Origin of the sequence: Pararhodobacter sp. SW119, assembly GCF_017811755.1 — a bacterium.
GTDB lineage: Bacteria > Pseudomonadota > Alphaproteobacteria > Rhodobacterales > Rhodobacteraceae > Pararhodobacter.
This window is the reverse complement of record NZ_JADDJF010000005.1, coordinates 115344-169314: the sequence shown is the minus strand read 5'-3', so window position 1 is coordinate 169314 and position 53971 is coordinate 115344. Positions and strand designations below refer to the sequence as shown.

47 protein-coding genes (1 of these 47 running past the window's edge) are annotated in these 53971 nt (G+C 67.6%); 24 read left to right on the top strand and 23 right to left on the bottom strand.

What is annotated here, in order from left to right; all coding sequences use genetic code 11:
* Positions 1-70: 70 nt before the first annotated feature.
* On the bottom strand, positions 71-874 hold the full coding sequence (locus IM708_RS05490) for a crotonase/enoyl-CoA hydratase family protein (RefSeq protein WP_209425317.1): 804 nt from the start codon (positions 872-874) through the stop codon (positions 71-73).
* A 114-nt stretch (positions 875-988) separates the two neighbouring features.
* Between IM708_RS05490 and IM708_RS05485 the strand changes: the two genes are divergently transcribed.
* Both IM708_RS05485 and IM708_RS05480 read left to right on the top strand, forming a co-directional pair.
* Positions 989-1327, top strand: a complete 339-nt coding sequence (locus IM708_RS05485) for a cupin domain-containing protein (RefSeq protein WP_209425316.1) — start codon at positions 989-991, stop codon at positions 1325-1327.
* Between the two features lie 179 nt (positions 1328-1506).
* Positions 1507-3165, top strand: a complete 1659-nt coding sequence (locus tag IM708_RS05480) for an NAD+ synthase (RefSeq protein WP_209425315.1) — start codon at positions 1507-1509, stop codon at positions 3163-3165.
* Positions 3166-3310: 145 nt separating this feature from the next.
* Here the strand turns inward: IM708_RS05480 and IM708_RS05475 are convergent, their stop codons facing one another.
* From IM708_RS05475 to IM708_RS05455, 5 genes are all read right to left on the bottom strand, one after another.
* The gene (locus IM708_RS05475; RefSeq protein ID WP_209425314.1) at positions 3311-4546 is read right to left on the bottom strand and encodes a DEAD/DEAH box helicase; all 1236 of its coding nucleotides are present in this window, start codon (positions 4544-4546) and stop codon (positions 3311-3313) included.
* Positions 4547-5016: 470 nt separating this feature from the next.
* Positions 5017-7449, bottom strand: a complete 2433-nt coding sequence (locus IM708_RS05470; protein WP_209425313.1) for a tetratricopeptide repeat protein — start codon at positions 7447-7449, stop codon at positions 5017-5019.
* 142 nt (positions 7450-7591) lie between these two features.
* Complete coding sequence (xrtD, locus tag IM708_RS05465; RefSeq protein WP_209425312.1) at positions 7592-9199, bottom strand: VPLPA-CTERM-specific exosortase XrtD; 1608 nt, start codon at positions 9197-9199, stop codon at positions 7592-7594.
* A 134-nt stretch (positions 9200-9333) separates the two neighbouring features.
* A complete protein-coding gene (locus IM708_RS05460; protein ID WP_209425311.1) occupies positions 9334-10236 on the bottom strand; it encodes a CHAD domain-containing protein in 903 nt (300 codons plus the stop codon).
* Between the two features lie 357 nt (positions 10237-10593).
* Positions 10594-10977: a hypothetical protein gene (locus IM708_RS05455; RefSeq protein WP_245243011.1), complete on the bottom strand. Its 384-nt coding sequence runs from the start codon at positions 10975-10977 to the stop codon at positions 10594-10596.
* Between the two features lie 193 nt (positions 10978-11170).
* Here IM708_RS05455 and IM708_RS05450 point away from each other — a divergent pair, with 193 nt between their 5' ends.
* On the top strand, positions 11171-11647 hold the full coding sequence (locus IM708_RS05450) for a DUF2383 domain-containing protein (RefSeq protein ID WP_209425310.1): 477 nt from the start codon (positions 11171-11173) through the stop codon (positions 11645-11647).
* Positions 11648-11807: 160 nt separating this feature from the next.
* The gene (locus tag IM708_RS05445; protein WP_209425309.1) at positions 11808-12893 is read left to right on the top strand and encodes a hypothetical protein; all 1086 of its coding nucleotides are present in this window, start codon (positions 11808-11810) and stop codon (positions 12891-12893) included.
* 48 nt (positions 12894-12941) lie between these two features.
* On the opposite strand, the gene IM708_RS05440 is transcribed toward IM708_RS05445, so the two are convergent.
* Positions 12942-13835: a ParB N-terminal domain-containing protein gene (locus IM708_RS05440; RefSeq protein WP_209425308.1), complete on the bottom strand. Its 894-nt coding sequence runs from the start codon at positions 13833-13835 to the stop codon at positions 12942-12944.
* A gap of 303 nt (positions 13836-14138) precedes the next feature.
* Complete coding sequence (gene hmgA / locus IM708_RS05435; protein WP_209425307.1) at positions 14139-15497, bottom strand: homogentisate 1,2-dioxygenase; 1359 nt, start codon at positions 15495-15497, stop codon at positions 14139-14141.
* Between the two features lie 130 nt (positions 15498-15627).
* Here hmgA and IM708_RS05430 point away from each other — a divergent pair, with 130 nt between their 5' ends.
* From IM708_RS05430 to IM708_RS05420, 3 genes are all read left to right on the top strand, one after another.
* Complete coding sequence (locus IM708_RS05430; RefSeq protein ID WP_209425306.1) at positions 15628-16080, top strand: MarR family transcriptional regulator; 453 nt, start codon at positions 15628-15630, stop codon at positions 16078-16080.
* A 113-nt stretch (positions 16081-16193) separates the two neighbouring features.
* Positions 16194-16835, top strand: a complete 642-nt coding sequence (locus tag IM708_RS05425) for a DUF433 domain-containing protein (RefSeq protein ID WP_209425305.1) — start codon at positions 16194-16196, stop codon at positions 16833-16835.
* Complete coding sequence (locus IM708_RS05420; RefSeq protein WP_209425304.1) at positions 16835-17212, top strand: DUF5615 family PIN-like protein; 378 nt, start codon at positions 16835-16837, stop codon at positions 17210-17212. The genes IM708_RS05425 and IM708_RS05420 overlap by 1 nt, the downstream gene beginning before the upstream one ends.
* Before the next feature lie 507 nt (positions 17213-17719).
* Here IM708_RS05420 and IM708_RS05415 read toward each other — a convergent pair.
* Complete coding sequence (locus IM708_RS05415; protein WP_209425303.1) at positions 17720-18223, bottom strand: hypothetical protein; 504 nt, start codon at positions 18221-18223, stop codon at positions 17720-17722.
* A gap of 222 nt (positions 18224-18445) precedes the next feature.
* Here IM708_RS05415 and IM708_RS05410 point away from each other — a divergent pair, with 222 nt between their 5' ends.
* The 9 genes from IM708_RS05410 to IM708_RS05370 all read left to right on the top strand — a co-directional run bounded on the left by IM708_RS05410 (position 18446) and on the right by IM708_RS05370 (position 26226).
* Positions 18446-18817: a CidA/LrgA family protein gene (locus tag IM708_RS05410; RefSeq protein ID WP_209425302.1), complete on the top strand. Its 372-nt coding sequence runs from the start codon at positions 18446-18448 to the stop codon at positions 18815-18817.
* Positions 18810-19526 carry an LrgB family protein gene (locus tag IM708_RS05405; RefSeq protein ID WP_209425301.1) on the top strand — a complete coding sequence of 239 codons (717 nt, stop codon included), beginning with the start codon at positions 18810-18812 and terminating at the stop codon, positions 19524-19526. The genes IM708_RS05410 and IM708_RS05405 overlap by 8 nt, the downstream gene beginning before the upstream one ends.
* A gap of 55 nt (positions 19527-19581) precedes the next feature.
* Positions 19582-20037 (top strand): GAF domain-containing protein, encoded by a 456-nt coding sequence (locus IM708_RS05400; RefSeq protein WP_209425300.1) that lies wholly within the window; start codon positions 19582-19584, stop codon positions 20035-20037.
* Positions 20034-21077 carry a saccharopine dehydrogenase gene (locus tag IM708_RS05395; protein WP_209425299.1) on the top strand — a complete coding sequence of 348 codons (1044 nt, stop codon included), beginning with the start codon at positions 20034-20036 and terminating at the stop codon, positions 21075-21077. Before IM708_RS05400 ends, IM708_RS05395 begins: the two co-directional genes overlap by 4 nt.
* A gap of 52 nt (positions 21078-21129) precedes the next feature.
* Complete coding sequence (locus IM708_RS05390; protein ID WP_209425298.1) at positions 21130-22056, top strand: hypothetical protein; 927 nt, start codon at positions 21130-21132, stop codon at positions 22054-22056.
* Positions 22057-22132: 76 nt separating this feature from the next.
* Positions 22133-23491: an MATE family efflux transporter gene (locus IM708_RS05385; protein ID WP_209425297.1), complete on the top strand. Its 1359-nt coding sequence runs from the start codon at positions 22133-22135 to the stop codon at positions 23489-23491.
* Between the two features lie 80 nt (positions 23492-23571).
* Positions 23572-23991 carry a 30S ribosome-binding factor RbfA gene (gene rbfA / locus IM708_RS05380; RefSeq protein WP_209425328.1) on the top strand — a complete coding sequence of 140 codons (420 nt, stop codon included), beginning with the start codon at positions 23572-23574 and terminating at the stop codon, positions 23989-23991.
* Positions 23975-24724 (top strand): phosphodiester glycosidase family protein, encoded by a 750-nt coding sequence (locus IM708_RS05375; RefSeq protein ID WP_209425296.1) that lies wholly within the window; start codon positions 23975-23977, stop codon positions 24722-24724. Before rbfA ends, IM708_RS05375 begins: the two co-directional genes overlap by 17 nt.
* A 35-nt stretch (positions 24725-24759) precedes the next feature.
* Positions 24760-26226 carry a protein adenylyltransferase SelO gene (locus IM708_RS05370; RefSeq protein WP_209425327.1) on the top strand — a complete coding sequence of 489 codons (1467 nt, stop codon included), beginning with the start codon at positions 24760-24762 and terminating at the stop codon, positions 26224-26226.
* A gap of 143 nt (positions 26227-26369) precedes the next feature.
* On the opposite strand, the gene IM708_RS05365 is transcribed toward IM708_RS05370, so the two are convergent.
* The 4 genes from IM708_RS05365 to IM708_RS05350 all read right to left on the bottom strand — a co-directional run bounded on the left by IM708_RS05365 (position 26370) and on the right by IM708_RS05350 (position 30978).
* Positions 26370-27221: an ABC transporter permease gene (locus IM708_RS05365; RefSeq protein WP_209425295.1), complete on the bottom strand. Its 852-nt coding sequence runs from the start codon at positions 27219-27221 to the stop codon at positions 26370-26372.
* Between the two features lie 11 nt (positions 27222-27232).
* Positions 27233-28534, bottom strand: a complete 1302-nt coding sequence (locus tag IM708_RS05360) for an ABC transporter permease (RefSeq protein WP_209425294.1) — start codon at positions 28532-28534, stop codon at positions 27233-27235.
* A gap of 138 nt (positions 28535-28672) precedes the next feature.
* Entirely contained in the window at positions 28673-29779 is a 1107-nt protein-coding gene (locus IM708_RS05355; protein ID WP_209425293.1) for an ABC transporter substrate-binding protein, read from the bottom strand.
* An 86-nt stretch (positions 29780-29865) separates the two neighbouring features.
* Positions 29866-30978, bottom strand: a complete 1113-nt coding sequence (locus IM708_RS05350; protein ID WP_348524942.1) for an ABC transporter ATP-binding protein — start codon at positions 30976-30978, stop codon at positions 29866-29868.
* 246 nt (positions 30979-31224) lie between these two features.
* Here IM708_RS05350 and IM708_RS05345 point away from each other — a divergent pair, with 246 nt between their 5' ends.
* Entirely contained in the window at positions 31225-31617 is a 393-nt protein-coding gene (locus IM708_RS05345; RefSeq protein ID WP_209425292.1) for a DUF393 domain-containing protein, read from the top strand.
* Between the two features lie 46 nt (positions 31618-31663).
* Positions 31664-32740 (top strand): molybdopterin-synthase adenylyltransferase MoeB, encoded by a 1077-nt coding sequence (moeB, locus tag IM708_RS05340; protein ID WP_209425291.1) that lies wholly within the window; start codon positions 31664-31666, stop codon positions 32738-32740.
* 257 nt (positions 32741-32997) lie between these two features.
* Here the strand turns inward: moeB and IM708_RS05335 are convergent, their stop codons facing one another.
* The gene (locus IM708_RS05335; RefSeq protein WP_209425290.1) at positions 32998-34077 is read right to left on the bottom strand and encodes an ornithine cyclodeaminase; all 1080 of its coding nucleotides are present in this window, start codon (positions 34075-34077) and stop codon (positions 32998-33000) included.
* A gap of 2 nt (positions 34078-34079) precedes the next feature.
* Positions 34080-35021, bottom strand: a complete 942-nt coding sequence (rocF, locus tag IM708_RS05330) for an arginase (protein ID WP_209425289.1) — start codon at positions 35019-35021, stop codon at positions 34080-34082.
* Positions 35022-35337: 316 nt separating this feature from the next.
* Between rocF and IM708_RS05325 the strand changes: the two genes are divergently transcribed.
* Both IM708_RS05325 and IM708_RS05320 read left to right on the top strand, forming a co-directional pair.
* A complete protein-coding gene (locus IM708_RS05325) occupies positions 35338-37497 on the top strand; it encodes a hypothetical protein (protein ID WP_209425288.1) in 2160 nt (719 codons plus the stop codon).
* A 29-nt stretch (positions 37498-37526) separates the two neighbouring features.
* Positions 37527-38591, top strand: coding sequence for a TAXI family TRAP transporter solute-binding subunit (locus IM708_RS05320; RefSeq protein WP_209425287.1), 1065 nt, complete (start codon positions 37527-37529; stop codon positions 38589-38591).
* Between the two features lie 53 nt (positions 38592-38644).
* On the opposite strand, the gene IM708_RS05315 is transcribed toward IM708_RS05320, so the two are convergent.
* Both IM708_RS05315 and ychF read right to left on the bottom strand, forming a co-directional pair.
* A complete protein-coding gene (locus tag IM708_RS05315) occupies positions 38645-40444 on the bottom strand; it encodes an AAA family ATPase (RefSeq protein ID WP_209425286.1) in 1800 nt (599 codons plus the stop codon).
* Positions 40445-40815: 371 nt separating this feature from the next.
* Positions 40816-41913 (bottom strand): redox-regulated ATPase YchF, encoded by a 1098-nt coding sequence (gene ychF / locus IM708_RS05310; RefSeq protein ID WP_209425285.1) that lies wholly within the window; start codon positions 41911-41913, stop codon positions 40816-40818.
* A 134-nt stretch (positions 41914-42047) separates the two neighbouring features.
* On the opposite strand from ychF, the gene trpA reads away from it, so the two are divergent.
* Positions 42048-42839 (top strand): tryptophan synthase subunit alpha, encoded by a 792-nt coding sequence (gene trpA / locus IM708_RS05305; protein WP_209425284.1) that lies wholly within the window; start codon positions 42048-42050, stop codon positions 42837-42839.
* 272 nt (positions 42840-43111) lie between these two features.
* Here the strand turns inward: trpA and IM708_RS05300 are convergent, their stop codons facing one another.
* From IM708_RS05300 to IM708_RS05280, 5 genes are read right to left on the bottom strand one after another with little or no spacing between them, the layout of a single operon-like run.
* The gene (locus tag IM708_RS05300; protein ID WP_209425283.1) at positions 43112-43870 is read right to left on the bottom strand and encodes an ABC transporter ATP-binding protein; all 759 of its coding nucleotides are present in this window, start codon (positions 43868-43870) and stop codon (positions 43112-43114) included.
* A gap of 2 nt (positions 43871-43872) precedes the next feature.
* Entirely contained in the window at positions 43873-44703 is an 831-nt protein-coding gene (locus IM708_RS05295; RefSeq protein ID WP_209425282.1) for an ABC transporter ATP-binding protein, read from the bottom strand.
* Positions 44700-45614, bottom strand: a complete 915-nt coding sequence (locus tag IM708_RS05290; RefSeq protein ID WP_245243010.1) for an ABC transporter permease — start codon at positions 45612-45614, stop codon at positions 44700-44702. The genes IM708_RS05295 and IM708_RS05290 overlap by 4 nt, the downstream gene beginning before the upstream one ends.
* Before the next feature lie 10 nt (positions 45615-45624).
* Positions 45625-46689 (bottom strand): ABC transporter permease, encoded by a 1065-nt coding sequence (locus IM708_RS05285; RefSeq protein ID WP_209425281.1) that lies wholly within the window; start codon positions 46687-46689, stop codon positions 45625-45627.
* 49 nt (positions 46690-46738) lie between these two features.
* Positions 46739-48343 (bottom strand): ABC transporter substrate-binding protein, encoded by a 1605-nt coding sequence (locus IM708_RS05280; protein WP_209425280.1) that lies wholly within the window; start codon positions 48341-48343, stop codon positions 46739-46741.
* A 151-nt stretch (positions 48344-48494) separates the two neighbouring features.
* On the opposite strand from IM708_RS05280, the gene IM708_RS05275 reads away from it, so the two are divergent.
* From IM708_RS05275 to IM708_RS05265, 3 genes are all read left to right on the top strand, one after another.
* Entirely contained in the window at positions 48495-49529 is a 1035-nt protein-coding gene (locus IM708_RS05275; protein WP_209425279.1) for a dipeptidase, read from the top strand.
* Positions 49530-49944: 415 nt separating this feature from the next.
* Positions 49945-50328, top strand: coding sequence for a hypothetical protein (locus IM708_RS05270; protein WP_209425278.1), 384 nt, complete (start codon positions 49945-49947; stop codon positions 50326-50328).
* Between the two features lie 38 nt (positions 50329-50366).
* Entirely contained in the window at positions 50367-53492 is a 3126-nt protein-coding gene (locus IM708_RS05265; protein WP_209425277.1) for a hypothetical protein, read from the top strand.
* 160 nt (positions 53493-53652) lie between these two features.
* Here the strand turns inward: IM708_RS05265 and IM708_RS05260 are convergent, their stop codons facing one another.
* Positions 53653-53971 carry the 3' end of a 3-carboxy-cis,cis-muconate cycloisomerase gene (locus IM708_RS05260; RefSeq protein WP_209425276.1) on the bottom strand. Its footprint extends 737 nt past the window's final position, so the window shows 319 of its 1056 coding nt (coding positions 738-1056); its start codon lies beyond the right edge, outside the window — the gene reads right to left on this strand; it ends in the stop codon at positions 53653-53655.

Here is a 53971-nt window from a genome sequence, read left to right as displayed (position 1 = left end):
GCTCCCCCCTCGTTGGGGTGAGCCGCCGCGCGCTGTTTTCCGGAGCACCGCGTGGGGGCGGGCGGTCGCCTCAGCCCGCGGCGGGACGGACGCGGGCGGCGGACTTGTCGGCAAAAGCGCGCAGCCGGTCGCGGCTGGCCGGCTGGGTGTTCACGATGCCTGCCACCACCGATTCGGCATAGGCCGCGTCCAGCGCCGACATGTTCTGCATGTGGCTGACGGCCGAGCAGATGGCGAAGTTCGACAGCGGCGGGTTCGCGGCCGCGGTGCGCGCGATGTCGTAGGCTTTCGCCTCGCTGTGATCGACGAGGTACTGCGCCAGCCCCACCGAGACGGCTTCCTCGCCCTGATAGACGCGGCCGGTCAGCATCATGTCGATCATCCGCGCCTTGCCGACCAGGTCGGTCACCCGGATCGTCGCGCCGCCGCCGGTGAAAAGGCCGCGCTGCCCCTCGGGCAGGGCGAAATAGGTCGTCGGATCGGCGACGCGGATATGGGCGGCGCTGGCCAGTTCCAGCCCGCCGCCGACTACCGCGCCCTTGAGCGCGGCGATGATCGGAACGCCGCCGTATTCCATCTTGTTGAACGCCTCGTGCCAGCGCAGGCAGATATGCATGAAGTCCTCGGGCCGGCGATCCTCGTGCAGGTGTTCGACCAGGTCGAGGCCGGCGCAGAAATGCGTGCCGTCGCCGCGCAGGACGGCGGCGCGGGCGCCCGCGCGCGGCAGGGTGGAAAAGACCGCGATCAGATCCTCGACCGTGGCGGCGTTCAGCGCGTTGCGCTTTTCCGCCCGGTCCAGCGTCACCGTCGCGATCCCGTCCGCGTCCATTTCCACCCGCAGATGCGACAGCGTCAGATCCTCGATGCGTGCCATGTTACCCCTCCGAATTGCGGCGCGACGTTAGGCGGGCGCGGGGCCGAATGTCCAGCGCGCACTGGCCTTGCGCAGCGGGCTGGGGCAGACTGGCCCCCCAATACCGGAGGGCACATGCATTTCATCCGCCTCGAACCCGCCGCCGCCGTGCCCGAAACCTCGGCCCCCGCGCCCGAGAGGCTCATCGCCGGCGAGCCCGTCTTCACCAGCTGGGACATCGAGGAGGCGGACGGGCTTTACGCCGGCATCTGGCAGTCGACGCCGGGCAAGTGGCGGGTGGAATACGAGGAGTGGGAATACTGCCGCATCCTGTCCGGTCATTCGATCCTGACCGCGGACTCCGGCGCGGCCCAGCACCTGCGGGCGGGCGACGCGATCATCATCCGTCCCGGCTTTCGCGGCAACTGGGAGGTCGTGGAGACGACGCGCAAGGACTACGTGATCCGGGTCTGACCGAGCCGGAAAGCGGGTGCAAGCTGGGGCGTCCGCCAGCGGACAATCGACCAAAATATTGTAAAGCAACCGGAAAAGACGTGATCACAAGGAATTCTTAACCCGGTGGCGCGGGTCTTTCCCCCGCCCGCCAAACTGCTATCTAGGCCGCAGAGGTCCCGCAGATCGGAAGGCAGATCATGGCCGCCACCTTTCGCCTGACGCTTGCGCAGTTGAACCCCACGGTCGGCGCCCTGCAGGCCAATGCCGACAAGGCCCACGCCGCCTGGGAGGCGGCGCGCGACGCCGGCGCCGACATGGTGGCGCTGCCCGAGATGTTCCTGACCGGATACCAGCCGCAGGATCTGGTGCTGAAGACAGCCTTCACGCGCGATGCGATGGCGCATGTGCGCCAGTTGGCCGAGCGGTGCGCCGACGGCCCGGCGCTGGGGATCGGCGCGCCGCATGCGGAAGGCGGGCGGATCTACAATGCGTGGTACGTGCTGCAGGGGGGGCGGATCGCGGCGGTTCTGCGCAAGCACCACCTGCCGAACGAACAGGTTTTCGACGAGCGCCGCATCTATACATCGGGGGACATCTCGGGCCCCTACCGGGTGGGGCCGCTGCGCATCGGCACGCCGATCTGCGAGGATGCCTGGCACGACGACGTGGCCGAGGCGCAGGCCGAGTCGGGGGCGCAGATCCTGCTGGTACCGAACGGTTCGCCGCACGCGCGCGGGCGCTTCGACGTGCGCATGGGGCACATGGTCGCGCGGGTGGTCGAGACGGGGTTGCCGCTGGTCTACCTGAACATGGTCGGCGGGCAGGACGACCAGGTATTCGACGGCGCGTCCTTCGTGCTGAACCCGGGCGGTCGGATGGTCGCGCTGCTGCCGGGGTTCGAGGAACATCTGCGCCACATCGATTTCAGCGAGACGCCCGAGGGCTGGCGCGCCGAGCCGTCGGAACTGGCGCCGCTGCCCGACCCGATCGAGCGGGACTACCACGCGATGGTCGTGGGCACGCGCGACTATCTGGGCAAGTCGGGGTTCAAGAAGGCGCTTTTGGGGCTATCCGGCGGGATCGATTCGGCCATCGTCGCGGCCATCGCCGCCGACGCGCTGGGGCCGGAAAACCTGCGCTGCGTCATGCTACCCTCGCGCTTCACCTCGACCGACTCGCTGGAGGATGCGGCGGGCGTGGCGAAGGCGTTGGGCTGCAAGCTGGACGAGGTGGCGATCACCGGGGCGCAGGGGTCGGTGACGCAGGCGCTGGGCCCGCTGTTCGAAGGGCTGCCCGAGGACGTGACCGAGGAGAACATCCAGTCCCGCCTGCGCGGCCTGCTGCTGATGGCGCTGTCGAACAAGACCGGGGCGATGCTGCTGACCACCGGCAACAAGTCCGAGGTGGCGGTGGGCTACGCCACGATCTACGGCGACATGAACGGCGGCTTCAACCCGATCAAGGACCTCTACAAGACCCGCGTGTTCGAGACCTGCCGCTGGCGCAACGCGACCCACCGGCCGTGGATGAAGGCCCCAGCCGGCGAAGTGATCCCGCCGCGGATCATCACCAAGCCCCCCACCGCCGAGTTGCGCGCGAACCAGCGCGACGAGGACAGCCTGCCGCCCTATGACGTGCTCGACGCGATCCTGGAGGGGCTGGTCGAGCGCGACGCCTCGGTCGGTGAACTGGTGGCGGAGGGTATGGACCGCGACACGGTGCGGCGGATCGAGCATCTGCTCTACATTTCCGAATGGAAACGCTACCAGGCCGCGCCCGGGGTCCGGCTGACGCCGCGCGCCTTCTGGCTGGACCGGCGCTATCCCATGGTCAATCGGTGGCGCGACCCGTCCTGAGGCGGGCGGGAAGCGGCCAGATCGCGCGTACCGTTCCCGACACCCCGAGCACTTCGCGCCGTACGGTCGAGCGCGATCTGGTGGTCTGCTGCGGCGGCGCCTGCTCAGCCCCGCCGGGATATCCTGTGGGTAGTTGCGGTGACGATCAGGCCGCGTGACGGTGCCGGGGACGGCGACGCTTTGCCTGGGCCGGGGGCGCGCCGTTGCCGTGCCGGCGGCTTTGCGTGCTGCGGGTGCCCAGACCCTCGGATGTCGGGGCCGTGCCGCTGGCGACCGGGACGTCGGTCTTCATCAGCTTCTGGATCTGCTGTAGCAAGCCGGCTTCGTCGGGGGCGCAGAAGGCGATCGCCTCCCCCTCGCGCCCGGCGCGGGCGGTGCGGCCGATGCGGTGGATGTAGTTGTCCGGCACCTCGGGCAGATCGTAGTTGATGACATAGGCGACGCCGGGGATGTCGATGCCGCGCGCGGCGACGTCAGTGGCCACCAGCGTGGTGATCGTGCCGTCGCGGAAGGCCTTGATCGCGCGGTCGCGCTGCCCCTGGCTCTTGTTGCCGTGGATCGAGGCGGCGTTGTAGCCGTCCGCGACCAGCCCCTTCATCAGCTTCTCGGCCCCGTGCTTGGTGCGCGCGAAGACCAGCGTCAGCGCCTTCAGGTCCTGCGACAGGATCTCGCGCAGCTTGGTCGGCTTGGCGCCCTTGTCGAGGAAGTGCACCGACTGCGTGACCTTGTCCGCCGCCTTGCCCGGCGGGGCGACCTGCACGCGGCGCGGATCCTTCAGATAGGCGCGGCTCAATTCCTCGATCTGCTTGGGCATGGTGGCCGAGAAAAGCATGGTCTGGCGCGGCGTTCCCAGCCGCGGCGCGATCTTGCGCAGCGCATGGATGAAGCCCATGTCGAGCATCTGGTCGGCCTCGTCCAGCACCAGGTGGCGGACGCTGCCCAGATCGACGGCGCGGCGATCCATCAGGTCGATCAGCCGCCCGGGCGTGGCGACCAGCACGTCGGTGCCGCGCGCCAGCTGCGCGATCTGCTTGCCGATCGACTGTCCGCCGACGACGGTGACCACGGAAATCCGGGTGCCGGTGGTGAGGGTGCGCAGCGCGTCGGCGATCTGGTTGGTCAACTCGCGCGTCGGCGCCAGGATCAGCGCCTTGGCCGTCTTCGGCGCGGGGCGCCCCGGCGCGGCCAGCAGGTGGTTGACCAGCGGCAGCCCGAAGGCCAGCGTCTTGCCGGTGCCGGTCTGCGCCAGGCCCATGATGTCGTGCCCGGCCAGGGCCAGCGGGATGGCCTGGTTCTGGATCGGGGTCGGTTCGGTGAAACCGGCCCGCTGGAGCGCGGTGTTGAGCGCCGGCGCGAGGCCGAGCATGTCGAAATCGAACATTTCAAATCCTTCTTGCCACGCAAGGCCGTCGCGCCGACGTGACCGGTGGTTGGCCGCACCGATGGCGACCGGGAGGGTTTGCACAACTCGCGGACGGACGGGCTTGACCCGTCGTCCTGAAAGTCGCGTCAGGAACCCTGCGTGATGGGGAACTGATATCTGGTTGCGCTGTTGGCCCGATCCGGGCACGGCATGCTCACGCGGCAGCGCAGCGACAGGGTACAAATGGGGGATGGGTCCGTTGAAGTCAAGCGGATAAGTGCCGGGCGCGCGCGGCCGCCTTACCGGTGCGTGAGGGTCATTTGCTTTCTTGCGCGCGAATGTCGCTTGGGGTCTATCGCGTTTTCGGGAAACCGTTCGAAATACCTGAGCCAGCGAGGAACTGCGAGCGGGCTACCAACCCCTTTCGCGTCGGCGGGTTCGGGCGGCACTGGAACCGCAGCTATTCTCCTGTCCCGCAGTCCTCCTCGCTACCCGGCGTCGAGTGATTGCAGGACTTCCCGCGCGCGCCGGAATTGGGGCAGCAGGTTGTCCTCGCCCGCGATTGTAAGCGCCCGTTCGAGCGTTTCTTGAGCCTCCTGGCTGCGTTCGAGCGCCAGATAGGTCATCCCCAGGTGGTACTGTACCAACGGATCGTCGGGCAGGCCGGCCGCGGCGGGTTCGAGGTATTCGAGCGCTTCGGCGTAGTTGCCCCTGCGATACTGGATCCATCCATAGGTATCCTGGAACGCCGGGATGTCGATGCCGCGCAGGCGTTGTGCGATGGCGGTTGCGCGGTTCAGGCTTTCTTCGTCGTCGCGATGTGCCGAGATCAGGCTGGCGAGATTGTTGGCGAGGATGAGGTTGTTGGTGTCGGCGGCGTAGAGTTCCTCGTAGATGGCGATCGCGCCGTCGATATCGCCCCTCCGCTCCAACTCGGACGCGCGCAGGACGCGGGGCATGGGGGCGCCGGGTGCGGCGTCCAGGGCGGCGTCGATCACCGCTTCGGCCTCGTCGTCGCGGCCCTGCATCTGCAGAAGCGAGTAGAGGACGCGCAGCGGCGGCTCGGCGCCGGGGTATTCGGCGACAAGGTCGCGGTAGATCTGCTCGGCCTCTTCGGTGTCATCTTCCAGAAGGTAGAGGCCGGCGCGCAGGAAGCGCAGCGCCGGATTGCCGGGCTCGGCGGCAAGTTGTTCCTCGATCAGGCGCCGGGCGCCTTCGGGTTCGCCCTGCATGACCTGGGTCCGCGCAAGCTGCGCCACCGCGCCGACACCCGCGCCGTCGCGCACCATCCCTTCGAGGAAGGTGATCGTGTCCTGCGTGCGTCCCTGGCGCAGCAGCAATTCCGCCTCGACCTCGTTCGCCGCGGTGTTTCCGGCGTCGGTGTCCAGCGCGCGCATCTGCCAGACCAGTCGCGTCACGCGGTCCCAGTCGTTGCGGCGCATCTGGACCTCGGCCATCGCGCGCATCAGGGGCAGGCTCTGGGGCGAGACGTTCAGCGCGCTGCTGAGCACGGATTCGGCGCTGTCGATGCGGTCGGCCTCGAAGAGGTACCGGGCATAGTTGAGCGCCTCGCGCGCCGCGTTGCCGGAGAACTCGGCCGCCAGCGCGTAGCGTTCGCCGGCAAGGTCGCGCTCGCCCCCGCGTTCGTGCGCCTGGCCCATCAGCATCATAAGCTGGGGATCGCGCGGCGCGGCGCCCTGCGCGGTCCGCAGCGCGGCCAGGGCTTCGCCGGGTCGGTCGGCTTCGATCAGCCAAGTCGCGCGCAGCTTCAGCGCCTCGACATGGCTCGCGTCGTCCTCGAGGATGCGGTCGACCTGGGTGCGTGCCTGATCCTCGGCGTCCGTCGCGAGCAGCATCTGGGCATAAACCAGCCGCAGGTTGTTCGTGCGTTCGTCGGCTTCGGTTTCTTCTAGCAGGGATTGCATCTCGCTCAGCGCCGTGTCGCGTTCTCCGCGCTCGAACCGGATGCTGGCGCGGAGCGCGCGGTAGGTTGCCAGGTCGGCCGTGGCGTCGGGTTCCGCCGCGATCAGCTGGTCGAGTTCTTCCAGCGCGGCGTCATCGCCCGAGGTGAGGCGGAGAAACTCGACGACGACCAGTTTTTCGCTGGCGCCCGCATCCGGAGCGCCCGTCAGTTCGCGCAGGAACGCCTCGGCGGCGGCGAGATCGCCCTGCTGCATGTACCAGGCCACCATGATGCCGCGCGGTTCTTCGCGTTCCGGGAACTGCGCGAGCATCGCTCGCAACGCGCCGGGTATGTCGGCCTCGCGTTCCAGTTCGGCCAGAATGCCAAGGCGCATCCGGTGGAAGTCGTAGATGTCCGGGCGGGCCTCGATCGCGGCGTTCAGCGTGCTCAGCAAGGCCCCACGGTCGCTGGTATTGGCGGTGTGGTCGATGACGATCCGCCAGGCGGTCAGGTTTTCTTCCGAAACCTCGTCGAGATGCGCGCGCACGGTGGCCACGGCCTCGCCCGCGGCATTCGCATCGGACGCAATGGAAGCGTCGCGGTAGTCGAGGGCCGCGCCGATCAGCTGCGCGACCCGATCGTCCGGCGCCAGTTCCAGCGCGGCGCGCCCGTGCCGTTCGGCGGCTTCCCAGTTCGCACTCTCGAAGGCCAGTTCGCCGAGGGCAAGCCGGCCTTCCAGGCTATCGGGGTGCTGATCGACCAGGCGCTGGTATTCGGCGAAGGCGGCGCCGGCCTCGCCCCTTTCGCGAAGCGTGCGCGCGATGAGCACGCGCGCCTCGGGGAAGTCGTCCTTCAGGCGTACGGCATTGCGCAGTTCCAGCAGCGCCTGGCTCACCTCCCCCGATTCCAGCAGGGCGACGCCGCTTTCGAAATGGCGCTCGGCTCTCCGCTCGGAGTTTTCGCACGCCGCGAGGCTGACAGTCGCGGCAAGGACCAACGGAAGGATCAATCTGATCATGAGGCACTCATTTCATTGCAAGAGCGGAAGCGTGTAAATTCGGGAAGCGGACATGGCCACGATAGTGCACCGGGACGGTTTCCGGCAACACCGTCTGGTTTCATGCGCCGTGTCGAGCCGGGAAATCATCGCTCTGTTCAGGTCAGTTGCGAAGCCCCGGAACGAATCGCGGCAGGGGCTCCAGAACTTCGCCAAGCGCATCGCGCAGCCGCTGCTCGGCGACCTGCTGCGGTTCTTCGACGCCGATCGGGGTGATCAGGCGCACGATGGCGCTGTCCTGACGGCCGTTGCGCAGCTTGCCGGACATCAACTGCATCTTCGCGGTGAATTCGGACGCGGTGCGCTGCCCCTGCTGCTCGTACCAGTAATACACCAGCGAACGCTCCATCCCGCGCTGGATGACGGCGCGGTTGAGCGTGAAGGTCGCGCCGTTGCCGAACTCCTCGCTGACGTCGATCCGCTCCAGCCGCGCGATCTCCCAGCCGCCGCCGGGCAGGCAGACCTCGGGCGAGTGGACGCCGCCGCGCATCTGGTCGCTGTACCACGCCATGAACAGCTCGACCGGCGCATCGGCGCGCGGGTTGCGCAGGATGGCGGAATGATAGTCGTCGGCGGCCAGGATCTGCGCCACTTGCGGGTCGAGTGGCGGCAGCGGCGTCGCCTGCCAGCCGCCCAACTGGTGCGGGAAGGCGCCGAACGGATCGCGTGTCACGACGACCGGTTCACGCTCGGGTATCGCTTGCCAGACGAGGCCCAGCACCAGCCCCAGCAGCGCCCCGAAGATCAGCGTCCGCGACGGCTCGATCAGCCGGAGGCGCATCGCCTGGGTTCCAAGACCGGTCGTATCCAGGTCGAGCGCCTGCAGCACGCCGACCCGCGGGCGGCGCAGCTGCAGGAGAATCCATGAGAGCAGCACCAGCAGCGCCACGGCCGACAGGAAGATGACCCAGCCTTCGAAGAAATGGGTGAACCCCTCGACCCAGTCGACGCCCCAGTGCTGGACGATCACGCCGGCGATGGCGATGCGGACGGAATTCAGGATCACCGTGATCGGCGCCGCGGCGACGAGCAGCAGGGCCTTGTGCCACATCGGTCCCTGATAGAGCACCGCAAAGACATAGGAGAAGCTGAGGATCGGGAAGAGGTAGCGCAGGCCCGAGCACGCCTCGGCGACATGCAGCTTGAAATCCCCCAGATCGATGATGTTGCCTTCCAGATAGACCGGCACGCGCAGCAGGTGCAGAAGCGCGACGCCCATCTCGGACGAGATGCCCTGCAGGAAGGTCGACATCCCGAAGTAGAGCGCGCCGGGAAGCGGCAGCATGTAGACCAGATGCACGATCGGCGGCCAGAAATGCTTGCCGGTCTGCCAGCCAAAGCTGATCAGCAGCACCGCCCCCCACCAGAGGATCAGGCCATAGGCGACGATGTCGCCGATGCCGATCATCTTGCCGGCGAAGGCGAGCGCGAGCGAGAAGACCAGCAGCGCAAGTCCCGGCCAGCGGTTCAGCGTCGTCCCGGTCTCGATCGGCACGGTCTTCAACTGGCGCAGGAACAGCAGCGCCGACAGAACCGGGATCAGCGGCCCGTGGCTGTATTCCGGCGTCCGCCAGGCGGCCAGAAGTTCGGCAATGCCTTCCCAGAAGAAGACGACCGACCCGGTCACCGCAACGACGAGCCAGAAGACCCCCCAGTTCAGAAAGCTTCGCAACCCGCTCGGGCGAAGGGAGATATCCGGAGACGCTGACATGACTTCTTCAAATCCACCAGTTTCAACACATCACCACGGCCAGCGCCGGGTGCACAATCGATTTATTGATACACTAACGTTTCGAAATGGTCACGTCCTCACACATGGATGTGTGTCGCCTTCGACGGGTGTTTTCAGGTCTGCGCGCGCCAGAGTTGCCACCACCTTTCCCAGCGATCCGCAAGCGCGTCCGCGGGCTCTGCAAAGAGCCGGGAGCCGAGCGCGACGGATCGCGCGGCAAGCTCCCGACGCCGGGCGATCACCACCTCGCGCAGCGCCGCGAGCGCCGGCTCTGCCGCAGGTGCGCGGGGCGATTCCAGCGTCGTCAGCAGCACGTCGAGGTCGTTGTGGTCGCCGAGGAGTTCGCCCAGTTCGCCAGCCTGTTCGACATGGGGCGCCATCAGTTCGGGCCAGATCGGCAGCAGAAGGCGGGCCTGATACCAGTGCTGCTTCACCGCTTTTCGCCAGTCGTGAAAGGCGTCCGCGGGTAGGCCGGGATCGCCGAGGGCGGTGCGCGCGCGTTTCGCGCCCTTCCGGCAGCGCCGCCAGGTCGCGGTCAGTCCCGGGCGCAGGGCGTCGAATTCCTGGCCCTTGATCTTCCACCGGCCGCAACGCTTCCGCATCGCCTTGATCTCGTCGGAAAATACCCGCCGCGCCGCGATCAGGGCGTCGGGGTCGGTCGCCTGCTGCCGTCGCGACTCCAGCAGGGCGCGCAGCGGTGGGATCGCGTCGGCGGGGAGCGTGGCCTCGAGCGTTTCGAACGTCCGCAGCATCACCTCGGCATCGCGGAGCCCGGCGATCTGCCGGGCGGCGTCGCGCAGCCTTGCGGTTTCGGCGCGCGCGGTCGGGCAGACCGGGCGAATCAGGCGCAGCAGCCCGCGCAGCTTCTTCGTCGCCTTGCGCAGGCCGTGTACCGAAGCGGGATCGCCGGCGAGATCCGCCTTCAGCCGGTCGCGCGCCTCGTCCAGCTGGCCGCGGGCGATCCGGCGCAGCCCGGTTTCGACGGAGCGGTCACTGGACTTCAGCTGGAACGGCATGGGACGCCTCCGAAGCGCGCGTTCAAGACGAATATACGTCAGCCCTGTGACGCTTCGATGACGCGGGCGCCGCCTGCAATCCGGGGCTTGCGAAACGCCCGCGCGCGCCCTACCTCAGTGGGTGGCGGGTTCTGCTCTTCGCGTGGAAGGCCCTTTTCCAGTGGCCTATACTCCTTTCCGAGGGGGCTGGCTCTGCCGGGGTCCTGGCCTCGGTATCTGGCGCCCACCTGAATGTTCAGGCTCTCGGGAAACTCACGCCGACCACGGTCGCTGCGGGCCCGCCACTCAATCGCCCGAAATGAAATGACCTTCGGTGCGTACCGGGGTGCGCGTCCTCCGGTTCTTGTGGCGTGAGAGTCAGCGGTCGGGCGTGTCGGCCTCGACCGGGATCGGGCGCGGGATGGGGCCGCCGCGTGGCATCAGCACGCGCAGGCGTTGACCACCGCCGGGGCTCTGCGGCTCGCCCATCCGCATGATGGTGATCGCGAACTGTACGCCGGCGAAGACGAGGCCGTTGAACACCACCAGAAGCCCGAGCGCGATCCAGCCGCCCTGCGTCGACAGGATCAGGCCGCGCAGGCCGGCGACGTCGAAGCCCAGCAGCAGGCCGACGAAGACCGCGGCCAGCGCGAAGCCGATCAGGCACTGGCGGATGTAGAGGCGCACGAGGCGCGGGGGGCGGCCGGGCAGGTCGTAGCCGTCCGCGTCCATCTCGATGCTGTCGGTCGATCTGCCGGGCATGCGCGCGCTCCTTCTTTCTGCCCCCATAAATAGGCCACCGACCCGCGTTTGTCATCCCGCGGGTGCCCGGCGGTTTGTCGCAGCGGGGGGCGGTGGGCGGCGCGCCGGGGCGCCGCTTACCCGTCCCGCGGGGGAACCGGATGGCGGGTTGTGAATTGAAACCCCATCCAGTGAGTCCAGAAAGGAGCCCGCCATGCCCACCCCGTCCGAGACCATCTCGAGCCTGCATACCAAGGTCGTCGATGCCGCCAAGGGATACGAGGAAGCCCGCGAGATCGGCCGGCGCGCCAATGTCGGCGACCTGTGCGACGAGCTGCGCAAGACCCACATGAGCCACGCGCATGAACTGGCGGGGCTGTTGCTGGAGCGCGGTGAGCGGCCGGATTCCGACGGGTCGTTCATGAGCGTGGTCCACAAGGTGGTGCTGAACGTCCGCTTCGCGCTGACGGCGGACGAGAAGAGCCTGCTGCCCGGCCTGCGCGACGGCGAGAAGCGGATCCTGGAAGCCTATGACGACGCGCTTCGGGAATGCGAGATCGCCGGCCGCGACGTGAAGAAGGCCGAGGTCGAGGTCCTGAAGAAACAGCGCGAGAGCGTGGTCGCCAACATCGGCAAGATCGACGCCATGCAGGAGGCATCGGGTCAGTCCTCGGGCCAGGCGCCGGCCTGACAGGCGGAAAGGGGAAGCTGGCTGCGAGTGTCCGCATGCGGACAGCGCATCAATGTGTTGAAAAGATGAGATTAAAGACGTGATCAGGGCCGAAAGTGAGGCACTGGTGTATAGTTGTATGGCTTTGCTTTCGTGAGGTTGAGAAGCGGATACGCAGCTATTGACGCGCCAGCGAGCGCATGGTGCTGTAATTTTGCAGAACAGCCTTGGAGAGCGGATGGCTGGTCGGAATCAACACCACTTCTGGCAGGCGATACAGCGCGGCTTCGGAAACGAACGTAAACCCGGTTACACTTCGGTAATCGTTTACCAGAAAGACAAGGCTCCTTTCCCGGTCGGGACCAGGAACTTCGGTGCGCAACGAGATTTCTTCGATTTCGAGCCCGGCATCGGGGCTGACTCGATGATTACGAGTTCCGAGAATGAACTACAGGGGCTAGTGAAGTACTTACAGGGCGGTGGATGTATTGCAACTGAGCACACCGAATCCATTGCGTCACTCATTGCGCATCTCGAAGCGCGGACCAAGTTCATTAGGGAGCAATTCGCGGATATTTTCCTTGATCTCGCTGGAGAGTTAAATCGTTGGTTTTCGAATCCGAGAGTTTTTTCGCAAATGATGCGCAAGTATGCTCGCGACAATCCCAATGAGATTGATCAGATGCTTGCTAAAGAGATTGCTGATCCAGTTCAACGAGAGGAAATCAGAAGAATCGCTGTTCGGAATTTTGATATACTTGGGAAGAAAGTTTCGAAGCTCGCAATGGTCGAAGCCCGCCAATCGCTTCAGGAATTGGTTAGGGACAGGTTGGAATGGGCAAAAAACTCTCACATTAAAGCGATTATGGGCGCGACCGACAATAGCAGTCGAAGAGATCGTTATAGGGGGCTTAGTTTCAGGTTGAAATCAGGTTTCGCTGGCAACCTCATTTGCCCGGATACAATGGTCGCGTTTGTTACTGCCCGCAAGCTAACCCCATTTCTGGATCGGGATGATTCCCTCCAAGCGGTTTGGGTGCCATTGGCTTCTGATCTCTTGCTAGTTGGAGAAGCCCGTCGGGTCGTTGATCGTGACGCTCAGTCAATATTGCGTGCACTTGCGACAACGTCCCATGAGGCGTTTATCGCCAACGCTGATGTTCCAGACACCCGCAGACTCGCATCGCGCATTGGAAAAAACGCGCAGATCCTCAGTGCCTCAGAAATCAATTCGATAAAGCGGGATACGCTCGCGGGCCTGCTTTGATCTGGTTCACTATCGACTCGAAAGCCCGCGGAAGCCCTGTACCACTTGCTAGCGACCGAACTGCTGTTCCACGTAGTCCATGATATCCTCCATCAGCGGGCCCGAGGCTTCGGGGCCTGTAAAGCGTAGGTTCCAGCCCTCGGGCGTCTTTTCGCGGCGGATTTGCAGGCCGACGCGGGGGTGGACGACGCGACGGGGGCGGCCGGGACGGTAGGCGAGTTGCGGGGTGCGAACTTCTGCTTCGGCTTCGTCGAGGATGGGGCGGAGGAGCTTCCACTGGCCCTCGGGCGAGCGGTCCAAGGAATGTTTGAGCGCGGCTTCGATGACGTGGCCGTAATCCCTGCGCAACGCGTCGGCGATGCGGGTGAGTTGGCGCATGCCGAGCGACTCGGGGTGGGTGAGCACCCCTTCGCCGATTTCGGCGATAACCTCTGCGATGGAGCGGAAGCGGGCACGACGTTGGCGGTCCAGCGTCGGATAGAGGCCGGCGACGGCTGCGTCGAGGGTGTCGAAGAGGCCCTCGTCGACGGATTGGACGACGATGCGGCCCTTCTCCCAGGGGGAGATGTCGGCGCGGATCTCGTTCTCGGCGATCATTTTCGCCATCGCGTCGGGGATGTCGCGGGGCTGGTGGATGAAGGCGGGGATGCGGGCGTCGGCGTCGTTCTGGTGGATGCGCCCGAAGGCGGTCAGGCGGCGCATGCCCGAGATCAGGCCGTAGCGGGGGCCGCCGGGTTCGGGGGCGGAGAAGGCCCAGACCTCGATCGGTTGGCGCAGGCCGGTGAGCAGGATCGAGGTTTCAAGCTCGGCCAGGGCGGCGGGGTCGAGGGCGGTGCGGTCGCGCGGCAGGGCGTTGGCGTCGATGTCGCCGGGGGCGAGGAGGTGGATCTGCGGGGCGGCGGTCTGGGCGGCGGTTTCGGGGGTGTCGGGCTGGGCGGTCATCGGAGGCTCCTCTCGGCCGGGTTGGGGCGCGAGGGTAGGCAGGGGAGGGGTGAAGATGCGGCCTGCGGGGCGTGCGGTGGGGTAGGGCGGGGGTAAGGGTTGGGGGACGGGGAAGTCTGTTTCTTCTTTTTCGGCCGTGCGCCAGCACGGCCAGCGCCCGACCCGCCCCCACGGGGCGGGCGCTTCTCGCCCACCCCTCGGGTCGGGCGCTGGCCGTGATCCGAAGCCGGGTGCGGGAGCGAGTGGCAGTGGAGACCCCTGCCTAGGCGTGGGAGCGCCGGGCACGCCTCTTGATGCCCGCTCCTACTTGATGCCCGGCGTGCCGTCGAACTTCTTCTCGAGGCTGGTCCAGCAGTCGAGGTAGTCGTCCTGCAGCGGCGCCTCGTTTGCTGCGTAGTCGGTCAGGTGCTGGGGAAAGCGCGTCTCGAACATGAAGGACATGGTGTTGTCGAGCTTGTGGGGTTTCAGCTCGCCGTTCGACGCGCCCTCGAACGCCTCGCGGTCGGGGCCGTGGGGGAGCATGCAGTTGTGCAAGCTGAGGCCGCCGGGCGCAAAACCCTGGGGCTTGGCGTCGTACTGGCCGTAGATGTTGCCCATCATCTCGGACATGATGTTCTTGTGGTACCAGGGCGGGCGGAAGGAATGCTCGGCCACCAGCCAGCGTTCGCGGAAGAGGACGAAGTCGATATTGGCGGTGCCGGGCAGGCCCGAGGGCGCGGTGAGCACGGTGAAGATCGACGGGTCGGGGTGGTCGAAGAGGATGGCGCCGACCGGGGAATAGGTGCGCAGATCGTACTTCCAGGGCGCGTGGTTGCCGTGCCAGGCGACGACGTCGAGCGGCGAATGCGGGATCTCGGTCACGTGGAACTGGCCGCACCATTTGACGGTGACGCGGGAGGGGGCATCGCGATCCTCGAACGCCGCGACCGGGGTCTTGAAGTCGCGGGGATTGGCGAGGCAGTTGGCGCCGATCGGGCCGCGGTCGGGCAGGTTGAGCTTCTGGCCGTAATTCTCGCAGACGAAGCCGCGGCAGGGGCCTTCGAGGACTTCGACCCGGTAGAGGAGGCCGCGGGGCAGGAGGGCGATCTCCTTCGGCTCGATGTCGATGACGCCGAGTTCGGTGCAGAAGCGCAGGCGCCCTTCCTGCGGGACGACGAGGAGTTCGCTGTCGGCGGAAAAGAAGTATTCGTCCTGCATCGAGTCGGTGACCAGGTAGATATGGGCGGCCATCCCGACCTGGGTGTTGACGTCGCCCGCCGTGGTCATCGTGCGCATGCCGGTCAGCCAGGTGTAGCGGTCGTCCTGCGGCATCGGGATCGGGTCCCAGCGGTACTGGCCGAGGCTGATCACATCCTCCTTCACATGCGGCGCGGTCTTCCAGTAGGGCAGGTCGAGCTTTTCGAACCGCGACGTGTGGCGGACCGAGGGGCGGATGCGGTAGCACCAGGTGCGTTCCGGCCGCGGCTGGGTGAAGGCGGAGCCCGAGAGTTGTTCGGCATAAAGGCCGTAGTTGCATTTCTGGGGCGAGTTCTGGCCCTGCGGCAGCGCGCCCGGCAGCGCCTCGGTCTCGAAGTCGTTGCCGAAGCCGGGCATATAGCCCTCATGCGTGCCGGTGGTGCCGGTGGCGCGGATCATGCCTTTCGGCAGGCCCTGGTCGGTCATGGCGTGTCTCCCTTCTGGCGTTTGCCCCAACATTCATTGCAGATGCAACAATGTCAAGGGGTCGTTGGAACTGCATTGATTCCCGCGCGGGATTGTGCTGGTCTTTCCGCCCCATAGCCGGAAGACCCCGATGCCCGAGGACAAGACCGACCCGATCGCCCGCTTCGACCTGGGCGCCTTCCTGCCCTACCGGCTGAACGCCGCCGCCGCCCGCGTCAGCCGCGCCTTCGCCGAGCATTACCGCGAGGAATTCGGCATCTCGATCGCCGAGTGGCGGGTGCTGGCGCATCTGCACCACGCCGGGCCGGTGTCCGTCCGCGATATCGAGGCGCGCACGGAGATGGAGAAATCCAAGGTCAGCCGCGCAGCCACGAGGCTGGAGGAGGCCGGCTACGTCGCCAAGGCCGCCAACGACGCCGACCGAAGGCTGGTGCAACTGACCCTGACCCCGGACGGGCGCGCGCTGGTGGCGCGGCTGCTGCCGGTGGCGATGCGCTTCCAGGCCGAGATGAAGGCCCGGCTGGGGCCGCATGCCGAGGGACTGGAGGCGGCGCTGTCGGTGCTGTTGGAGGCGCGGCGGTAGGAGATCAGAAGGCGGGGTGGCCGTAAGTCCGGGTTATTGAGGGTATCGGGCAAGAGCGATTGACCGCCGTTCCAAACTGATCGAATACTGCTAAGTGAGTACGGGAGGAGTGCATGAGCGGTGACGAGATCATTGGCGCTTTCGGAGAGGCCGACGCCGCCCGCCTCACTGGGCTCACCATGGGGCAACTTCGGGCATGGCATCGTAGTGGCTTGTTAAGGGCCAGCTACGCCGCTGAAAGCCGGAGTTTGCCCTACAGCCGTGTGTATTCTTTCCGGGACATCGTCTCGCTCCGCGTGCTGGCGTCCCTCCGGCTCGAACATGGCGTCTCCGTTCAGCATCTAAGGAAGGTATCTGAGCGACTCGCACACCTAGGCGAGAAGCGATGGACCGCAACCACGCTCTACGTTCTCGGAAAGCGCGTCGTCTTCGACGACCCGAAGACCTTGGCCAGGCAAGAGGTCGTAAGCGGCCAGCGCGTCTTCGACATCCCGCTGAAGGTTGCGATCCGGAGCACTCGGGACGCCATTCGCGACCTCAACGCGCGGCAACCGCAGACAATTGGCCATGTGGTAAGCGAACGCTTCGTGATGAACAATCGACCCGTTTTCGAGGGAACGAGAATTCCCGTCGCTGCGGTCGCTGCCTATCTTGACCGCGATATTCCCGTGGCCAGCATTCTACGCGAGTTCCCTGAATTGCGCGAAGGTGATGTGGAGGAAGTGCGCAACCGCATGAGGGCGACCGCCGCCTGATGGCGCCTTTGATAGTCATTCGCTTCCTACTCGACAACAACGTGCCTGACTCGGTGGCGCACTTCCTCCGCGAGCGCGGGCATGACGTCGAGCTTGTACGGGAGATCATGGCCTCGGATGCGAAAGATCCAGTCGTCGCCGTGGCGGCCATCGAGGCGCAGCGGGTGCTCATTTCTTGGGATAAGGACTTCAACCACCAGAGGTTCCAGCAGCCACGGTTCGCTGCGCTGAGCCGCATCGGGATGAGTTGCCCCGAACCGGACGGCGCCGCCCGCATAGCACAACTGATCGATGTCGTTGAGTTTACGTACGCCCGAGCGAACGGATCGCCCATCTTAATCCGAATCGCGCGGGACAAGTACCAAGTGCGAAACTGATCCTACTAGCGCTCCTAAGCGTTCATGCGCCCAATACTCCGTATCTGAAAGCATTTCAGCTCGCACATAGGTCAAGCCGAAACGCCCTGCACTTCGCTTGCTCGCGAGGCGAGGCGCAACTCTATGGCCCCGCCTGATTTGTCCCGCGACAAATCGGGCCGCGCCTGCCTGCCCGTCACGCCGCAGGCGTGCCTTCGGCACGACGGCAGGCGCGTTTCCGCGCCTACCCAGGCAGCCGCGGCCCGATTGCAGGCGTTCGGCGCGGCCGATCCCCCCTCGCCCTGCGCTTGCGCTTCGGGCGACGGCCCGGGCGAGGGTCCACTGGACCCTCGCCTGATCGGGCCGGGCGGCGGTTCGGGGGGCGGTGATCGTGTTCGGGGATGATGGACGTGCCGCCGGCGCGGCGCGGTTGCGGGCCTCCGGCCCGGCTGCGGGTCCGGGGATTCGCGTTTTGCGACGATCAGCGCACCGCCGGCGCGACCGCCCTCGCGTGCCGGCGCCATGCCATCAGGCGGCGCTTGCCGCTCCGGTCAGCTCCACCCACAGGAAGTTCCGGGCCGGGCCGACGATGTAGAAGCTGTCGGCCTGATCGGTGCGCACCGACCAGAGGAAGCTGGTCGGGCCGTTGCGCCCGGCGCGGGTCGTGCTCTCGTAGGTGAAGCCGTTGATCACGAACCAGACGTGGCGGATCCGTTCCGGCGTGCGGTCGCGAAAGCCGATGCGGACCACGTCGTCGTTCTTCCAGGCGTGATCGGCATAGGGGATTTCGACATAGTGGTTGTTGCGGAAGTACTGTTCCTGGTGCCAGCTGCCCGCCGGAATGCGGACATGCGGGTCGGTGGCGCGGTAGATCATGTACTGCACGAAGCCCGAGCAATCGAGGCCGGTCACGGTGGCGGGGGCGTTCGACAGCCGGCGGACCTTGCCGCGGCCCTCGCCGATTTCATAACGCACGTGGCCGCTGCGCAGGGCGTAGAAGGTGGACAGGAAGGCGGTGGCGTGGATGTCCATGGCAGCTCCTTTCACGAGGGGGATGGAGGCGTGAAAGCGGTCGGATCGGTGAAAATATCGACGGGGTGAATCGGAGCGTGAAAGCGAGGATCATAGCAGGATTCCGGGCATCCTCAAAGCGCCCAGAAGGGTCGAATTCGGGCGCGGCGGAGGCACGAGTACCCTTGCGTCGCGGCGCGTCGCGGCAGAGCATGGCGCGACTTCCCTCGGGCGAGGCGCACGATGATCCAGGCCCTGACGCTGATCCTGCTCTGCCAGCTGGCCGGCGAGGCGGTGGCGCGGGCGCTGGGCCTGCCGGTGCCGGGGCCGGTGCTGGGCATGGGGGCAATGCTGGTGTTGCTGGCCGGGTCCGACCGGGTCGCGGCCGCCGTGGTGCCGGTGGGGCAGGGGATCCTGCGGCATCTGTCGCTTCTGTTCGTGCCGGCGGGGGTGGGTGTCGTCGGGCATCTGGACCGGCTGGGGGCAGAGGCGTTGTGGCTGCTGGTCGCCATCGTCGTCTCGACCGTGCTGGCGATCGGGGCGGGGGCGCTGGCGTTCAAGCTGGTCGCGGGGCTGACCGGGGCGGGGCAGGAAGCAGGGCCGCGCGATGGCTGATTTCGCCGAGATCTGGAGCTACCTGGCGCGCGGGCCGCTGGTCTGGCTGACGCTGACGCTGGTCGCCTATGTCGTGGCCGACGCGCTGAGCCAGGTGGCGGGGCGGGCGCCGCTGGCCAATCCGGTGCTGATCGCGGTGATCCTGCTGGCGCTGACGCTGTGGGGGACCGGCACGCCCTACGCGGTCTATTTCGAGGGGGCGCAGTTCGTCCATTTCCTGCTGGGCCCGGCGACGGTGGCGCTGGCTGTGCCGCTGTACCAGGAGGGCGCGCGGCTGAAACGCGCCATCCTGCCGGTGCTGGCGGGGCTGGCGGTGGGGTCGGTGGTCGCCGTCGTCTCGGCCCTGTGGATCGCGCGGGCGCTGGGTGTCGCGCCTGAGACGCTGGCGGCGCTGGCGCCCAAAAGCACCACGGCGCCGGTCGCCATCGGCATCGCGCAGTCGCTGGGCGGCTCGCCGACGCTGGCGGCGGTGCTGGTGTTGCTGACCGGGATCATCGGCGCGATTGTCGCCACGCCCTTGCTGAACGCGCTGGGCGTGCGCGACTGGCGGGCGCGGGGGTTGGCGACGGGGGTCGCGGCGCACGGGATCGGTACGGCGCGGGCGCTGCAGGTGCATCCGCAGGCGGGGGCCTTTGCCGGCATCGGCATGGGGCTGAACGCGATCCTGACAGCCCTTCTGGCGCCGGCGGTGCTGCGGGTCTTCCTGTGATCTTTCCCTGCCCCGCAATTCGTGGCAATCAGGGGCGTCAGCCACAGGTTTCCAGATGCCCGATTACCCCGCGCTTGCCGCCCGTGTCCGGGCCCTGACCGAAGGTGAGGACGATGTCGTCGCGCTGATGGCGACCGTCGCCTGCGAGGTGCATCATGCCGACGAGCGCTTCGACTGGACCGGGTTCTACCGCGTCGTGGCGCCGGACCTGCTGAAGATCGGCCCTTATCAGGGCGGGCACGGCTGCCTGGTGATCCCGTTTTCGCGCGGGGTCTGCGGGGCGGCTGCGCGCACCGGCGTCGCGCAGATCGTCAATGATGTCGAGGCTTTTCCCGGCCATATCGCCTGCGCCGCCAGCACACGCTCGGAACTGGTGCTGCCGGTGATCGACGCCGCGGGCGGGCTGATCGGCGTCTTCGACATCGACAGCGACCGCCGCGATGCCTTCACCCCGGAGGACGCGCGCGAACTGGCCGCGATCCTGGCCGAGACCTTCGGGAGGGCGGCATGACCCACCTCTGGGTTCGTGCCGAGGAGCGCGCCGACGAGGCGCGCGTCGCCCTGACGCCCGAGGGCGCGGCGGAACTGATCGCGCGCGGCTTCCGCGTCACGGTCGAGGACAGCCCGACCCGCGCGCTGCCCTTCGGCGATTACATGGCCGCCGGCTGCGAAGCCGCCGCGCCGGGAAGCTGGCGCGAGGCGCCCGCCGACGCGATCATCCTTGGCCTGAAGGAGCTGCCAGAGGAGGATACGCCGCTGCGCCACCGCCACATCCTGTTTGGCCATGCGTTCAAGGGCCAGCCCGCCGGGGCGCGGCTGCTGCGCCGGTTCCGGACCGGGGGTGGCACGCTCTACGACCTCGAATCGCTGACCGACGAGACCGGGCGGCGGGTCGCGGCCTTCGGCTACTGGGCGGGCTATGTCGGCGCGGCGGTGACGCTGAAGGCCTGGGCGGCGCAGGCGCGCGGCGAGATCTGCGGCCGGGTCGCGGCGCATGCCGACCGCGCGGCGCTGCTGGCCGAACTGACCGAGGAGATGGGCGACGTGCTGCGCCCCGACGCGCTGGTCATCGGCGCCAAGGGGCGCACCGGGCGCGGGGCGACGGACCTGCTGGCGGCGATGAACGTGAAGGCGCAGCTTTGGGACAAGGAAGAGACCGCGCAGGGCGGCCCCTTTCCGCAGATCCTGGGGTACGAGATCCTGCTGAACTGCATCCTGGCCGAGCCGGGCGGCCCGGTCTTCGTGCCCGCCGACGCCGTCGGCATGGCGCGCCGGCTGCGCGTGATCGGCGACATCGCCTGCGATCCGGGCGCGGACTATTCGCCGATCCGCGTCTACGACCGGGTGACCAGTTGGGCGGCGCCGGCGCTGCGCGTGCATGCGGCGCCGCGCCTCGACGTCGTGGCGATCGACAACCTACCGGCGATCCTGCCGGTGGAAAGCTCGCGCGATTTCGCGGCGCAGCTTCTGCCGTATCTGACGATGCTGGACCGGATGGACCAGGGCGTCTGGGCCCGCGCCCGGTCGGCGTTCGAACGCCATGCACCCTGACGTGAACCCCCCGAGGCTTGCGGTCCCGCCCCGGACCATGAGACGAGGGGCGATGCTGCGCTTTGCCCTTTTCCTGGCGGTTGCCGCCGCGGCGATCTGGACGGTGCTGGCCGGCCCGCTGGCGGCGCCGGTGCAGTCGCTGCTGCAACCGGCTGGCCGCTGGCTGCTGTCGGTTCAGGCCGGCTTCCAGACCGAAATGGCGCAGGAGTTGCGCGGCATCCGCGCTGGGCAATCCGCGGCCTTCTGGGGGTTGATGCTGGTCTGCCTGAGCTACGGGTTTCTGCATGCCGCGGGGCCGGGGCACGGCAAGGCGCTGCTGGGGGCCTACGGCGTCGCCCGGCGGGTCAGCGCGCTGAAGCTGGCCGGGATCGGGCTGCTGGCGGCACTGTTGCAGGCGACGGTGGCGGTGGCGCTGATCCTGGTGCTGGTCGGCGTCGCCGGGCTGGGCCGCGCCGGGATCGAGGAGGTCGACCGCGGCCTGCTGACCACGCTGTCGATGGTCGCCATCGGCGGGATCGGGCTGTGGCTGCTCTGGCGGGCGCTGGCGCGGGTGGCGCCGGGGGGCGCGCAGGCCGACCACCACCACGTTCCGGGCCCGGATGGCCATTGCGAAACCTGCGGGCACGCGCATCTGCCCCCGGCGCCGGCGATGCTGGCCGCCACCACCCCGCGCGAGGTCGCGGCGCTGGTCGCCGCAGTGGCCGTGCGGCCCTGTTCCGGCGCGCTGATCCTGCTGCTGCTGACCTGGCAGATGGGCATGCTGGGCGCGGGGATCGCCGGGGCCTATGCGATGGCGCTGGGCACCGCCGGCGTGACCATCGCGCTGGCGCTGGGCCTGATGCTGGGGCGCGACGGGTTCCTGCGCGTGGCCGGCGGGGTCGACCTGCGCCGCGCCCACTGGATCGGCGCGGGGATCGAGGCGACGGCCGGTCTGGTGTTGCTTCTGGGTGTCCTGTCGGTCGTGGCGGCGCTGGGCTGAGGGCGCGGGGCTTTCCCCGGATCGGGGCGAAGTGCATAAAGGCGGGCCGCGCCATCCGATTCCAGCAGGCCACCCCGTGACGTCCCAGGTCGATCCCGGTTTCCGCACCCATGCCCGCGCCGTCCTGGTGCTGGGCCTGCCGCTGGTGGGCAGCCACCTGGCGCAGTTCGGCCTGCATGTCACCGACACGATCATGCTGGGCTGGTACGGGGTCATCGACCTGGCGGCGGGGGCGCTGGGGGCGACGATCTTCTTCGTCTTCTTCACCTTCGGCTCGGGCTACGCCAATGCCGTCATGCCGATGGTCGCCACCTCGGCCGCCGCGGGGGACGAGCCCGAGGTGCGGCGCGCCACCCGCATGGGGATGTGGCTGTCGATCGGGTTCGCGCTGCTGGTGCTGCCCTTCTTCCTTTTCTCCGCGCCGATCCTGGCCGCGGCGGGGCAGGAGGCCGAGGTTTCGGCCCTGGGCGGGGCGTATCTGGCGATCGTCGGCTTCGGGCTGGGCCCCGCGCTCTTGGTCATGGTGCTGAAAAGCTACTTGGCCGCGCTGGGTCGTACGCAGGTCGTGCTGTCGGTCACGGTGTCGGCGGTCTTCGTCAATATCGGGCTGAACTGGATCTTCATCTACGGCAACCTCGGCGCGCCGGAGATGGGCGTGCGCGGGGCGGCGCTGGCCTCGGTATTCGTGCAATTGTTCACGCTGGGGGTGATGCTGGCCTATGCCGTCTGGCTGCCGGCACTGCGCCGCTACGACCTGCTGGTGCGATTCTGGCGGCCGGACTGGGGCGCGCTCAGGGCGGTGAACGCGCTGGGCCTGCCCATCGGGCTTGCGATGCTGGCCGAGACCGGGCTTTTCGCCGCCTCGGCGATCATGATGGGCTGGCTGGGCGCACACCCGCTGGCCGCGCATTCCATCGCGCTGGAGATCACCGCGATGTTCTTCATGGTCCACATGGGGCTGTCGAACGCCGCCACCGTGCTGGTCGGCCGCGCCCGCGGGCGGCGCGACATCGACGGGCTGCGCGCGGCGGCGCGGGCCTCGCTGATCCTGTCGATGGGCGTCGCGGTGGCGACGATGCTGGTCTACTTCACGCTGGGCGAGGTGATGGTCGGCGCGTTCCTGGCCCCCGACAACCCCGAGCGTGCGGTGATCGTGCCGCTGGGCGTGACGCTTCTGTGGGTGGCGGCGATCTTCCAGTTGGCCGATGGCGGGCAGGCGATGGCGATGGGCCTTCTGCGCGGGATTCAGGACACCAAGATGCCGATGGTCATCGCCGCGGTCAGCTACTGGCTGATCGGCATCCCGGTCAGCTACGCGCTGGCCTTCCTGGCCGGGTTCGAGGGGGTGGGGCTGTGGTTCGGGCTGGTCGTCGGGCTGATGGTCGCCGCCATTGCGCTGACCATCCGGTTCTGGCGGGCGGTGGGCACCGGCTGATCGGGCGGGTCTGGCGGCCGGTTGCCGCCGTCACATCCGCGTGCATTGCGCGGGCTGCTGCAATGGACTATGCGGGCGGCATGGCCAAGGGTCGTTTCAATCCGGGCAAGGGCCCCACGCAGCGGCAGCTTCGCGTCGGCGAGGTGATCCGTCGGCGTCTGTCCGACGTGCTGATGCGCGGCGATCATCACGATGCCGAGCTTTCCGCCTACTCGATCACCGTGTCCGAGGTGCGCACCTCGCCCGACCTGAAGGTGGCGACCGCCTTCGTGATGCCGCTGGGCGGCGCGGGGGCGGATGTCGTGCTGGCGGGCCTGCGGCGCAACAGCGCCGAGTTGCGGCACCTCGTCGCCCGCGGGCTGGAGCTGAAATACGCGCCCGAATTGCGCTTCGTCCTCGACGAGAGTTTCGACCGGATGGATACCGCGCGCCAGCTTTTCGCCGAGCCGCGCGTTCAGGCCGACCTGGCCGAGCCCGACGACGATGATCCGCGCGGCTGAGGCGCTGGCCGCGGTCCTGGCGCTGGCGCCGGTGCCGGCCATCGGCCAATGTGCGCAACTGGTCCACGAGGCGATCCCCTACACGATCTGCGAAACCGCGGCGGGCGACGACCTGCGGCTGTTCCTGACCGATGCCGATGGCGCCCCCTTCGGCACCTTCGCGCGGATCGAGGCGGCGCTGGCGGCGCAGGGGCTGGCCCTCGGGTTCGCGATGAACGCCGGCATGTACCACCCCGACCGCCGGCCCGTCGGCCTTTATGTCGAGGCCGGCGAGACGCGGGCGCGGCTGATCACCTCGGAAGGGCCGGGCAATTTCGGGATGCTGCCGAACGGGGTCTTCTGCATCGGCGCGGCGGGGTTTTCGGTGATCGAAAGCCGGACCTTCGCCGACACCGCCCCCCCTTGCGACTACGCGACCCAGTCGGGGCCGATGCTGGTGATCGACGGCGCGCTGCATCCGCGCTTTTTGCCCGATTCCCAGTCGCGCAACATTCGCAACGGCGTCGGCGTCAGCGAGGACGGGCAGCGCGCCTATTTCGCCATTTCCAACCAGCCGGTCACCTTTCACGAATTCGGCGGTCTGTTCCGGGATGCGCTGCGGGTGCCGCAGGCGCTTTACTTCGACGGCAATGTCTCGCGCCTGCATGCGCCCGAGTTGGGCCGGTCGGACTGGGGGCGGCAGATGGGGCCGGTCGTGGGGCTGGTCCTGCCGCTTCCGGATGCGGGGGGCTAGTCGCGCGCGCCGGCGATGACTACCTCTGGTCCATGATGAACATCGCTTTCGACAACACCTACGCGCGCGACCTTGAGGGGATGTATGTCCCGGTCGAGGGGGCGCCCGCGCCCGCGCCCGAGATGGTGCTCCTGAACGAGGGGCTGGCGCGCGACCTCGGCCTTGATCCCGCGACGCTGAAATCGCCCGAGGGGTTGGCGATGCTCAGCGGCTCGGCCATGCCCGAGGGGGCGACGCCCTTGGCGATGGCCTATGCGGGCCACCAGTTCGGCGGCTTCTCGCCGCAGCTGGGCGACGGGCGCGCGCTGCTGGTGGGCGAGGTGATCGACCGCAACGGACAGCGGCGCGACATTCACCTGAAGGGATCGGGGCGCACGCCGTTTTCGCGCGGCGGCGACGGCAAGGCGGCGCTGGGGCCGGTGCTGCGCGAATTCATCCTGGGCGAGGCGATGCATCGCCTGGGCATTCCCACGACCCGCGCGCTGTCGGCCGTGGCCACCGGCGAGACGGTCTGGCGCGAAACGCCGCTGCCCGGCGCCGTGCTGGCCCGCGTCGCGGCGAGCCATCTGCGCGTCGGCACCTTCCAGTTCTTTGCCGCGCGCGGCGACGCGATCCGCCTGCGCCGGCTGGCCGATTATGCCATCGCCCGCCACGACCCCGACCTTGCCGGCACCGAGGACCGCTATCTGCGGTTTCTGGAGCGCGTCATCGACCGGACCATGCGGCTGGTCGCGCAGTGGATGGCGGTGGGCTTCGTGCATGGCGTGATGAACACCGACAACACCGCGATCTCGGGCGAGACGATCGATTATGGCCCCTGCGCCTTCCTCGACCGCTACGACCCGATGGCGGTCTTTTCCTCGATCGACACGCAGGGGCGCTACGCCTACGGGCGCCAGTCGGTGCTGGCGCAATGGAACCTGGCGCGGCTGGCCGAAACGCTGCTGCCGCTGATCGACCCGAAATCGCCCGAGGATGCGCTGCCCGCCGCGCAGGCCGCGATCGAGCGCGCGCCGGCGATCTACGCGGCTGCCTGGCGCGACGCCTTCGCCGCCAAGCTGGGCATCGCCGCGCCGACGGAGGAAGACGACGCCCGCATCGACGGGTTCCTGGAACTGCTGGGCGCGGGCGGGGCGGATTTCACGCAAGCCTTCCGCGGCCTGATCGCCGCCGCGCAGGGGTCGGACACAAGGCTCTGGGCGCTGGTCGGCGGCGCGCCTGGCCTGCAGGACTGGCTGGCCGACTGGCGCGCGCGGATCGACGCCCAGCCCGGCGGGGCCACGGCGGCGGCGGAGCGCATGGCGACCGTCAACCCGGTCTACATCGCGCGCAACCACCGGGTCGAGGAGGCGCTGGCCGCCGCGCAGAAGGGCGACCTCGCGCCGACGCAGCGGCTGTTGCAGGCGCTGTCGGCTCCCTACACCCCGCGCCCCGACTTCGCCGATCTGGAAGGCCCCGCGCCCGAGGATTTCGGCCCCTATGTGACCTACTGCGGGACCTGACCCCGCGCCGCCGCCCGCCGCGCAGACCTTTCGATGCGGTTAACGGCGGTAAGGTTCCTAAGACCCGTCAATGACTTGAGGCAGGTGCGCAAATTGCGCACCTGCCTCGCATCGGGACGAAAGCGCCCTTGTTGACCGGTGGCTCAGCCCGGGGTCAGGCCGCGCAGGCGCTCGCTGCGCCGGCGCAGAAGCTCGATCACCACCAGAAGCAGCACCGACAGCGCCACCATGACCGAGGCCACGGCGAGGATCGTCGGGCTGATATCCTCGCGGATGCCGGACCACATCTCGCGCGGGATGGTGCGCTGTTCGGGGCCGGCGACGAAGAGGACGATGACGATCTCGTCGAACGAGGTGATGAAGGCGAAGAGCGCGCCCGAGATCACGCCGGGCAGGATCAGCGGCATGGTGATCTTGAAGAAGGTCCGCGTCGGCGAGGCGCCGAGGCTCGCGGCGGCGCGGATCAGCGACTGGTCGAACCCGACCAGCGTCGCCGTCACCGTGATGATGACGAAGGGCGTGCCCAGTGCGGCATGCGCCAGCACCACGCCCAGGTAGGTTCCCGAGATTCCGATCTGCGAGAAGAAGAAGAACATCCCCGCGGCCGAGATGATCAGCGGCACGATCATCGGCGAGATCATGATCGCCATGATCGCGCCCTTGAACGGCATCTCGGACCGCGACAGGCCGAGCGCGGCCAGCGTGCCCAGCGTCGTCGCAAGGACCGTCGCCGCGATGCCGATGATGAAGGAGTTGCGGATCGAGCGCATCCAGCTGTCCGATCCCAGGAAGTCCTGGTACCAGCGCAGGCTGTAGCCGTCGGGGTTCAGGGTCATCATCTCGCGCGTGAAGGAAAAGAACGGCTGCGCGTTGAAGCTGAGCGGGATCATCACCAGGATCGGCGCGAGCAGGAAGAAGAAGATCGCGAAGCAGATCACCCGGAACGTGTAGTACCAGATCTTGTCGCCGGTGGTCGCGTAGGAGGGAAGGGCCATGATGCGTCTCCTTACCCGAACTTCAGGCTGTCGGTGCCGACCAGCCGGTTGAAAAGCCAGTAAAGCACCAGCACGCCGACCAGCAGCATCGTGCCCAGCGCCGCGGCGAGGCCCCAGTTGAGCGATTGCTGCATGTGCCGCGCGATCTCGTTCGAGATCATGCGCCCGGACTGACCGCCGACCAGCGCCGGCGTGATGTAGTAGCCGATCGAGATGATGAAGACCAAGACGCCGCCGGCGCCGATCCCCGGCAGGGTTTGTGGGAAATAGACGCGCCGGAACGCCGTCGAGGGCCGGGCGCCCAGGCTTTTGGCGGCGCGCAGGTAGCTGGGCGGGATGGTGCGCATCACCGAATAGAGCGGCAGCACCATGAAGGGCAGCAGGATATGCGTCATCGCAACGATGGTGCCGGTCATGTTGTAGATCATCGAGAAGCGCCCGTCGTCGCCGATGATCCCCATCGCGACCAGCGCCGAGTTGATCACGCCCTGCTGCTGCAGCAGCACGATCCAGGCCGAGGTGCGCACCAGAAGCGAGGTCCAGAAGGGCAGCAGCACCGCGATCATCAAGAGGTTGGCGTAGCGCGTGGGCAGGATCGACAGGTAGTAGGCGATCGGAAAGCCCAGCGCGAAGGTCAGGAAGGTGATCGCGGCCGACATCAGGATCGTGCGGATGAAGAGCTGCACATAGATGCGCCGGTTCTCGTCGCGCAGCACGATGTTGCCGTCGGAGTCGAATTCGCGGTCGAGCGCGGCGACGTAGTAGGCACTGGTCAGCGGCCGCCCCTCGCGCTCGATAACCCGCCAGAGTTCGATGTTGTCCCACAGCCGGTGCGCGTCGAGGAACTCGTCGCGGTAGGGCGGCTGGAAATCCGCCACCTGGCGGGAGGTGCGGGTGATGGCGCTGCGCGCGGCGCTGAGTTCATAGTTCAGGCGCACGGCCAGCGGGCCCATCACCTGTTCGGCGCGCGGGCGGCCGACATCCGCCATGAAATCGGCGTGCAGCGCGGCGAAGACTTCTTCGCTGGGGAGGGTTTCACCGTCCCAGTCCTCCAGCGCTTCCAGCGTCTGGGGCAGGGCGCGCACGACCTGCGGGTTGTCGACGCTGCGCCACATCATCTGGGCGATGGGAAAGACGAAGAAGGCGAGGATGAAGGCGAGAAGGGGCGTGACCAGCAGGAAGGCCGCGAACTTGCGCCGGCGTTCCGCGCGGCGCAGTGCCGCCTTCAGCGGGGTGCCGTCGGCCGTGGTCAGGCGCCCGTTGCGTTCGGTCTGCATTTCCGGGGCGATATCGGCGGCGTCAGCCTGCGCCATGCGTCTGTCTCCATCCCGTGATCCGGGCGCCCCGGGGGGCGACTGCGGTCCTCAGCGGCGTTTCGGTGCGGGGGCAAGCCGGCGCCTCCGCGACCGGGGGAAGGGGCGCGCAGCGATGCGCGCCCCCCAGGGATGCGATTACTGCAGCATCCAGTTGGCGAACCGCTCGCGCAGTTCGTCGCCGTAGTCGGCCCAGAAGTCGTTATCCAGGACGATCGGGGCGAAGTAGTTGTCCGGGTTGGTCGGCATGTGCGGGCCCATGTCGATGCCCAGGTCGGCATGCTCGCCCACCAACTCGGCCGAAGACGCGCGCGCCGGGCCGTAGGAGATGTACTTCGCCTGGTCGGCCAGCCGCTGGGTGTCGGTCGCCCAGTAGACGTATTCCATCACCGCATCGATGTTGCGGCCGCCGGCCGGGATCACCCAGCCGTCCCATTCGACGACCTGACCGTCCCAGATGATCGCGGCATCCATGCCCTCGACCTCGATCGCGTCGAACATCCGGCCGTTGTAGCCGGTGGCGAACACGACCTCGCCATCCGCCAGAAGCTGCGGCGCCTGCGCGCCTTCGGTCCAGAAGATGATGTGGTCCTTGATCGTGTCGAGCTTGGCGAAGGCGCGGTCGACCCCTTCCGGCGTCGCCAGCACGTCGTAGATGTCGTCGGGGTCGACGCCATCGGCATAGAGCGCCCATTCGAGGTTGGTGCCCGGGCGGTCCTGCAGTGCGCGCTGGCCCGGGAAGTTCTCGACATCGAACAGCGCCTCGATCGAGTCGGGCTGGTTGTCCGCGTCGAAGGCGCCGGGCCGGTAGGTCAGCACGGTCGAATAGACGATCTGCGGGATGAAGCACTCGCCCAGGCTGCCGGGCAGGAAATCCTCGCTCGCCGGGGTGCCGTCGGGGCCGGCGGCCAGCATCTCGTCATGGTCGATTTCCATGATGATGCCTTCGTCGCAGGCCAGCTGCGCGTCCGAGGGCAGCATGTCGACGAGGTCCCAGGTCACGTTGTTCGCCTGGCTTTGTGCCCGCAGACCGGCCAGCGCGTTGGCCGAGCCGTCGTCGTTGATGATCGTCACATGCGGATTTTCCGCCATGTAGGGCTCGTGATAGGCGCGGTTCTGGCTGGCCGTGTAGGCCCCGCCCCAGGAAACGATCGTCAGGGAGACCGGGTCCTGTGCCTGCGCCGCGCCAAGCGCGATGACGCTGGCAGCGGTGCCGATGCCCAGAAGTTTCAGTTTCGAGACCATGATTACCTCCTTGGTTGGTCCATTCACGCCGGGTACGCGTTGACCCGGCGGGTTCGTCTGCCCCGTCCGGACGTGCCGGCGGGCGTTCAGCCGGCTTGCGGCAGGTCCAGCGCGCGGCAGTCCCTTGGCAGCCAGCCGATCTCGATCATCGTGCCGGGTTTGTAGCGGGTCTGGTCGGGCGCGTTGCGGGTCTTCATGATGAAATTGTCGTTGCCCGCCACCTTCAGCCGGGTGCGGAACACGTCGCCCATGTAGATGAATTCCTTCACCTCGGCCTTGATCGTGTGCACGCCTTCCTGCAGCCGGTCGCGGTTCGCCTCGACCCGCTCGGGCCGGATCGACACGCGCGTGCGCTCCCCCGGATGCGAGATGTTCACGGGCCGCGCGTCGACCAGTTCGCCGCCGTCCAGCTCGACCACGGCGATTTCGCCGTTGATTTCCTTCACCGTGCCGTCCAGCGTGTTGTTCTCGCCGATGAACTGCGCGACGAAGCTGTTCTGCGGTTCTTCATAGAGCACGTCGGGCGGGGCCAGCTGCTGGATCATGCCGTCGTTGAACACCGCGACATTGTCCGACATGGTCAGCGCCTCGGTCTGGTCGTGGGTGACATAGACCGTGGTGATGCCCAGCTCGTGCGCCAGGTGCGTGATCTCGAACTGCAATGTCTCGCGCAGCTGCTTGTCGAGCGCGCCCAGCGGCTCGTCCATCAGCACCAGCTCGGGCTCGAAGACCAGCGCGCGGGCCAAAGCGATCCGCTGCTGCTGGCCGCCCGACAGCTGCGCCGGCCGGCGATTGGAAAAATCGCCCATCTGCACCATGTCGAGCGCGCGCTTGACCTTCGCCTCGCGCTGTGACTTGCCCAACCCGCGCACTTCCAGCGGAAAGGCTAGGTTCTCGCCCACCGTCATGTGGGGAAAGAGCGCGTAGTTCTGGAAGACCATGCCGATGCCGCGCTTGTGCGGCGGGATGTTGTTGATGGGCTTGCCGTCCAGCAGGATCTCGCCATGCGTTGCCGTTTCGAACCCGGCCAGCATCATCAGGCAGGTCGTCTTGCCCGAGCCCGAGGGACCCAGCATGGTCAGGAATTCGCCCTTCTGGATCGACAGGTTCAGATCCTTCACGACCAGCGTTTCGCCGTCGTAGCTTTTCTGCACCCGATCGAATACGACAAAGCCGCGGTCGTTGCCCGCTTTGGTCACGCTTACCCCCTGTTTGTGGCGTCTAGGCCTTCGTTTTGAGTTATTTAAACCGCCTGTCGCCCGGGTTTGCAACTTAAATGTCCCGATCGCGCCCGAATTGACGTCGAAGACGGCGATACGACGCGTTCGCTGGGCAAACTGCGGGATATTCGACCGCACAATCGGCGCATATGCAGGCGATCCGCCCTCGGCCGGGGCGCCGCTTCGGCGCCTTGCCGGGCGCGTCTTGCGCGCTAAAGTTGCGCCATGGCCTTGAGAATTCTCTATAATGGCGATTGCCCCATCTGCGCGCGCGAAATTGCGCATTATCGCACAGTTGCCGAAAGCGCGGGGGCCGAGATCGCTTTCGATGATCTGTCTCGCCTCGATCCCGGCGCGCTGCCGATCCCGGCCGAGGCCGCGCGCCGCCGCCTGCACGCGCTTCAGGATGGCCGGCTGATCCACGGGTTGCCGGCGTTCCGCGCGCTCTGGGGTCGGCTGCCGGGCTGGCGCTGGCTGGCCCGGCTGACCGGGCTGCCGGTGATCCGCCCGGTCGCGGCCTGGGTCTACGACCATATCCTTGCGCCCGCGCTTTACTGGAACCTGAGGCGCCGCGCGCGCCGATGCCGCGCTGGTCAAGCCCGAACGACCGACCTATAGGACGGGAAGCCGGCACGACGGGAAGACCGAGGCAAGGACGTATCCGATGATCCTGGTTCTGGCGATTGCGGCGCTGATCTGGTCGCTGGGCGCGCTGCTGCGGCTGCCGGTCGCGCTGCGCGCGTCGCTGCTGGCGGGGTTGCTGGTGGTGGTCCTGCTGATCAACCTGACGCTGCCCGCCGGCAACCCGCTGCGCGCGGCGACGGGGGGCGATCCGCGGTCCTGGGCGGCGCTGGGGGTCGTCGTGGCGCTGGCGCTGGGCTACTGGCTGGTCGTGTCGGCGCTGCGCCGGCGGGTCGCTGCGCGCCGGGCGCCCGAAACCGCGCCGCAGGCGGGCCCGTTCAGCGAGACCGAACTGACCCGCTACGCCCGCCACATCATCCTGCGCGAGGTCGGCGGCCCCGGGCAGCGCCGGCTGAAGGACGCCAGCGTGCTGGTCATCGGCGCGGGCGGGCTGGGCGCGCCGGTCCTGATGTACCTGGCCGGGGCGGGGGTGGGCACGATCGGCGTGATCGACGACGACGTGGTCGACGGCTCGAACCTGCAGCGGCAGGTGATCCACGCGGACGCCCGCATCGGCATGCCCAAGGTCTTCTCGGCGCAGGAGGCGGTGGCGGCGCTCAACCCCTTCGTCACCCTCCGCCCCTACAAGCGGCGCCTGACCGAGAATGTCGCCGCCGCGCTTTTCGCCGACTATGACCTGATCCTCGACGGGACCGACAATTTCGACACGCGCTATCTGGTGAACCGCGTCGCCGCGAAGCTGGGCAAGCCGCTGATCGCCGCCGCCATCACCCAGTGGGAAGGCCAGATCTCGGTCTACGACCCTGCGCGTGGAACGCCGTGTTTCGAGTGCGTCTTCCCCGACCGCCCGGCGCCGGGCCTGGTGCCCAGCTGCGCCGAGGCCGGCGTGATCGGCCCCTTGCCCGGCGTCTTGGGGTCGATGATGGCGGTGGAGGCGGTGAAGGCGATCACCGGCGCGGGCGAGGGGCTGCGCGGCCGGATGCTGATCTACGACGCGCTTTACGCCGAAACGCGGCAGATCACCCTGCGCCCGCGACCGGGCTGCGCGGCCTGCGGCGGCGGGACGGAGGCTGCGCCGCCGGCCGCAGGAGCCGGTTGACGGGCGTGCTCCCGCCCCTCGTCAGGCTGTGCTGTCGCACGACCTTCCTCGCGTTGGGCCGGGCCGGGGGGCGCTGCCCCCCGGACCCCCCGGCGCGGCGCGGCGCACGCAAGCGGGGAAGCTGCGCGGTCGCGCGCCGCCCCTTGCACAGGTATTGCGATCGGGTTAATTTTTTTCACGATATATAACGATTCCGGTGTCTTGTGCGATTGCTCAAGCTTGAGCATACCCCCGCCCGCGCGCAGATACGGCCCCGATCACCCCTCGGGCCGCGACCGCATCAGCATCCCGTAGAGGTCGCGCGGGTCGTCCGGGTCGGCGATCAGGTCCAGCATCTGCGCCGCGCCCGTCTCGGTCCCCAGGGCCTCGTGCAGCCACATCAGCGCCGAAAAATCCTCGATGGCAAAGCCCACCCCGTCGAAGAGCGTGATCTGGCGGTCCGACGCGCGCCCCGCCGCCTGCCCGGTGATCACCTGCCACAACTCGGTCACCGGATGCTCGGCGGGCATCTGCTGGATCTCGCCCTCGATCCGGGTCTGCGGCGGGTATTCCACGAAGGTCGAAGCGCGCGCCAGGATCGCCGGCGCCAGTTCGGTCTTGCCCGGACAGTCGCCGCCGATCGCGTTGATATGCACGCCCGCGCCCACCATGTTGTCGTGGAGGACCGTCGCCAGCCGCTTGTCGGCGGTGCAGGTGGTGATGATCTGTGCGCCCTGCACGGCCTCCTCGGCGCTGGTGCAGGGGATGACGGACAGGCCGCTTCCAGCCAGGTTGCGCACGCATTTCGCGGTCGCGCCCGCGTCGGTATCGTAAAGCCGCACCGTGTCGATCCCGACTACCGCCTGCAGCGCCAGCGCCTGAAACTCGGCCTGCGCGCCGTTGCCGATCATCGCCATGACCTTCGCGCCCTTCGGGGCCAGATGCCGCGCCGCCAGGGCCGAGGTCGCCGCTGTCCTGAGCGCGGTCAGCAGCGTCATCTCGGCAAAGAGCAGCGGATAACCCGTCGCCACCCGCGCCAGCACGCCGAAGGCCGTCACCGTCTGCAACCCGGCGCGCGTGTTCGACGGATGCCCGTTGACATACTTGAACGCGTAATGCGTGCCGTCCGAGGTCGGCATCAGCTCGATCACGCCGATCTCGGAATGCGCGGCGACGCGCGGGGTCTTGTCGAATTCCGGCCAGCGGCGAAAGTCGCCCTCGATCCGGTCGGTCAGCTGCGCCAGCGCCGTCGGCAGGCCGATCCGGTGCACCAGCCGCATCATCGCGTCGACGCTGACGAAGGGCACGAAAGCCTGCGCCGAGGGGGCAGGGCGCGGGGTGGCGGGCTTGTCGGTCATGGTCATCCCTGTCCGCGATAGCTGCGGGTGGGTCGGTCGAACACCTTGCGCCCCATGAGCGAGGCGACGAGATCCACCATCAGATGCGCGGTGCGTCCGCGTTCATCCAGAAACGGGTTCAACTCGACCAGGTCGAGCGACGTGACCAGCCCCGAGTCGTGCAGCATCTCCATCACCAGATGCGCCTCGCGGAAGGTGGTGCCGCCGGGGACCGTGGTGCCGACCGCCGGCGCGATCGCGGGGTCGAGGAAGTCGACGTCGAGCGAGACATGCAGCATTCCCTCCGCTGCCGCGACCCGGTCGAGGAAGGCGCGCAGCGGCGCGGTCACGCCCTGTTCGTCCAGCGTGCGCATGTCGTGGGGCACGATGTCGTTGGCCAAGAGCGCGGCATGCTCGGCCCGGTCGACCGAGCGAATGCCGAAAAGACATATGTTCGCGGGCGGCACCGGCGCCGGAAACGGCGGGAAGGGCGCGAAGGGCTGGCCCGCGGCATAAGCGACCGGCGTGCCGTGCAGGTTGCCGGATTCGGTCGTTCCCGGCGTGTGGAAATCGCTGTGCGCATCGAGCCACAACACGAAGAGCGGCCGGCCCGCGGCCTGCGCATGTTCGGCGACCCCGGCGACGGAACCGAGCGACAGGCTGTGATCGCCGCCCATGAAGATCGGCATCCCCTCGGCCATTGCCTGCGCGCCGGCGCGGCGCAGGGCGGCGGTCCAGCCCATCGTCTCCGTCAGATGATGCACGGCGGGATTGTCGCAGGTGGTGGGCTCGACCGCGTCGGGGGCAAGATCGCCGAGGTCGCGGACGGGATGGCCCAGCGATTCAAGCGCCGCCGTCAGGCCAGCGACGCGAAACGCGGCGGGCCCCATCAGGCAGCCGGGCCGGCGCTGGCCGGAATCGATCGGCGCGCCGATCAGCAGGCAGGTGCGGTGAGTCGCAGGCATGAACATCTCCGTTTCCTGTCAGTTGGGCGCGAAGGCCGATCGGTAGCAAGCGAATATTTCTGCGATCCGCACGCGGAGGTATTCCGAATTGAGATCGTGCGCTTGTCAAATCGGGACGGGATCGTTGGCGCTGTGGCAATTCGAGCCGGGGCAATCCGACGAAGCCGTCGTGCGCGGGAAATAACCCGCTCGCCGTCGCGTTGCGGCTTTGAAGATCAATCGGTCTGAAGCTTTGCTTTAGCGCGCCCTATTGCATCGCGGGGCTGAAGCTAGTTAACTTATGGTTAACGGTGATTGTCCAAGGCACGGGGTGTCGATGCTTTCTCGCATTACGCTGGCAATTCTCTGCCTCTCGTGCGCTTCGATCGCCGTTCCCCAGGCCGTGCATGCCCAGAATAGCTCAGCCGAGGTGTCGGCATCCGAACAGGCGGCCTCGTTCCGCCGCGTGATCGCCCTGCTGGAGGAGGAGGTCGCGGCGCTGGAGGAAGACGTCGCGCGCGAGATGCAGGCGCTGGCCGAGGCGACGGCGGCGCGGGATGCCGAGGAGGAGGGGCTGGCGGCGTCGCGTGCCGAGACCGAGGCGCTTCAGGCGCGCGTGGCGGAGTTGCGGCAGGCGGAAGCGGAGGCTGCGGCGCGCTTGGCGGAGCTGGAGGCGCAGGCCGAGCAAGACCGCGACGCGGGCGAGGTGGTGGCGTCCGAGGACGAGGCGTCGGAGGCGGTGCAGGCGGAGGTCGGGGCGCTGGAGGCCGAACGCGACTCGCTGGCCGCAGAGGTCGAGGCCTTGCGCGAAACGCGTGCGACGCTTGGGGGCGAGGTCGAGGCCCTGCGCGCCGAGGCGGAGGCCGCCCGCGCCGAGCAGCAGCAGGAGCTGGAAGGGCTGCGCGCGGAGCAGGCGCGGTTGGAGGAAACGCTGGCGGAAAGGCGTGCTGCCGCAGAGGCCGCGAATGACGCCCTCGAGCAGGCCGAGGCGCGCCTTGCTGCGCTTCAGGCGCAGTTGTCCGAGACCGAGGCGGAAGTTGCAGAGCTTTCCGAACTCGAGGCGGCGCGGCGGGAGGCTATTGCCGCGATCGAGGACGAGGTGGCTGCCACGCGCGAGGCGCTGGCGGGTCTGCGGGAGGAGCGGACCGAGCAGCAATCGCAACTTGACGCGGGGGAGGAGGCCTTGCAGGTGCTGCGCGCGGAGCAGACGGAGGCGACGGCACGGCTGGAGGAGGTTCAGGCGCTGTCGGAGGGCGCGGAGGGCGCCTATGCCGAAATGGTCGCGCGTGGCGACCTGGCGCGTCAGGATCTGAGTGATGCGCAGCAGGCGTTGCAGGCCGCCGAGGCGGAACGCGGCGAGGCCGAAGCCGAGCGCGAGCAACTGGCTGGTGAACTGGCCGGCCTGCGTTCCGAGATCGCTGAGGCCGAGGCTACGCGGGAGGAGTTGGCGCAGGCGGATGCCAAGCTGCGGGAAACGCAGGCGGCAATGGAGGCGGCCACAGCAGCGAGAGCCGAGATCGAGGCCGAGCGCGAGCGGCTGGTTGGCGAACTGTCCGAACTGCGTTCCGAGATCGCTGAGGCCGAGGCCACGCGGGAGGAGTTGGCGCAGGCGGATGCGGAGCTGCGGGACACGCAGGCGGCGGTGGAGGCGGCTGCAGCGGCGAGAGGCGAGGTCGAGGCGGAGCGCGAGCGACTGGCTGGTGAGCTGTCCGAATTGCGTTCCGAGTTCGCGGAGGCCGAAGCCGCGCGGGAGCAGATAACCCAGGCCGACGCAAACCTTCAGGAGATGCAGGCCACAGTGGAAGCCCGCCGCGCCGAAATCGCCGAAGAAACCGCGGAGTTGACCCGCCTGCGCGAGGATCGCGCGGCGCTGGATCTGGAGGTCGACACGGTGCGTACCGAGTTGGCGACGCTGCAAGGCAGCGTGGATGCCATCCGCGCCGAGCAGCAGTCGGCGTTGGCCGACCTGCGCGCCGAACTGGCCGAGGCGGTGGCAGCCCTGGCCGAAGTCGGGACCGAAGATGCGGCGCGTCGGGATGCGATGGCGGAACTCGTTTCAGAAACCGAGGCGCTGACCGGGCAGATCGCCGCGGCGCGCGATGACCTGTCGGATATGGAAGGCCGGCGGGCGGCGCTTGCCGCCGACCTTGATCGCCTGGAGCAGGAGCGCGCGGTCGCCGAGGCGGAGCTGGCGGCGATGCAGGAAGGGATCGAGGAAGCCGAGGCGGCGACGGCGACGGCGCCGGAGCCGGAGCCGGCAGTTGCCCCCTCGCCTGAAGCCGAGCCGAGGCAAGCGCCCGCCGCGCGGACCCCGGCGATGGTCGCCGCCGCGTTGCGGTCCGCGCCCGGTCTGCCCGCCGAGGGGTCGGCCGAGATGCGCCGCTTGCGCGAACTGCTGAACCAGGGCGCCTGCCCGACCGACGCGTTGCGCGACACGTTCGGGACGATCAATCGCCAGACGCTTGTCGCACTGGTTCGGACGCTTGGGTCGTGTTGAGGGTCATCGCCATGAGAAGGAAACGCGAGATGACGGGATTGAGGGCGGCGCTGATCGGGGCCTGCATCGCCGGGCTGGGCATGACGGGCGTGGCCGCACCTGCGGCCGCCCAGTTGATCGAGCGCAACATCCTGACCGGCGGGCCAACGGGCACCTACATCCAGTTCGGTCGCAACATCGCGGCGGCCGCGGCGACCTGCGGGATCGAGTTGAACGTGCGCGAAAGCGCCGGCTCGCTGGAAAATTTCCTGGGCGTCCGCATACGCCCTCAGACACAGTTCGGCATCGTGCAGTCGGACGTGCTGGAATACCTGAACACCTTTGCCGCCGAGGATTCCGAGCTGGCCCGCGCCGTTGCCGGGGTGCGCATCGCTTTTCCGCTCTATAACGAGGAGGTGCATGTGCTGGCGCGCCGCGACATTGGCTCGCTGCAGGACCTCGCCGGGCGCCGGGTCTCGATCGGGGTGGAGGACAGTGGCACGTTCCTGACCGCCTCGCTTGTCCTCGATCTGGCCGAGGTGGTGCCGGGCGAACGGGTGATGCTGAACGCCGACGACTCGTTGAACCGGCTTCTGGCGGATCAGATCGACGCCTTCTTCTACATCGCCGGGGCGCCGACCGCGATCTTCAATTCGCCGCAGATAGATCCCGAACGCTTCCACCTGCTGCCGATCACCGATTCGACACTGCAGGCGGTCTACCAGACGACGAGCATCCCGGCAGGGACCTATCCGTTCCAGCCGGAGCCGGTTGATGTGGTCGCGGTCAAGGCGGTGCTGATGACGTATGAATACAACCCCCGGCGAAACTCCTATCATCGGGAAAGTTGCCGGGCAGTCTCGGACATAGCGCATGTGATCAGCACCCGGTTCCGCGAATTGCAGCAGAGCGGCCATCCGAAGTGGCAGCAGGTCGACCTGAGTGACCTGCCGCCCGGTTGGGATGTGGGCAGTTGTGTGAACACCGGTCTGCGCCCTGACTACGAGTTGAAGTGCGAGGGGCCGGCCGCCGTTGCAACGCCCGCGCCGCCGACGGCGGAGAGCGAGGCGAATCGCGCCTATCGCCGCCAGATCTGCGCCGTTGTGGGATGTTGATCCCCGAACGGGCGGTTGAGCGAGAGACCGTGGCGCGCCGGTGATCGCGCTTTTCAGGGTCGCGCCGCGAGCACGTCGCGGGCGATGGCATGCCATTTCGACACACTGATCCGGGCGCCGTCAGGACCGAGCGAAACGACGCGCCAGACGCCGGCAGGGCGCGCGCCGTCCAGAAGCGCCGCGGACAGATCGAGTGGGCCGTGTTGCTCCGGTCGCGCTTCCGGCGTGTCGGCAAGCTCCAGCAGGTAGCGGGCAGGGGTTGCATCGGCGGAAGCCCAGACGAATTCCGCCTGCCCCCCGGCGCCAGCGACGCCCATCAGCGGAACGGGCGGGGACGTCGCTGTCGGGGGGGCGTCGTCATTCGTCAGGTTTTGCAAGGCGCGGCGGGCACCGCGCTGTGTCTCTGCCGCAGCAGTATACCAGGCGGCCGCTAGCGTCGCGCTACGCGGCACGCCGTCGCCGGTATCGAAATGCTGACCGACGTAGTAGGCCGCGCGGTCATCCCCGCGTAGTGCGGCACGCGCGAAGCCGATAACGGCCGCCAGCGGTTCCTGCGCGCCGATCGCAAGCGCTTGCTCATGCAGGCTTGCCGCGTCGGTCGCGCCTTGGAATGCTTGCGGGACGGGAAGCGGGGGGCCGACGGCGTCCGGGTCCTGTCTTGCGGAGGCGAGCGCCGTCGCCTCTTGTTCGAGCGTGGAGACGCTTGGCCCCGGGGTGCTGATCAGCAGGATCACCAGCGCCGCGACTGCGATGGCTGCGAGTCCGCTGGTGATCAGCGCCCGCCGAGCCTTCCCGCCGGGTGGCACCGGGCGGGCAGTTTCGGCGGGGCGGTCGGCAGTGACCGGCGGGCGGCTTGGCGCGGCGGGCACGTTTGCCGGTTGCGGCAAGGCGTCGATGTTCGCCCGGACGCGAAACGCGATGGGCTCCGGCGTTGGCGCCCGTGGCGCGGTCTTCGGCGGGGGTGCCGGCAACGGTGGCGATGGCGGCTGCGGCGCCTTGTGCGACGGGATCGGGCGCGTCCGTCCGGCCACGGCCCTGCCCGGCTGGGCGAGCAGGTGGTCGAGCATGCCGGTCTGCTGCACGTCCAGAAGCACCTTTTCGACCAGCGCCGCATCGATCCTGCGGCTCGACCCCGCAAAACCGGCTGTGAGCAGGAGTTCGCAAAAGACGTTCACCAGCCGCGGCACCCCGCCGGTCAGGTGCGCGATGCGACCAAGGGCCGCGTCATCGAACACCGGGTGCGGACAGCCCGCCGTGCTCATGCGGTGGCGCACATATCGGGCGACTTCCGGCGGTGACATCGGCCCGATCTGAAAGGGCAGCCCATCCACGACCTGCGCCGCGGCGAGCCGCCGGCGGAGCCCGGGCTGACCGGAAAGGACGAGGCGCATCGCCCCGCCCAGGGGCGCCGGGAGCAAGGTCAACGCGGCAAGCTCGGCGATTTCCGTGTCGGACAGGTTCTGCGCCTCGTCGACGATCAGAAGAGAGCGCGTGCCGCCGTCGTGGCGCGCAAGCATCTCCGCCTCGAAGGTCGCGCGCAACTCCTCCTCCGGCCCGTCGCGCCGCAGGTTGAACGCCCAGTGCAGCCACTGGCCCAGCCCGCCCAGCCCGCTTGAGTAATTGGAGATCATACCGACGTCGACGTCGCTCGGCAGTTGCGTCACGAAATGCCGAAGCAACGTGGTCTTGCCGGTGCCGGGCGCGCCCAGGATCGTGGTCACCGCGCGATCGCCCTCGGCCGCGCCGTTCAGCAGGTCGAAGGCCTGATAGTGATCCTCGGTCCAGTACAGGAATGCCGGGTCCGGGGTGATCCGGAACGGGAACTCCTGCATGCCGAAATGATCAAGATACATCACGAAGCTTCCGGTGCAGTTTCCCGCACGGGGCCAGTGCGCAACTCGCGCGAAACCGGCGCCTCGGAATCCCGGGCATTTCCAAGATGCTCCGGGAATACGGAAGGGTTCCGCCGCGCTTGTGCCCGAACCGCCGGTGAAGCGCCGCAAGATTCTGACAAACCCGCCCCATGATCGACGAGAGTACACCAGCACGCCTTCGTTAACCACGAATTTCCATCAAAGGTTGCGTGGTCGAGGCAACGCCTGTCCGGTTTCGCGCCTGTCGTGCAGGGTCAACGAACCCGGAATTGCAGCCAGTTTGGCGTGGCCCAAGGCAGGGTCGGGCCGGCGTCACCGAGATTGGTTCGCTTTTGCCTGGCAACACAGGCTCAGGCGTTGAACAGGAAGTTCAGCACATCGCCATCCTGGACGACGTATGACTTCCCCTCGATGCGCAGCTTGCCGGCCTCGCGCGCGCCGGTTTCGCCGTTGCAGGCGATGTAGTCGTCATAGGCGATGGTTTCGGCGCGGATGAAGCCGCGCTCGAAATCGCCGTGGATGACGCCGGCGGCGCGCGGCGCAAGCGTCCCCTTCGCGATGGTCCAGGCCCGCGCCTCCTTCGGGCCGACGGTGAAGTAGGTCTGCAGATCCAGCAGGTCGTAGCCGGCGCGGATCAGGCGGTCGAGGCCGGGTTCGTCCAGCCCCATTTCCTCGAGGAACATGGCGGCCTCGTCGGCGGGCAGTTGCGCCAGTTCCTCTTCGATGCGGGCCGAGATCACGACGTGCGCGGCGCCCTGCAGTACGGCCATCTCGGCGACACGGGTGGACTGGGCGTTGCCGGTCGCGGCGTCGCTTTCCGCGACGTTGCAGACAAAAAGGACCGGTTTGGCGGTGAGCAGTTGCAACTGCCGCCAGGCGACGCGGTCCTCGTCGGCGACCCGGACGTTGCGCGCCGGTCGGCCCGCCTCCAGTGCCTGCAGCGCCAGGCGCAGAAGCCGGTCCTGGGCGACGGCCTCCTTGTCGCCGCCGCGGATCTTGCGCTCGAGGTTCTTCAGCCGCCGCTCGATGGATTCCAGGTCGGCGATCATCAGCTCGGTTTCGATGGTCTCGGCGTCGGCAATGGGGTCGATGCGGCCTTCGACATGGGTGACGTCGACGTCCTCGAAGCAGCGCAGGACATGAGCGATGGCGTCGACCTCGCGGATGTTGGCCAGGAACTGGTTGCCCAGCCCTTCGCCCTTGGACGCGCCGCGCACCAGGCCGGCGATGTCGACGAAGGTGATCCGCGTCGGGATGATGGCTTTCGATGCGGCGATCTTGGCCAGCTTTTCCAGCCGGGCGTCGGGCACGGCGACCTCGCCCACGTTCGGCTCGATCGTGCAGAAGGGAAAGTTCGCGGCCTGCGCCGCGGCGGTGCGCGTCAGCGCGTTGAACAGCGTCGATTTGCCGACGTTCGGCAAGCCCACGATCCCCATGCGGAAGCCCATGGCATCCCTCCCTTTGCGGTCGGGCGCGTCATAGGCGGTTGGGTCGGGCGGCGCAAGCGGGGCGGCGCACCACGGGAGGCATTGATTTCCCGACGGCGAGCGGGCAAGGGAGGCGGCATGACAGGAGGACCCGCATGACCCGGATCGACCAGTGCTTCGCGCGGCTGCGCGCGCAGGACCGAAAGGCTTTCGTTTCCTATATCATGGCCGGCGATCCGGACCTGGAGACGTCGTTTCAGGTGATGCGGGGGCTGCCGGCCGCCGGGGTGGACGTGATCGAACTGGGGGTGCCCTTCACCGACCCGATGGCGGACGGGCCGACGATTCAGCTGGCGGGGCAGCGGGCGCTGGCAGGCGGGCAGACGCTGGAAAAGACGCTGGAGATGGTGCGCCGGTTCCGGGCCGAGGATGATGCGACGCCGATCGTGCTGATGGGCTATTATAATCCGATCTACAACCGCGGGGTGGAGCGCTTTCTGACGGATGCGAAGGAAGCGGGCGTGGACGGGTTGATCGTGGTCGATTTGCCGCCCGAGGAGGACGTGGAGCTGTGCCTGCCGGCGCGCGATGCCGGGATCAACTTCATTCGGCTGGCGACGCCGACGACCGATGACAAGCGTTTACCGAAGGTGCTGCAGAATACCAGCGGGTTTGTCTATTATGTCTCGATCACCGGGATCACCGGGGCGGCGGCGGCGGAGGCGGGCGATGTCGGGCCCGAGGTGGCGCGGATCAAGTCGCAGACCGACCTGCCGGTGGTGGTGGGCTTCGGGATTTCCAGCCCGGAATCGGCGCAGGCGATTGCCGGGGTGGCGGATGGATGCGTCGTGGGATCGGCCATCGTCAAGCGGATCGGCAACGGCGAGCCGGTCGAGGATGTGCTGGCCTATGTCGCGTCGCTGGCCGCCGGGGCGCACGCGGCTTGAACGGGGTGCGCCGGACGCAATGCGCTGGTTGATGAAACCTTGACGCGGCGCGCGCAGGGCGCAGGTCCAAGCCCGCGCGATTGAAGCTATCTGGTTGATTTTGCAAGATTCATGCCTGCCAGCAAGTGTATGGCAGGCGTATGGCAAGTGTATGGCAAACGTATGGCAGTTTGCCACCAATTCGCCCGATCCGGGCGGTCGGAGGCGGTTTCCCTGGCGGTCGGGGGCCGCGCCGGAGCGGGCGCGTTCCACCGGGCGCGGGGCGCGCGCTGTCAGCCCTCCAGCATCCGGTCGGCGCTGGCGTCGAAGAGGGCGCGGGCATAGTCGGTCTGCATGCGTGCGGCGGCGAGGTCGTCGCGGGTCAACTCCTCGACCGCCTGGCCGTGCTGCATGACCAGCAGCCGGTCGCACATGTGGTCGATCACCGCGAGGTCGTGGCTGACCATCAGGAAGGTGAGCCCGCGTTCGTCGCGCAGGCGCGCGAGCAGGTTCAGGGTCTCGGCCTGGACGCTGGCGTCGAGGGCCGAGGTCGGCTCGTCCAGAAGCAGGATCTCGGGCTCCAGCATCAATGCCCGCGCGATTGCCACGCGCTGGCGCTGCCCGCCGGAAAGCTGGTGCGGGTAGCGGAAGCGGAAGGAGCGGTCGAGCGAGACGTCGTCGAGCGCTTGGACGACGCGCGCGTCGGCCTTGCCGATCCCGTGGATCGCCAGCGGTTCCGACAGGGTGCGGTCAATGGTGTGGCGCGGGTGGAGCGAGGCATAGGGGTCCTGGAAGACCATCTGCACGCGGCGGGCGAAGGCCTTGCCGCGCGGGTCGCGCACCGCCTCGCCGGCGATGCGGATCGATCCGGCGCTGATCGGCGCCAGCCCGCAGATGGCGCGCAGGATCGTGGACTTGCCCGAGCCGGATTCGCCGACCAGCCCGAAGGACTCCCTTGCCGGGACCGACAGGCTGACATCGCGCACGGCGTGGACGGCGCGGCCCTTGGCGTCGAAGGTGACGGAGAGGTTCTGGATCTCGATCAGGCTCATGCTCAGACCGCCCAGTCGGCGTTTCGGTCGAGGCTGGGCAGCGCGCCGCGCGTGCCGCCGATCCGTGGCAGGCAGTTGAGCAGGCCGCGCGTATAGGGATGTTCGGCCTGCATCAGGTTCGCGGCCTCCAGTTCCTCGACCACGCGGCCGGCGTACATGACCAGGATGCGGTCGCAGAAGCGGCCGACCAGCCGCAGGTCGTGGCTGATGAAGATCAGGCCCATGCCGCGATCCTTGACCAGCGCGTCGAGGATGCTCAGCACCTCGGCCTGGACGGTGACGTCGAGGGCCGAAGTTGGTTCGTCCGCGATCAAGAGGTCGGGGCCGGGGATCAGCATCATGGCGATCATCACGCGCTGGCCCATGCCGCCGGAAAGTTCATGCGGATAGGCGTGCATGACGCGTTCGGGGTCGCGGATCTGCACGGCCTCCAGCGCGGTGATGGCGCGGCGCCGGGCTTCGTTCGCGCCCAGCCGGTCGCGGCGGCGCAGCCCTTCGGTCAGTTGCGCGCCGACCTTCATCACCGGGTTGAGCGAGTATTTCGGGTCCTGCATGACCATGGCGATGCGCTTGCCGCGCAAAGCCCGCATCTGCCGTTCGGAGGCGCGCAGCAGATCCTGCCCGTCGAAGGTCATGCGGTCGGCGGCGATCCGGCCCGGGGGGCGGATCAGGCGCAGGACCGAGCGGCCGGTCATGGTCTTGCCCGAGCCGGATTCGCCGACGATGCCCAGACGTTCGCGCCCGAGGCTGAACGAGACGCCGCGCACGGCTTCGACCGCGCCGGCCTCGGTGTCGAAGGTGACGCGCAGGTTCTCGACCTCGAGCAGGCTCATTTGCCGCTGCTCCGTGGGTCGAGGACGTCGCGCAACCCGTCGCCCAAGAGGTTGAAGCCCAGGCTGACGGTGGCGATGGCAAGGCCCGGCATGGTCGCCACCCACCACTGGTCGAAGAGGAACTTGCGCCCCGCCGAGATCATCTGCCCCCATTCGGGCAGGGGCGGCTGCACGCCGAGGCCGAGGAAGCCCAGGCCCGCCGCGGTCAGGATGACGCCGGCCATGTCGAGCGTGACGCGGATGATGACCGAGGGCACGCACATCGGCATGACATGGCCCCAGACGATGCGCGCCCCTCCCGCGCCCTGCAGGCGCGCGGCGGCGATGTAGTCCGACGAACGCACGGTCAGGGTCTCGGCTCGGGCGACGCGGGCGTAGGGCGGCCAGGCGGTCAGCGCGATGGCCAGCACCGCATTCTCGATCCCCGGGCCGAGGACGGCGACCAGCGCCAGTGCGAGGATGAGGCGCGGAAAGGCGAGGAAGATGTCGGTGATGCGCATCAGCACCTGATCGACGATGCCGCCGAAATAGCCGGCGACGGTGCCGACGATCAGACCGAAGAGGGGGGCGGTCAGCGCGACCAGGGTGACGATATAGAGCGTGATGCGCGAGCCGAAGACGATGCGCGAGAAGATGTCGCGGCCGAATTCGTCGGTGCCCATCAGGTGGCCGGGGCTGAGCGGCGGCAGCAGGCGTTGCGACAGGTCCTGCGCCAGCGGATTGTGCGGGGCGATCCAGGGGGCGAAGGCGGCGACGAGCAGCAGCAGCAGAACGATCGAGAGGCCGATCACCGTCAGCCGGTTGCGCCGCAGCCGCAGCCAGCCCAGCCAGAGTTGCCCGGCGCGCGCCTGAAGGCGCGAGCGCGGGGCGGGGTCGCGCAGCCATTGGGTCATGGTGGTCACGGTGGTCATGGCCGCCCCCTCAGCGCGCGCGCGGATCGACGATCCGGTAAAGGATGTCGGAGAACATGTTGAGGCCGACGAAGACCATGCCGACGACCACGGTGCCGCCCAGCACCGCCGGCATGTCGGCGGAAAAGAGCGCGGTGGTGATGTAGAGACCCAGGCCCGGCCAGGCGAAGACCGTCTCGGTCAGCACCGAGCCTTCGAGGAGGGTCGCGTAGGACAGCACGATCACCGTGATCAGCGGCACCTGCACGTTGCGCAGCGCATGGACCCAGACGACACGCCATTCCGGCATGCCCTTGACCCGCGCGGTGGTGATGTATTCCTGGCTCAACTCGTTCATCATGAAGCTGCGGGTCATGCGGCTGATATAGGCCATGGAATAGTAGCCCAGCACGCCCGCGGGCAGGATGATGTGGCTGAGCGCGTTGCGGAAGATCGCCCATTGCCCGGCGAGCGCGGTGTCGATCAGGATCATGCCGGTGACGCGGGGTACGTCGAATTCGAACATCATCTCGTATCCCGAGGACAGCCGCCCCGGCCCGCCGACCCAGCCGAGGATGCCGTAGAAGAGCAGAAGCCCCATCAGCCCCAGCCAGAAGACCGGCAGCGAGTAGCCGATCAGCCCGATCAGCCGCACCGCCTGGTCCAGCAGGCTGCCGGGCTTGGTCGCGGCCAGAACGCCCGCCGGGATGCCGAGGATCACGCCGATGATTGTGGCCAGCGTGGCCAGTTCCAGCGTGGCCGGGAAGAAGCGGCGGATGTCGTCGGCGACCGGCGTGCGGGTGCGGATCGACGTGCCCAGATCGCCGGTTAGGGCGTCGCGCACGTAGATCGCGAACTGCTCCCACACTGGGCGGTCGAGGCCCAGCGACAGGCGCGCGGCCTCGTATTGCGCCTGGGTCGCGCGTTCGCCGATCACGGCGAGTACCGGGTCGATGGGCACGACGCGGCCGATGACGAAGGTCACCAGCAAGAGGCCCAGCAGAGTCGCGGCCAGCGCCACGAGGACGCCGGCAACGCCGCGCAGGCGCGGCCAGAGCCGCGGCCGGATGGAGACGGGATCGGGAGGGGTTGTCATCAGGTCGTGTAGCGCCCCCCGGCGGCCATGGCTGCCGGGGGGCCTGGCCTCACTTCGTTGCCAGCCAGTAGGTGGCGTTGTCGATGGCGCCGCCGGTGTGGAAGCCCTGCACGTTGGCGCGCATGCCGGTCTGGTCGATCGACTGGAACATGGCGATGAAGGGCGAATCGTCGCGGTGACGGCGCTGGATCTCCTCGTACATCGCGCGGCGGGCGTCGGTGTCGCGCTCCATCACGGCCGCCTCGGCCATCTCGTGCAGATCCTCGGGATCCCAGGCGTTGCGCCAGGCGAGGATGCCGGTGAGACCGGCGTCGGGGCTGTTGTCGGGGTTCATCGCGAAGGTCGAGGCGTTGGTATGCGGGTCGGGATAGTCCGGCCCCCAGGCCTGCAGGGTAATCTCGTGCTGGCGGGCGCGGTATTCGCCCAGCACCTCGGCCCCGGCGCCGACCGACAGTTCGATGTTGATGCCGGCCTGCGCGAAGGTGTTCTGGATCGACTGCGCCATTTCCATCCGGTCCTGGCTGTTGCGCACCGAGAGCGTCGCGTTGATCGGCGTCTCGATCCCGGCCTCGGCCAGGATTTCCTGGGCGCGTTCCACGTCCAGGCTGTAGGGCGTTTCCTCCAGCGCGCCGAGGTAGCCGCGCGGCAGGAAGTGCTGGTGCACCATCTGCTGGCCCTTCAGGAAGCTGTTCGCCATCCCCTCGTAGTCGATCAGCCAGCGCATCGCATCCAGCACCGCCGGATGGGCCAGCGTCTCGTGCTGACCGTTGATGGCGATGTAGGCGATGTATCCGCCGACGTCGTCGGTGATCACCACATCGTCGTTGCCCGCCATCCCCTCGACATCGACGGGGGTCAGGTCGCGGGCGATGTCGATGTCGCCGGCCTCCAGCATCAGCCGCTGCGTCGAGGGTTCCGGAATGTGCCGCAGGAAGACGCGGCGCAGGTTCGCGTCGCCGCGCCAGTGGCCTTCGCGCGCCTCCAGCAGGTAGCTTTCGCTGGGACGGTAGGATTGCAGGACATAGGCGCCGGTTCCCGCGGAATTCGCCTTCATCCACTCGTAGCCCATGTCGCCGTCGACCTCGTTGGCCATGACGGTTTCCTTGTCGACGATGGCGGCGACCAGCGCGGTCAGGCAGTTGTAGACGAAAGAGGGCGCCAGCGGCCGGTCGATGGTCATCCGCAGGGTGTTGCCATCGGCGACGATCAGGTCGTCGACGTTGTCGGGCGTGAAGCCGAACTGCGTCAGGATGAAGGAGGGCGTCCTGTTGAGCTTGATCACGCGCTGCAGCGAGAATGCCGCGTCTTCGGCCCTCACGGGGTTGCCCGAGGCGAAGGTGACCCCTTCGCGCATGGTGAAGGTGAAGGTCAGCCCGTCCTCGGAGACGTCCCAGCTTTCGGCCAGGCCCGGAACCAGCTCGCCCGGACGCTCGGGGTCAAGTTCGACCAGGGTATCGTAGAGGTTGTTCAGCAGGTCGATCCCGTTGAACTCGAACGCCTCGGCCGGATCGATCGACACGATGTCATCGATCTTGGCGGCAATGACCAGCGTGTCGTCGGGCGTGGCGGCCCCCAGCGCAACGGGCGAAGTGCCCAGCATCAGCGCGGCGGCAAGGGCCGCGCCACGGTTTCGCAAGGTCGAGTCGAGCAGCATTTCCGTTTCCCCGTCGTGTGTTGTGATTTCTGTTGGCCGGCGCACGATCCGGCGTTGCAGCCGGGTGCGCCGGGTCATAGGAAGCTAGCGCCGGTCAAGTGTCAAGCATGCCGAAAGAGCGCCGCCGGCCGGCAAGGGAGAGGAGTGACGGATGTCGGCAGTTCCGGTTTTCGATGGTCACAACGACCTGCTCCTGCATCTCTGGCGCGATGGCGACAGCGACGGAAAAGGCTTCTTCGACGGGCGCGACGGCCACCTGGACCTGGCGCGCTGCCGAGCCGGTGGCCTTGCCGGCGGGTTTTTCGCGATCTGGGTGCCGGGCGAGGAGGGAACTGAACCCGCCGAGGACGCTCCGGAGCCGATCTTTCCCGAACTCGCCCCCGACCGGGCGCGACGGGTGACGCTCCAGATGGCGGCAATCCTGCACCGGATGGCGCGGTCGCATCCGCAGGATTTTCGCATCTGCACCTCGGCCGACGCGGTCGAGGGCGCGCGGCGCGACGGGGCGATTGCGGCCTTGATGCACATCGAGGGATGCGAGGGGATCGGCCCCGACCTTGCCGAGCTGGAGGTCTACCACGCGGCCGGAATGCGGTCGCTGGGGCCGGTCTGGTCGCGCGACAACATCTTCGGTCACGGCGTTCCCTTTCGCTTCCCGGCCGATCCCGACATCGGGCCGGGACTGACCGACGCAGGCCGCCGGCTTGTGCGCGAATGCGCGCGGCTGGGCATCCTCGTGGACCTGAGCCATCTGAACGCCGCCGGGTTCCGCGACGTGGCGGCGCTGACCGAAGCACCGCTCGTCGCCACGCACAGTTGCGTCCACGCAATCTGCGCGGGCAGCCGCAACCTGACCGACTGGCAGCTCGACATGATTGCCGAGCGCGGCGGGCTTGTCGGGCTCAATTACGCCGTGCAGTTCCTGCGCCCCGACGGGGAGAAGACGACGGATACGCCGCCCGAGTTGCTGATCCGCCATCTCGACCACCTGATCGAGCGGCTGGGAGAAGGCGGCGTGGCACTGGGGTCGGATTTCGACGGCGCGACGATGCCGGACTTCCTGCCCGACGCCGCGGCACTGCCGCGCCTGGTCGAGGCGATGGTGCGGGCTGGCTACGACCAGGCGCTTGTCCGGCGCCTGTGCTGGGGCAACTGGATCGACCTGCTGCGCCGCACGATCGGCTGAGGCGCACGAGGGGTCAGGGACGCCGCCGCGCCAGCGCAGATTCAAGCTCCACCGGGCGCCGGCTGAAACCCTTGTAAAGGGGCTTTGCGGCGCCTGTCGGCCGGGTGTTGCCCCAAACCTACGGTGGCGGCGCAGCGCCGATTCACCTGTCCAGTGATTCGGCACGCGATGCGCGCGCGACGGGCGCGTTCACGAAAGCACAACCAATACGAGAATCTTCTCGACGGGCTTTCGCTGGGCATGTTCCCGCTGAAGCCCCTGCCACGTCGTTTTTTTTGCGGTTAAGCGGCTGGTCACCAAGGGGCCAATGCGATTTGAAGCGGGCGACTGCCTTAAGGAGAATGCAGCCTCAGGTAGACAAGAGTCTGCGTCGATTCCGGCGCTGCTGGTCCCATCAGTCGAGGAACTGACCACGATGATACTTCTGAAACTCCTGAGCAAGGCGATCCAAATGGCCAAAGGCATGCCCTCCTTCGTTGAACTTCTGAAGATGCGCAATAAGAAGCACGAGGATCCAATCGACGACGGATTGGACGATCCCTTCGAAGATCCGGCGGCGCCACCGGAGCAAGAGCCGGAAGGCCCGCCGCAAGATGAAAGCGCAGAAGAGGACATGAGCGGACAGAACCCCGAAACAGGCACGCCGATCTACGGCCCGAATGGCGAATTCCTCGGCTACGAGCCGGTTACGCCCGAAGAACCCGACAACTCCGGCGACCCGGATCCGTCAGAGGAAGACACGCAGCCCGATCCGTCGGCTCGGATGAGCCCGACGACGGAAACGACCTGCCGCCGATAACCGACCCCGGCCAGGACATCCCCGGCGGCAATGATCCGGTGATCGAGGAACCCGTCGAAGAGCCTGTCGCCGAGGATCCCGAGGAAGACGAACCCGTCGGAGAAGATCCCGCGGAAGAAGAGGACGAGGAGCCCGTCGTCGCGGACCCGATCGACAATGGCGCGCAGCCGGCCGACCCGGAGCCGAACGAACCCGTGGCCGAGGAGCCCGAGGACGACCAGTCCGGACAGGACGAGGCCGGCGTGAACGACCCCGCGCAGGGCGATCCGATCACCACGGACCCGCAGCCCGAAGAGCCCGTCGAAGAGCCGGTGGCAGAGGAGCCTGCGCCCGAACCCGAGCCGGAGGAACCCACCGAGGAGGATCCGGTCGAGACCGACCCGTCAGGCTCGGACGACAACGACCAGGACCCCGTCGAGGACGATGACTCCGGCACGCAGCAGCCGGCCGAACCGCCGTTGGTGACGACGGTCGAGTCGCAGATCGACGTGATCGGGGGGCGTGTGGCTACCATCCGCCCGGACGGTGCGAATATCGTCTCTGTCAAGATCCTGGATCGTCCCGAGCATGGTCAGCTTTCGGTCAATCCCGACAACAGCCTCGCGCTGGTGCTGACCCGCTCTAATCTTACGGGCCCGCTGAACTTTGCCTACGAGGCGGTCCATTCCGATGGGAGCATCACCCAGCACATCGTGCAGGCCGAGGTTGCGGAAGGCCCGCAGAAGGCTGGCTGGGGAACGAGCGAAGCGCACTACATGCTCGCCACCGATGCCAACGACAAGGTGATCGTCGAACACGGCGACAATCACCGCAAGGTCTATGTCACCGGATCGGAAAAAGCCCTCACCGCAGCCGACATCGCCGCGCGCGAGGGGATGTCCGAAAGTGCCGTTACCGCCCGATGGCTGCGCGACCATGGAACCGAGTACGGCGCGAGCGAGGACATGGCGCTGTCGACCGACCTGGCGATGTCGCTGTGGAGTACGATCAATCCGTGCGGAGGAGCGAATTCGAACTGGCTTTTGTTCGAACGCGGGTACGAGTATGACGCAGCGCGTGTCGTTTCCCGCGGCGCCAGCGGAGAGTCTGAACTCCATCCGTTGTTCATCGGAGCTTGGGGTGAGGGTGATAAACCCGTCCTGCAAAACAAGCAGATGATCTTTCAAAGTACCTCGAAGAACATCGTGCTTCAGGATCTGGATTTTTCGGCCGGAGTGAGCGTCTTAGCAGGTGGCGATGGGCCGCAGGAGAATATCATCTTTGATGGTACCAAGTTCTCCAATGAGGAATCTAATGTACAAGGCGCGAAGGGTGTTACGTTCAGAAACTCCAGCTTCACGGATGCATGGCGCGAAGAGCCGGGCTCCGTAACCGCGGATGGTAAGTGGGCCGCGCATAGGAACCGCGAGTCTGGCCTCTACATGGACAACACCGAAGGGGCGCTGTTTGACCGGGTGTTGTTTGATCACAATGGCTGGGCGCCTGACTTTCTATCGGATGCCTCGATTGATGGTGGGCATCCGCCGAGCATGTACAGTCAGGGTCTGTACCTTCAGCATAGTGTGATCGATGTTTCGATGCATGACTCGGTAATCATGCGGTCGGCGTCTGTCGGTGCGCAATATCGCGGCGGTGCCTTTGTTGAAAACACCTTGTTCATCGACAATAATGTCGCGCTTAACACGAATGGAGGTGGCGGTGGCGTCTGGACGGGCAACTATAGCCTGCTTCTGGGAAATCTTGTCACTCATGCCGCGGGTCGCGGCGAAGGCTTGCCGCAGATCGGCGCAACTGATTGGGGCATTGGTGGGACGGCCTTGTACACCAGCCTAGTCGGGAACATCGTGGCACATGCCGGAAACCCTCATGACGAAAGCGATGCGAGGCTTGGTTCGAATGGCATCAAGTATGCCTACGAAGACGGCATTTACTTTGATGACAGCCTTGTTTGGGGTTGGCGTCTGGAAGGAAACGGTTCGCCAGATTCGCAGAACACCGACGGTCTTGACCCGTCCGTTCTGAATGAAGCCACGATTCACCGGTATGTCGAGACGCTGGCGAATGGCGGGGTTCCGGTCAACGGCGGTCAGCCGCATAGCAGCGATACGATCCAGGCCTTTGCCGAGCATTTGCGCGCGCTGGACGGGAGCGAGTATTCGACGGCGGTGCAGGATGTACTCGACTGGTTCCGCGAGCGTTTCGGCATCGAGGTGACCGAACAGCCCATCGAGACGACCTTCCGCTTCGTGCCGGACGATCGCGGTCACGGGGTGCGTTGGGACAACCGGCTCAACTGGGATCAGGGCGTCACGCCCGGCAGGGACGGGGACAGCATCGATCTGGGCGGCAAAAAGGTCGTCTTCGGCGGCACCGTCCGGGTCGAGGATCTCGACTTCGGCGCGGCGGGCGGGCTGATCCTGGCGCATGGCAAGCTGACGGTCGACGGAAAGCTGCTTGCCGGAGACGAAGGCGCGACGCTCGACATCTCGCGCGCCGGGCAGTTCTGGACCAATGGCTCCGAAGGCGGCGGACTGCTCGAGATCTCGGTCGATGGCGGACGCTTCGCCAACACCGGGACCTTCCTGGGTCCGGTCGAGCTGACTGCCACCGCGGGTCAGACGATCCTTGCCACCGACGGCGCCGTCTTCGCCGCCTCCGCTGGCAGCCGAATCGAGGTCGTGGGCTACGAGGCGCGCGTCGGCTTCGACGGCGGCGATGGCGGCATGGCGTTCCTGGGCTTCGATACCGGGGCAACGCTTGCGTTCACGGCGACGGCGGGCGGGCTTGGTGGCATCGCCACCTTCCGCAGCGGAGCCTTCGGCGATGCGCCCGATGTCCTCAGCGGGGTGGATCTGGGCAATGCGACGCTCGAGATCGACCTTTCGGCGCTGACGGCCGACGTGAAAGAGGTCGCACTCCTGCGGGCGGAAGAACTGGTCGGCACCTTCGGCGATATCGTCTTCCGCGGGCTGGGTGGACGCGACGCCGAGATCGTCATCGACTATGCCGCGGATGCCGTCTGGCTGCGGCTGATGGAGGGCAGCGGCCTGCACAGCCTGGAAAGGATCGGTAGCGAGGACATGTTCGATACCGGCCACGAGGATCTTTGGCAGGCGCTCATGGGTGGTGCGGCGACCGCTCATCCGGACCACTGGGACATGTAAGCCGTTCGGCCGGTTGACGGCCAGACGGAAGTCGAGATCAAGTCTGTGCGGGGGCGGAACGGATCGATCTGCCCCCGTCCCAATTTTCCGCAAAGCAAGAACTACGGCCCCGCCGAGGACGCTGAGATCGGAACCCCGCGAAACGCGCCGCTCCACCCTTTCAGGCCGGTGTGCCCATCCGCGTGATCGAGGAAAGCAGTCGTTCGGCATGGTGAAGTGCCGCGCCACTCGCCTCGCACATCGCCGGCAGCGTGAGCCATTCCAACGCCCAGGCGGTGCCGGACCGTTCCTGCTCGTGCACCATCGCCTGCGTCAGCAGACCCTGTTGCGCGGCGACGAACCGGGCGATGGCGACCAACGCCTCGGCGGCAACCGGGTTCGACTTGTGCGGCATCGCCGAAGACCCGCCGCCGGAAGTAAGTGCGATCTCGTCCACGCCCTGTTGCGCCATCAGAAGGACATCCTGACCGATCTTGCCC

Bases quoted from the DNA above. Each gene is read 5' to 3' on its own strand.
- IM708_RS05370 (WP_209425327.1), top strand. From the start codon at position 24,760: ATGAACATCGCTTTCGACAACACCTACGCGCGCGACCTTGAGGGGATG.
- IM708_RS05270 (WP_209425278.1), top strand. From the start codon at position 49,945: ATGATACTTCTGAAACTCCTGAGCAAGGCGATCCAAATGGCCAAAGGC.
- IM708_RS05275 (WP_209425279.1), top strand. From the start codon at position 48,495: ATGTCGGCAGTTCCGGTTTTCGATGGTCACAACGACCTGCTCCTGCAT.
- IM708_RS05410 (WP_209425302.1), top strand. From the start codon at position 18,446: ATGATCCAGGCCCTGACGCTGATCCTGCTCTGCCAGCTGGCCGGCGAG.
- IM708_RS05430 (WP_209425306.1), top strand. From the start codon at position 15,628: ATGCCCGAGGACAAGACCGACCCGATCGCCCGCTTCGACCTGGGCGCC.
- IM708_RS05280 (WP_209425280.1), bottom strand. From the start codon at position 48,343: ATGCTGCTCGACTCGACCTTGCGAAACCGTGGCGCGGCCCTTGCCGCC.
- IM708_RS05450 (WP_209425310.1), top strand. From the start codon at position 11,171: ATGCCCACCCCGTCCGAGACCATCTCGAGCCTGCATACCAAGGTCGTC.
- ychF (WP_209425285.1), bottom strand. From the start codon at position 41,913: ATGGGCTTCCGCATGGGGATCGTGGGCTTGCCGAACGTCGGCAAATCG.
- IM708_RS05455 (WP_245243011.1), bottom strand. From the start codon at position 10,977: ATGCCCGGCAGATCGACCGACAGCATCGAGATGGACGCGGACGGCTAC.
- IM708_RS05470 (WP_209425313.1), bottom strand. From the start codon at position 7,449: ATGATCAGATTGATCCTTCCGTTGGTCCTTGCCGCGACTGTCAGCCTC.
- IM708_RS05360 (WP_209425294.1), bottom strand. From the start codon at position 28,534: ATGGCGCAGGCTGACGCCGCCGATATCGCCCCGGAAATGCAGACCGAA.
- IM708_RS05295 (WP_209425282.1), bottom strand. From the start codon at position 44,703: ATGAGCCTGCTCGAGGTCGAGAACCTGCGCGTCACCTTCGACACCGAG.
- trpA (WP_209425284.1), top strand. From the start codon at position 42,048: ATGACCCGGATCGACCAGTGCTTCGCGCGGCTGCGCGCGCAGGACCGA.
- IM708_RS05490 (WP_209425317.1), bottom strand. From the start codon at position 874: ATGGCACGCATCGAGGATCTGACGCTGTCGCATCTGCGGGTGGAAATG.
- rbfA (WP_209425328.1), top strand. From the start codon at position 23,572: ATGGCCAAGGGTCGTTTCAATCCGGGCAAGGGCCCCACGCAGCGGCAG.
- IM708_RS05400 (WP_209425300.1), top strand. From the start codon at position 19,582: ATGCCCGATTACCCCGCGCTTGCCGCCCGTGTCCGGGCCCTGACCGAA.
- IM708_RS05285 (WP_209425281.1), bottom strand. From the start codon at position 46,689: ATGACAACCCCTCCCGATCCCGTCTCCATCCGGCCGCGGCTCTGGCCG.
- IM708_RS05475 (WP_209425314.1), bottom strand. From the start codon at position 4,546: ATGTTCGATTTCGACATGCTCGGCCTCGCGCCGGCGCTCAACACCGCG.
- xrtD (WP_209425312.1), bottom strand. From the start codon at position 9,199: ATGTCAGCGTCTCCGGATATCTCCCTTCGCCCGAGCGGGTTGCGAAGC.
- IM708_RS05405 (WP_209425301.1), top strand. From the start codon at position 18,810: ATGGCTGATTTCGCCGAGATCTGGAGCTACCTGGCGCGCGGGCCGCTG.
- IM708_RS05375 (WP_209425296.1), top strand. From the start codon at position 23,975: ATGATCCGCGCGGCTGAGGCGCTGGCCGCGGTCCTGGCGCTGGCGCCG.
- IM708_RS05345 (WP_209425292.1), top strand. From the start codon at position 31,225: ATGGCCTTGAGAATTCTCTATAATGGCGATTGCCCCATCTGCGCGCGC.
- IM708_RS05320 (WP_209425287.1), top strand. From the start codon at position 37,527: ATGACGGGATTGAGGGCGGCGCTGATCGGGGCCTGCATCGCCGGGCTG.
- rocF (WP_209425289.1), bottom strand. From the start codon at position 35,021: ATGCCTGCGACTCACCGCACCTGCCTGCTGATCGGCGCGCCGATCGAT.
- IM708_RS05365 (WP_209425295.1), bottom strand. From the start codon at position 27,221: ATGGCCCTTCCCTCCTACGCGACCACCGGCGACAAGATCTGGTACTAC.
- IM708_RS05440 (WP_209425308.1), bottom strand. From the start codon at position 13,835: ATGACCGCCCAGCCCGACACCCCCGAAACCGCCGCCCAGACCGCCGCC.
- IM708_RS05415 (WP_209425303.1), bottom strand. From the start codon at position 18,223: ATGGACATCCACGCCACCGCCTTCCTGTCCACCTTCTACGCCCTGCGC.
- IM708_RS05300 (WP_209425283.1), bottom strand. From the start codon at position 43,870: ATGAGCCTGATCGAGATCCAGAACCTCTCCGTCACCTTCGACGCCAAG.
- IM708_RS05325 (WP_209425288.1), top strand. From the start codon at position 35,338: ATGCTTTCTCGCATTACGCTGGCAATTCTCTGCCTCTCGTGCGCTTCG.
- IM708_RS05390 (WP_209425298.1), top strand. From the start codon at position 21,130: ATGCTGCGCTTTGCCCTTTTCCTGGCGGTTGCCGCCGCGGCGATCTGG.
- IM708_RS05355 (WP_209425293.1), bottom strand. From the start codon at position 29,779: ATGGTCTCGAAACTGAAACTTCTGGGCATCGGCACCGCTGCCAGCGTC.
- IM708_RS05290 (WP_245243010.1), bottom strand. From the start codon at position 45,614: ATGACCACCGTGACCACCATGACCCAATGGCTGCGCGACCCCGCCCCG.
- IM708_RS05395 (WP_209425299.1), top strand. From the start codon at position 20,034: ATGACCCACCTCTGGGTTCGTGCCGAGGAGCGCGCCGACGAGGCGCGC.
- moeB (WP_209425291.1), top strand. From the start codon at position 31,664: ATGATCCTGGTTCTGGCGATTGCGGCGCTGATCTGGTCGCTGGGCGCG.
- IM708_RS05335 (WP_209425290.1), bottom strand. From the start codon at position 34,077: ATGACCGACAAGCCCGCCACCCCGCGCCCTGCCCCCTCGGCGCAGGCT.
- IM708_RS05480 (WP_209425315.1), top strand. From the start codon at position 1,507: ATGGCCGCCACCTTTCGCCTGACGCTTGCGCAGTTGAACCCCACGGTC.
- IM708_RS05485 (WP_209425316.1), top strand. From the start codon at position 989: ATGCATTTCATCCGCCTCGAACCCGCCGCCGCCGTGCCCGAAACCTCG.
- IM708_RS05420 (WP_209425304.1), top strand. From the start codon at position 16,835: ATGGCGCCTTTGATAGTCATTCGCTTCCTACTCGACAACAACGTGCCT.
- IM708_RS05315 (WP_209425286.1), bottom strand. From the start codon at position 40,444: ATGTATCTTGATCATTTCGGCATGCAGGAGTTCCCGTTCCGGATCACC.
- hmgA (WP_209425307.1), bottom strand. From the start codon at position 15,497: ATGACCGACCAGGGCCTGCCGAAAGGCATGATCCGCGCCACCGGCACC.
- IM708_RS05460 (WP_209425311.1), bottom strand. From the start codon at position 10,236: ATGCCGTTCCAGCTGAAGTCCAGTGACCGCTCCGTCGAAACCGGGCTG.
- IM708_RS05425 (WP_209425305.1), top strand. From the start codon at position 16,194: ATGAGCGGTGACGAGATCATTGGCGCTTTCGGAGAGGCCGACGCCGCC.